Source organism: Geobacillus proteiniphilus (assembly GCF_001908025.1).
GTDB classification, from domain to species: Bacteria; Bacillota; Bacilli; order Bacillales; family Anoxybacillaceae; genus Geobacillus; species Geobacillus proteiniphilus.
Genome location: NZ_MQMG01000029.1, coordinates 1 through 44,664 on the forward strand (window position 1 = coordinate 1; position 44,664 = coordinate 44,664).

48 protein-coding genes, 3 pseudogenes and 2 riboswitches are annotated in these 44,664 nt (G+C 54.7%); of the genes and pseudogenes, 48 read left to right on the forward strand and 3 right to left on the reverse strand.

Annotation, left to right across the window (positions count from 1 at the left end; all coding sequences use genetic code 11):
- Window positions 1-337: pseudogene (locus BRO54_RS10850) on the forward strand (diaminopimelate decarboxylase); the annotation flags it as partial.
- 71 nt (window positions 338-408) lie between these two features.
- Here BRO54_RS10850 and BRO54_RS10855 read toward each other — a convergent pair.
- Complete coding sequence (locus BRO54_RS10855; protein ID WP_074043917.1) at window positions 409-1,287, reverse strand: DUF1002 domain-containing protein; 879 nt, start codon at window positions 1,285-1,287, stop codon at window positions 409-411.
- 184 nt (window positions 1,288-1,471) lie between these two features.
- On the opposite strand from BRO54_RS10855, the gene BRO54_RS10860 reads away from it, so the two are divergent.
- The 7 genes from BRO54_RS10860 to BRO54_RS10885 all read left to right on the forward strand — a co-directional run bounded on the left by BRO54_RS10860 (window position 1,472) and on the right by BRO54_RS10885 (window position 6,332).
- Complete coding sequence (locus BRO54_RS10860) at window positions 1,472-1,912, forward strand: peptidylprolyl isomerase (RefSeq protein ID WP_074043954.1); 441 nt, start codon at window positions 1,472-1,474, stop codon at window positions 1,910-1,912.
- On the forward strand, window positions 1,899-2,027 hold the full coding sequence (locus tag BRO54_RS20815) for a hypothetical protein (RefSeq protein ID WP_014196248.1): 129 nt from the start codon (window positions 1,899-1,901) through the stop codon (window positions 2,025-2,027). The genes BRO54_RS10860 and BRO54_RS20815 overlap by 14 nt, the downstream gene beginning before the upstream one ends.
- Window positions 2,028-2,074: 47 nt before the next feature.
- A riboswitch (FMN riboswitch) is annotated at window positions 2,075-2,207 on the forward strand.
- 207 nt (window positions 2,208-2,414) lie between these two features.
- Window positions 2,415-3,557, forward strand: a complete 1,143-nt coding sequence (gene ribD, locus BRO54_RS10865; RefSeq protein WP_013144840.1) for a bifunctional diaminohydroxyphosphoribosylaminopyrimidine deaminase/5-amino-6-(5-phosphoribosylamino)uracil reductase RibD — start codon at window positions 2,415-2,417, stop codon at window positions 3,555-3,557.
- Window positions 3,512-4,156: a riboflavin synthase gene (gene ribE / locus BRO54_RS10870; RefSeq protein ID WP_074043955.1), complete on the forward strand. Its 645-nt coding sequence runs from the start codon at window positions 3,512-3,514 to the stop codon at window positions 4,154-4,156. The genes ribD and ribE overlap by 46 nt, the downstream gene beginning before the upstream one ends.
- A gap of 20 nt (window positions 4,157-4,176) precedes the next feature.
- Window positions 4,177-5,370, forward strand: coding sequence for a bifunctional 3,4-dihydroxy-2-butanone-4-phosphate synthase/GTP cyclohydrolase II (locus BRO54_RS10875; protein ID WP_074043918.1), 1,194 nt, complete (start codon window positions 4,177-4,179; stop codon window positions 5,368-5,370).
- Window positions 5,371-5,390: 20 nt separating this feature from the next.
- On the forward strand, window positions 5,391-5,855 hold the full coding sequence (ribH, locus tag BRO54_RS10880) for a 6,7-dimethyl-8-ribityllumazine synthase (protein WP_074043919.1): 465 nt from the start codon (window positions 5,391-5,393) through the stop codon (window positions 5,853-5,855).
- A gap of 120 nt (window positions 5,856-5,975) precedes the next feature.
- Window positions 5,976-6,332: a GNAT family N-acetyltransferase gene (locus BRO54_RS10885; RefSeq protein ID WP_074043920.1), complete on the forward strand. Its 357-nt coding sequence runs from the start codon at window positions 5,976-5,978 to the stop codon at window positions 6,330-6,332.
- 22 nt (window positions 6,333-6,354) lie between these two features.
- Here the strand turns inward: BRO54_RS10885 and BRO54_RS10890 are convergent, their stop codons facing one another.
- Window positions 6,355-6,894, reverse strand: a complete 540-nt coding sequence (locus BRO54_RS10890) for a DUF309 domain-containing protein (protein WP_074043921.1) — start codon at window positions 6,892-6,894, stop codon at window positions 6,355-6,357.
- Between the two features lie 193 nt (window positions 6,895-7,087).
- On the opposite strand from BRO54_RS10890, the gene BRO54_RS10895 reads away from it, so the two are divergent.
- The 3 genes from BRO54_RS10895 to BRO54_RS10905 all read left to right on the forward strand — a co-directional run bounded on the left by BRO54_RS10895 (window position 7,088) and on the right by BRO54_RS10905 (window position 9,118).
- On the forward strand, window positions 7,088-7,843 hold the full coding sequence (locus tag BRO54_RS10895; protein WP_074043922.1) for a segregation/condensation protein A: 756 nt from the start codon (window positions 7,088-7,090) through the stop codon (window positions 7,841-7,843).
- Between the two features lie 198 nt (window positions 7,844-8,041).
- Window positions 8,042-8,698, forward strand: coding sequence for an SMC-Scp complex subunit ScpB (scpB, locus tag BRO54_RS10900; RefSeq protein WP_074043923.1), 657 nt, complete (start codon window positions 8,042-8,044; stop codon window positions 8,696-8,698).
- A gap of 18 nt (window positions 8,699-8,716) precedes the next feature.
- A complete protein-coding gene (locus BRO54_RS10905) occupies window positions 8,717-9,118 on the forward strand; it encodes a hypothetical protein (protein ID WP_074043924.1) in 402 nt (133 codons plus the stop codon).
- A 173-nt stretch (window positions 9,119-9,291) separates the two neighbouring features.
- Here BRO54_RS10905 and BRO54_RS19490 read toward each other — a convergent pair whose 3' ends face one another.
- Window positions 9,292-9,471 carry a DUF2935 domain-containing protein gene (locus BRO54_RS19490; protein ID WP_275651045.1) on the reverse strand — a complete coding sequence of 60 codons (180 nt, stop codon included), beginning with the start codon at window positions 9,469-9,471 and terminating at the stop codon, window positions 9,292-9,294.
- 179 nt (window positions 9,472-9,650) lie between these two features.
- Between BRO54_RS19490 and BRO54_RS10915 the strand changes: the two genes are divergently transcribed.
- The 37 genes and pseudogenes from BRO54_RS10915 to BRO54_RS11095 all read left to right on the forward strand — a co-directional run bounded on the left by BRO54_RS10915 (window position 9,651) and on the right by BRO54_RS11095 (window position 44,525).
- Window positions 9,651-10,964, forward strand: a complete 1,314-nt coding sequence (locus BRO54_RS10915; protein WP_074043925.1) for a superoxide dismutase — start codon at window positions 9,651-9,653, stop codon at window positions 10,962-10,964.
- Between the two features lie 509 nt (window positions 10,965-11,473).
- On the forward strand, window positions 11,474-12,622 hold the full coding sequence (locus tag BRO54_RS10920) for a D-alanyl-D-alanine carboxypeptidase family protein (RefSeq protein ID WP_074043926.1): 1,149 nt from the start codon (window positions 11,474-11,476) through the stop codon (window positions 12,620-12,622).
- Window positions 12,615-13,211 carry a nucleoside recognition domain-containing protein gene (locus BRO54_RS10925; RefSeq protein ID WP_074043927.1) on the forward strand — a complete coding sequence of 199 codons (597 nt, stop codon included), beginning with the start codon at window positions 12,615-12,617 and terminating at the stop codon, window positions 13,209-13,211. Before BRO54_RS10920 ends, BRO54_RS10925 begins: the two co-directional genes overlap by 8 nt.
- Window positions 13,211-13,744, forward strand: a complete 534-nt coding sequence (locus BRO54_RS10930; RefSeq protein ID WP_074043928.1) for a spore maturation protein — start codon at window positions 13,211-13,213, stop codon at window positions 13,742-13,744. The genes BRO54_RS10925 and BRO54_RS10930 overlap by 1 nt, the downstream gene beginning before the upstream one ends.
- A gap of 136 nt (window positions 13,745-13,880) precedes the next feature.
- The gene (locus BRO54_RS10935; protein WP_074043929.1) at window positions 13,881-14,612 is read left to right on the forward strand and encodes a pseudouridine synthase; all 732 of its coding nucleotides are present in this window, start codon (window positions 13,881-13,883) and stop codon (window positions 14,610-14,612) included.
- Window positions 14,613-14,754: 142 nt separating this feature from the next.
- Window positions 14,755-15,279: a thiol-disulfide oxidoreductase ResA gene (gene resA, locus BRO54_RS10940; RefSeq protein ID WP_074043930.1), complete on the forward strand. Its 525-nt coding sequence runs from the start codon at window positions 14,755-14,757 to the stop codon at window positions 15,277-15,279.
- A gap of 13 nt (window positions 15,280-15,292) precedes the next feature.
- On the forward strand, window positions 15,293-16,951 hold the full coding sequence (resB, locus tag BRO54_RS10945; protein ID WP_074043931.1) for a cytochrome c biogenesis protein ResB: 1,659 nt from the start codon (window positions 15,293-15,295) through the stop codon (window positions 16,949-16,951).
- Window positions 16,938-18,125, forward strand: coding sequence for a c-type cytochrome biogenesis protein CcsB (ccsB, locus tag BRO54_RS10950; RefSeq protein WP_011231762.1), 1,188 nt, complete (start codon window positions 16,938-16,940; stop codon window positions 18,123-18,125). Before resB ends, ccsB begins: the two co-directional genes overlap by 14 nt.
- A gap of 78 nt (window positions 18,126-18,203) precedes the next feature.
- A complete protein-coding gene (locus BRO54_RS10955) occupies window positions 18,204-18,947 on the forward strand; it encodes a response regulator transcription factor (protein WP_476701666.1) in 744 nt (247 codons plus the stop codon).
- On the forward strand, window positions 18,947-20,740 hold the full coding sequence (locus BRO54_RS10960; RefSeq protein ID WP_074043932.1) for an ATP-binding protein: 1,794 nt from the start codon (window positions 18,947-18,949) through the stop codon (window positions 20,738-20,740). The genes BRO54_RS10955 and BRO54_RS10960 overlap by 1 nt, the downstream gene beginning before the upstream one ends.
- 144 nt (window positions 20,741-20,884) lie before the next feature.
- Window positions 20,885-22,087 carry an N-acetylglucosamine-6-phosphate deacetylase gene (gene nagA / locus BRO54_RS10965; RefSeq protein ID WP_074043933.1) on the forward strand — a complete coding sequence of 401 codons (1,203 nt, stop codon included), beginning with the start codon at window positions 20,885-20,887 and terminating at the stop codon, window positions 22,085-22,087.
- Window positions 22,078-22,839 carry a glucosamine-6-phosphate deaminase gene (gene nagB, locus BRO54_RS10970; protein WP_084544551.1) on the forward strand — a complete coding sequence of 254 codons (762 nt, stop codon included), beginning with the start codon at window positions 22,078-22,080 and terminating at the stop codon, window positions 22,837-22,839. The genes nagA and nagB overlap by 10 nt, the downstream gene beginning before the upstream one ends.
- Window positions 22,836-23,567, forward strand: coding sequence for a GntR family transcriptional regulator (locus tag BRO54_RS10975; RefSeq protein ID WP_074043934.1), 732 nt, complete (start codon window positions 22,836-22,838; stop codon window positions 23,565-23,567). The genes nagB and BRO54_RS10975 overlap by 4 nt, the downstream gene beginning before the upstream one ends.
- Window positions 23,567-23,689, forward strand: a pseudogene (locus tag BRO54_RS10980) (PTS transporter subunit EIIC); the annotation flags it as partial. The gene BRO54_RS10975 and the pseudogene BRO54_RS10980, both read left to right, overlap by 1 nt.
- A pseudogene (locus BRO54_RS10985) lies at window positions 23,683-24,210 on the forward strand (DUF7916 family protein); the annotation flags it as partial. The pseudogenes BRO54_RS10980 and BRO54_RS10985, both read left to right, overlap by 7 nt.
- 220 nt (window positions 24,211-24,430) lie before the next feature.
- Complete coding sequence (locus BRO54_RS10990) at window positions 24,431-25,183, forward strand: sensor histidine kinase (protein WP_239691251.1); 753 nt, start codon at window positions 24,431-24,433, stop codon at window positions 25,181-25,183.
- Between the two features lie 3 nt (window positions 25,184-25,186).
- On the forward strand, window positions 25,187-25,888 hold the full coding sequence (locus tag BRO54_RS10995; protein WP_011231754.1) for a response regulator transcription factor: 702 nt from the start codon (window positions 25,187-25,189) through the stop codon (window positions 25,886-25,888).
- On the forward strand, window positions 25,888-27,177 hold the full coding sequence (locus BRO54_RS11000) for a hypothetical protein (protein WP_074043936.1): 1,290 nt from the start codon (window positions 25,888-25,890) through the stop codon (window positions 27,175-27,177). Before BRO54_RS10995 ends, BRO54_RS11000 begins: the two co-directional genes overlap by 1 nt.
- 81 nt (window positions 27,178-27,258) lie before the next feature.
- The gene (locus tag BRO54_RS11005) at window positions 27,259-28,164 is read left to right on the forward strand and encodes an acetamidase/formamidase family protein (RefSeq protein WP_074043937.1); all 906 of its coding nucleotides are present in this window, start codon (window positions 27,259-27,261) and stop codon (window positions 28,162-28,164) included.
- Between the two features lie 13 nt (window positions 28,165-28,177).
- A complete protein-coding gene (locus tag BRO54_RS11010; RefSeq protein WP_074043938.1) occupies window positions 28,178-29,542 on the forward strand; it encodes an APC family permease in 1,365 nt (454 codons plus the stop codon).
- Window positions 29,543-29,727: 185 nt separating this feature from the next.
- Window positions 29,728-30,342, forward strand: a complete 615-nt coding sequence (locus tag BRO54_RS11015; protein ID WP_074043957.1) for a PH domain-containing protein — start codon at window positions 29,728-29,730, stop codon at window positions 30,340-30,342.
- A 131-nt stretch (window positions 30,343-30,473) separates the two neighbouring features.
- Window positions 30,474-30,672, forward strand: a riboswitch (cobalamin riboswitch).
- Window positions 30,673-30,809: 137 nt separating this feature from the next.
- Entirely contained in the window at window positions 30,810-31,769 is a 960-nt protein-coding gene (locus BRO54_RS11020; RefSeq protein ID WP_074043939.1) for an ABC transporter substrate-binding protein, read from the forward strand.
- Window positions 31,735-32,790 (forward strand): FecCD family ABC transporter permease, encoded by a 1,056-nt coding sequence (locus BRO54_RS11025; RefSeq protein ID WP_074043940.1) that lies wholly within the window; start codon window positions 31,735-31,737, stop codon window positions 32,788-32,790. The genes BRO54_RS11020 and BRO54_RS11025 overlap by 35 nt, the downstream gene beginning before the upstream one ends.
- On the forward strand, window positions 32,787-34,259 hold the full coding sequence (locus BRO54_RS11030; protein WP_074043941.1) for an adenosylcobinamide amidohydrolase: 1,473 nt from the start codon (window positions 32,787-32,789) through the stop codon (window positions 34,257-34,259). Before BRO54_RS11025 ends, BRO54_RS11030 begins: the two co-directional genes overlap by 4 nt.
- Entirely contained in the window at window positions 34,256-35,227 is a 972-nt protein-coding gene (cbiB, locus tag BRO54_RS11035; RefSeq protein WP_074043942.1) for an adenosylcobinamide-phosphate synthase CbiB, read from the forward strand. The genes BRO54_RS11030 and cbiB overlap by 4 nt, the downstream gene beginning before the upstream one ends.
- Entirely contained in the window at window positions 35,184-36,254 is a 1,071-nt protein-coding gene (gene cobD, locus BRO54_RS11040; RefSeq protein WP_074043943.1) for a threonine-phosphate decarboxylase CobD, read from the forward strand. Before cbiB ends, cobD begins: the two co-directional genes overlap by 44 nt.
- Window positions 36,251-36,808, forward strand: a complete 558-nt coding sequence (locus tag BRO54_RS11045; protein ID WP_074043944.1) for a bifunctional adenosylcobinamide kinase/adenosylcobinamide-phosphate guanylyltransferase — start codon at window positions 36,251-36,253, stop codon at window positions 36,806-36,808. The genes cobD and BRO54_RS11045 overlap by 4 nt, the downstream gene beginning before the upstream one ends.
- Window positions 36,805-37,593, forward strand: coding sequence for an adenosylcobinamide-GDP ribazoletransferase (locus tag BRO54_RS11050; RefSeq protein WP_074043945.1), 789 nt, complete (start codon window positions 36,805-36,807; stop codon window positions 37,591-37,593). The genes BRO54_RS11045 and BRO54_RS11050 overlap by 4 nt, the downstream gene beginning before the upstream one ends.
- Window positions 37,551-38,201 (forward strand): histidine phosphatase family protein, encoded by a 651-nt coding sequence (locus tag BRO54_RS11055; protein ID WP_074043946.1) that lies wholly within the window; start codon window positions 37,551-37,553, stop codon window positions 38,199-38,201. Before BRO54_RS11050 ends, BRO54_RS11055 begins: the two co-directional genes overlap by 43 nt.
- Complete coding sequence (locus BRO54_RS11060) at window positions 38,135-38,551, forward strand: bifunctional adenosylcobinamide kinase/adenosylcobinamide-phosphate guanylyltransferase (RefSeq protein WP_074043947.1); 417 nt, start codon at window positions 38,135-38,137, stop codon at window positions 38,549-38,551. The genes BRO54_RS11055 and BRO54_RS11060 overlap by 67 nt, the downstream gene beginning before the upstream one ends.
- A gap of 14 nt (window positions 38,552-38,565) precedes the next feature.
- Window positions 38,566-39,144: a cob(I)yrinic acid a,c-diamide adenosyltransferase gene (locus BRO54_RS11065; protein ID WP_074043948.1), complete on the forward strand. Its 579-nt coding sequence runs from the start codon at window positions 38,566-38,568 to the stop codon at window positions 39,142-39,144.
- A complete protein-coding gene (locus BRO54_RS11070; protein ID WP_074043949.1) occupies window positions 39,141-39,629 on the forward strand; it encodes an ECF transporter S component in 489 nt (162 codons plus the stop codon). Before BRO54_RS11065 ends, BRO54_RS11070 begins: the two co-directional genes overlap by 4 nt.
- A complete protein-coding gene (locus BRO54_RS11075) occupies window positions 39,622-40,338 on the forward strand; it encodes an AIR synthase related protein (RefSeq protein ID WP_074043950.1) in 717 nt (238 codons plus the stop codon). The genes BRO54_RS11070 and BRO54_RS11075 overlap by 8 nt, the downstream gene beginning before the upstream one ends.
- A 113-nt stretch (window positions 40,339-40,451) precedes the next feature.
- Window positions 40,452-40,997 carry an RNA polymerase sigma factor SigX gene (sigX, locus tag BRO54_RS11080; protein ID WP_074043951.1) on the forward strand — a complete coding sequence of 182 codons (546 nt, stop codon included), beginning with the start codon at window positions 40,452-40,454 and terminating at the stop codon, window positions 40,995-40,997.
- On the forward strand, window positions 40,975-42,069 hold the full coding sequence (locus BRO54_RS11085; protein ID WP_074043952.1) for a GerMN domain-containing protein: 1,095 nt from the start codon (window positions 40,975-40,977) through the stop codon (window positions 42,067-42,069). The genes sigX and BRO54_RS11085 overlap by 23 nt, the downstream gene beginning before the upstream one ends.
- A 165-nt stretch (window positions 42,070-42,234) precedes the next feature.
- The gene (locus BRO54_RS11090; RefSeq protein WP_239691252.1) at window positions 42,235-43,401 is read left to right on the forward strand and encodes a transposase; all 1,167 of its coding nucleotides are present in this window, start codon (window positions 42,235-42,237) and stop codon (window positions 43,399-43,401) included.
- A 311-nt stretch (window positions 43,402-43,712) separates the two neighbouring features.
- Window positions 43,713-44,525, forward strand: coding sequence for a histidinol-phosphatase (locus tag BRO54_RS11095; protein ID WP_074043953.1), 813 nt, complete (start codon window positions 43,713-43,715; stop codon window positions 44,523-44,525).
- Window positions 44,526-44,664 lie beyond the last annotated feature (139 nt).

The following is a 44,664-nucleotide window of genomic DNA, read 5'->3' on the forward strand; positions in this document are numbered from 1 at the left end:
CATCCGCCCGGCGCTCTACGGAGCGAAATACGAAGCCGCGCTCGCCAACCGGGTGTTCGGCGAGCCGACGGAAGTCGTATCGATCGCCGGGAAGTGCTGCGAGTCAGGCGACATGCTCATTTGGGACATCGCCCTGCCGGAAGCGAAGCCGGGCGATTATTTGGCCGTTTTTTGCACCGGCGCTTACGGCTATTCCATGGCGAACAATTACAACCGTCTGCCGCGCCCAGCCGTTGTGTTCGTTGAAAACGGCGACGCCCAGCTCGTTGTAAAACGGGAGACATATGAAGATTTGATCCAATATGATTTGCCTTTGAAAACGAAAGTGAAAAAGTGAAGGCCGCCGCTTTGAAAGAGAACGGCCTTCACAAAGAAAAGGCGCCCGCTGCTTTTTTGGGGCGCCTTCTTTCATTGTTGATTTGAGGAAAATGCTGATTTGATCGCGTTCCAAATTTCTTTGAAGATGTCGATAAGGTTTTGAATGAACGTTTTTCCTTCTTCTGACTGCAAAAACGCCGATAGCTGTTCTTTCGCCTTGCTCAGCTGATCGTTCACTTGGTCCCAATTAATATTGGCGTTTTGCATTTTATGGAAAAGGGAAATCAGGTTGTTGATTTCATTCTCGCTCAGCGTAATGCCAAGGTCGTTGGCGATTTTTTCAATAAGGGCGCGCAAATCAGCGTCCGTCTGCGGTGGGTTGTTGGCGATTTCTTGTTTGATTTTCGCCAGCAGGGCGACCGCTTTGTCCGCGCCGATCGAATCGGCGAGCTTCGCCGTCTGCACCATTTCCTCGTTCGCCACTTTTTTGACATCATCAGGGATGGCTTGGTCCGAGGAAATTTCATACGCCTTCATCAGCCCCGTCAGCGCTGCGGTGCCGGAAACCGGAAACGGGGCGGTGATGTAAATGTCGGCATCTTTCACCCCTGCGGTGATCAAGGCGTTTGTATACATCTCTTTCGTCACCCATGTGATGTTGTGCGTTTCGACATGAAGCCCCGAGCCGGGCTCTTTTATCGTGATCATCGACGACGAGATGGCGCGCGTGCCGATTTGCGCTTTCGGAATGAGTCCGTCCAAATATTTATGCTCCTCAACGTTTGAGACGGTGATCGTTTGCGCCCCGTCCGGCGCCTTCATTTCGTCGAGCACTTTTTGCTTTTGTTCATTCGTTAAGTTTTCCCCGAGCGTCACAATGACATCGCCCGGCGCGGCATCGGCCGCTGCGATGCCCGGAGATGCCAGCAGCACCGCCGCCAGCAGCGATGAAGCGATCGTTCGTTTCACATAGCTCGCCTCCTGTTTACGAAAATGCATTATCATTATACCGTACGCTCGCCTGCTTGGCTATCGGAAAAACGCGACGCGGTCAGGCGGCGCACGAATTTGAAAAGACATTTTTTCTTTTGTTTCACTTGGCAATCATGGTATGATAAAAGCAGTTTCGATGTCGAAAAGGAGCTGGATGCTTGTGGCGAAAAAAGGATATATTCTAATGGAAAACGGCGGGAAAATCGAGTTTGAACTGTTCCCAAACGAGGCGCCGGTGACGGTGGCCAATTTTGAGAAGCTCGCAAACGAAGGCTTTTATAACGGGTTGACGTTCCACCGCGTCATCCCTGGATTTGTCAGCCAAGGAGGATGTCCACGCGGCAACGGAACGGGCGATGCCGGCTATACGATCCCGTGCGAGACGGACAACAATCCACACCGACATGTTGCTGGGGCGATGTCAATGGCGCACCGCGGCCGCGACACCGGCAGCTGCCAGTTCTTTATCGTCCACGAGCCGCAGCCGCACTTGGATGGGGTGCACACCGTCTTTGGCCAAGTGACATCGGGCATGGACGTCGTGAGGACGATGAAAAACGGCGACGTGATGAAGGAAGTGAAAGTATTTGACGAACCGTAAACAGCGCATGAGCGAGGATGATCGGACTGTTCGAAACAACTGGCGCTTGTTTTTCTTTTTGCTTGCGGCCAGCCTGCTGTGGGGAGCGGCGTATTGGATTTGGGTTGCGGAATGATGATGCAGGGCGTTTCGTGTGGTATAATGAACATAACGATATAGTGATGCATCCTTCGGGGCAGGGTGAAATTCCCGACCGGCGGTGATGGGGCTTTCCGCCCCTCAGCCCGCGAGCCGAAAGGCAGGATCCGGTGCGATTCCGGAGCCGACAGTATAGTCTGGATGGGAGAAGGATGCCAATATGCGCACGGCTGTTTTCGGCCGGTTCAGACCGCATGGGCAGCGTCTGTCGGCCGACTAGGCATGGTAGTATCTTTTGTTTCCGACCGGCCGGTATAACTTGATTAGCGAACATGTGTTTGTTTGCGCATCATTGGTCATTCTCTCATCGATGAGCCCCCGGGGACATCCCGGGGGTTTCATTTTTATTGAAGGAGGGAGTGCGGTGCATAACGATGAACATTATATGCGGCTCGCTCTCGATGTGGCCAAAGCTGGAGTCGGGCAAACGTCTCCCAATCCTGCAGTTGGCGCGGTCGTTGTCAACGGTGGGACGGTCGTTGGGCTTGGCGCCCATTTGAAAGCGGGTGAGCCGCACGCTGAAGTCTATGCGATCCGCATGGCTGGCGAGAAGGCGCGCGGTGCGACGGTGTACGTGACGCTTGAGCCGTGCAGCCATTATGGAAAAACGCCTCCATGTGCCGATTTGCTCATCCAGGCCGGCGTCCGTCGCGTCGTCGTTGCCACGACCGACCCGAATCCGCTTGTCGCGGGAAAAGGGATTGCCAAGCTGCGCCAAGCGGGCATTGACGTTGATGTTGGCGTATTAAAAGACGAAGCGGACGAATTGAATCGGATGTTTTTCCACTATATCGCCGCAAAAACGCCGTTTGTCACGTTGAAGTTCGCATGCAGCCTCGATGGCAAAATCGCGACGGCGACGGGGGAAAGCAAATGGATTACATCAAGCGCGGCGCGTGAGGATGTCCATCGCCTTCGTGCGCAGCATGACGCCATTTTGGTCGGCGTCAACACCGTTTTGACCGACAACCCGAAGCTTACCGTCCGCTTTGGGGAAAAGCGGAAAAACCCGCTGCGCATCATTTTGGATACAAAATTGCGTACACCGCTTGACGCCCATGTCGTCGCTGACAAGGAAGCAGAAACGTGGATCATCACCGGCGGCGTCAGTCGGGAACAAGCGGCGGCGTATGAGCGCCTTGGGGTGCGCGTATTTTCAATGCCGACGGCCCAGATCGATGTCCGCGATGTGCTCCGTCTGCTTGGGGAGCAGGGAGTCATGTCGCTGTTTGTCGAAGGCGGCTCGCGCGTTCATGACAGCTTCCTCCGCGCGGGAGCAGTCAATGAGGTCATCGCCTATATCGCTCCGAAGCTGATCGGCGGCCGCGGGGCGCCGACGCCGGTCGGCGGCCTTGGCTTCGCCCGGCTTGCTGAAGCGGTGGAGCTTGACATCCGCCGCATCGAGACGATCGGCCCGGACATCAAAATCGTCGCCGCGCCGAAACGGAAGGAGGAATCGTTGTGTTCACTGGCATTATTGAAGAGATCGGCACGATCGAACAAATGAAGCAAACCGGCGACGCCATCGTGATGACGATCGGCGCCAAGCGGGTGCTCGAAGATGTGCGGCTTGGCGACAGCATCGCCGTCAACGGCGTCTGCTTGACCGTCACATCGTTCACCGAACGGCAGTTTACGGTCGATGTCATGCCGGAGACGGTGAAAGCGACGGCGCTAAAGACATTAAAGCCGGGATCGAAGGTGAATTTGGAGCGGGCAATGGCGGCTGGAGGACGGTTTGGCGGCCATTTCGTCACCGGGCATGTGGACGGCGTCGGGCGCATCATCCGGCAGTGGCCGAAAGCGAACGCCGTCTACTATGAAATCGAAGTGCCGGCCTCGCTGCGCGCCTATATGATTGAGAAAGGATCGGTCGCTGTCGATGGGACGAGCTTGACGATTTTCGGTCTGAGCGAGCGCACGTTCATCGTTTCACTCATTCCGCATACGCGTGAGGCGACGATTTTAGGCGAAAAGCGGCCGGGCGATCTCGTCAATATCGAGTGCGACATGATCGGCAAGTACGTCGCTGCTTTCCTCGCCGCGAAAGCGACGCCGACCTCCAAATTGACGGTCGAATTTTTGGAGCAGCACGGCTATAAATAGAGGAAAAGGGGGCAAGCTTGATGTTTGACACGATTGAAGCGGCGCTTTCGGCGCTGAAAAACGGAGAAGTGATCATCGTTTGCGATGACGAAGACCGCGAAAATGAAGGCGATTTTGTCGTGCTGGCCGAAAAAGCGACGCCGGATGTCATTAACTTTATGATCACTCATGGCCGCGGGCTCGTCTGCGTGCCGATTACGGAGGAATTGGCGGAGCGGCTCGAGCTTGAGCCGATGGTCACTCATAACACGGACGCGCATGGCACAGCGTTTACGGTGAGTGTCGACTACAAAACGACAACGACCGGAATCAGCGCCTACGAGCGGGCGGCGACGATTCAGGCGCTGCTTGATCCGAATGTGAAAGCGAGCGATTTTAAACGTCCTGGCCACGTTTTTCCGTTGATTGCGAAAAAGGGGGGCGTCTTGCGGCGCGCCGGCCATACAGAAGCGGCGGTCGATTTGGCCCGTTTGTGCGGCGCGAAGCCGGCCGGCGTCATTTGCGAAATCATTAAAGAGGACGGGACGATGGCTCGCGTTCCTGATTTGCGGCAAATCGCCGACCAGTTCGGATTGAAAATGATCACGATCAAAGATTTGATCGCCTATCGGAGCCAGCGGGAAAAGCTCGTGAAACGGGAGGTGGACGTTTGGCTGCCGACCGAATTCGGCGAATTTCGCGCCATCGGCTACACGAACGTGCTCGACGGAAAAGAGCATGTGGCGCTTGTCAAAGGAGAGATCACCCCGGATGAGCCGATCTTGGTGCGCGTTCATTCCGAATGCTTAACCGGCGATGTGTTTGGCTCGTACCGGTGCGACTGCGGTCCGCAGCTGCATGCGGCGCTCAGGCAAATCGAGGCGGAAGGGCGCGGGGTGTTGCTTTACATGCGCCAAGAAGGACGCGGCATCGGCCTTATGAACAAGTTGCGCGCTTACAAGCTGCAGGAGCAAGGTTATGACACAGTCGAGGCGAACGAAAAGCTCGGCTTTCCGGCCGATTTGCGCGATTATGGCATCGGGGCGCAAATTTTGAAAGATCTCGGTGTAACGAAAATGCGCCTGCTCACGAACAACCCGCGCAAAATCGCCGGATTAAAAGGGCATGGACTCGAAGTGGTCGAACGGGTGCCGCTCGAGATGCCAGCGAAAAAGGAAAATGAAAAATATTTGCGCACGAAACATGAAAAATTAGGACATATGCTTCATTTTTAATGATGGGAGGAGCAACGAACATGCGTGTCATTGAGGGAAACTTAGTCGGCACCGGACTGAAAATCGGCATCGTCGTCTCTCGTTTTAACGAATTCATCACGGGCAAGCTCTTATCTGGGGCGATCGACGGCTTGACGCGCCATGGCGTGAGCGACAGCGACATCACCGTCGCCTGGGTGCCGGGTGCGTTTGAAATCCCGCTTGTGGCGAAAAAAATGGCGGAATCGAAGCAGTTTGACGCTGTCATTACGCTTGGCGCCGTCATCCGTGGGGCAACGAGCCATTTTGACTACGTCTGCAGCGAGGCGGCCAAAGGTGTCTCCCACGCGGCGCTCACGAGCGGTGTTCCGGTCATTTTCGGCGTGTTGACGACGGACACCATTGAACAGGCGATCGAGCGGGCCGGCACGAAAGCGGGCAATAAAGGATGGGAAGCGGCGGTGTCGGCGATCGAAATGGCGAACGTCTTGCGGACGCTTGCGTAATTTGCGTAAAAAGGCATGAAATGGTTCACAATATCGGTGAGAATGTTTATAATACGTATAGAGAAAATGACAAAAACTTTTCCATTTCGGAAAAGCGTTTGTCGATAATGAGGGATTTTTATGTTAATCCGTTACCGAAAAAACTATGAGAAAATCGCCATGGGACTGTTGTCGTTTATGCCGACGGAAAAAGATCTGAAACGGCTGCAGCAGACGATGAAACAGTATGAAACAAACAACGATTGGCAGCTGTTTTTATGGAAAGAAGGGGATGACATCGTCGGCATTATCGGCGTCCTGTTGCGCGCTCCTGATGTTGTGGAAATCCAGCACATCAGCGTCAATCCGTCACACCGCCACCAAGGGATCGGAAAACAGATGGTCAAGGCATTGAAAGAGGCGTACCCGGGCCGTCGATTGTGCGCCAACGAGTGGACTGCCTCGTTTTTCGATAAATGCCATGCGTGCAACGAATAACGAAACTAGCGCGGCGCCGCGCTTAGGCGGGCGGCGGAGGGGGAGGGAAGCCAACTCCTTCCGCTTTGGCCCGTTTTTTTTGTTCGCGCGCGGCGACGACGTCCGAGCGGTCACGGCGCCGGTGTTTATCCACAAGATTAAGGTTTGCTAGGTCGCTTGCCCGCCCCCAAACGAGCTGCCGGCGGGCGCAGGCGGCCTGGCATTCCTCGTAAAGGGAACGGTCGCGAATCGGCAGTTCGACGCTTTCGTACGGTTCGCCGCGAGTGATCCGCCGAGCCGTCTCGTCGAGCAAGCGGGCGAGCGCCCCGTCATCGAGGCCGAGCCGCCGGATCATCTCTTGCGTTTCGTCAAGCAGCGCCCGCGCCCGTCGAATGAGGCGCAGCGCTCCCGAGACATTGCCGCGCCGGTAATGGTAAAAAGCGACCGCGATTTGAATGAGCACAAGCCAACCTTTGTTTCGACCGTCTTGTTTCCAATGTTCCTCCAAAATTTCGTGGCATTCAAAATAGTCGCGATCGCTATGGAAATGGATCAAATACTCGATATACGCTTTCGGGTACATCGGTCATCGTTCCTTTCAAAAGTGGGCCGCGCCATGTGAAGACGGGCGGCTCTCCTTTGATTATACGACTTCGGCGGCCTGCGGCGCAAAAAAGAGGGTGTTTTCCATTCGCTTCGCCGCTTCGTTATGATACAATAAATGTACTGCAGCTGGGGACGAGCCGCACGGGCGGTGTTCTGGAAAAAATGGTGGGATGGATGTGCAATTGCCGTACAACGTCAAAATCGAAGCGTTTGAAGGGCCGCTTGATCTGCTTTTGCATTTGATCAACCGCTATGAAATCGATATTTACGATATTCCGGTCGCGCGAATTACGGAGCAGTATATGGCGTACATTCATGCCATGCAGGAGCTTGAGTTGGATATCGCCAGCGAATATTTAGTGATGGCAGCCACCTTGCTTGCGATCAAAAGCAAAATGTTGTTGCCGTCCTCCAATGAGGAAGGCGTCGACGGCGACATCGAGTGGGTCGACGACGGGGACCCGCGCGAGGAGCTGACGCAGCGGCTGCTTGAATATAAAAAGTTTAAAGAGGCGGCGCGCGAGTTGAAGCGGCGTGAAGAGGAGCGGGCGCTTTTGTTTACAAAGCCGCCGAGCGACTTAAGCGCATACGCGGATGAGAAAAAGGCGGCGCCGCTTGATGTGAACGTATACGATATGCTTGGCGCCTTGTCGAAGCTGTTGCGCCGCAAAAAGCTACAAAAACCGATGCGGGCGAAAATCGCCCGCCAAGATATTTCCGTCGAACAGCGCATGGCGGAAATTTTGCATGAACTAAAGCAGGCGAACGGGCGGAAAAACTTTTACGAGCTGTTTCCGTCCTACGATCGTTCGTATATCGTCGTGACGTTTTTGGCCATTTTAGAGTTGATGAAGCAAGACGAAATCATCGTTGAGCAAGAACGGAATTTCAGTGATTTGTTTCTTGCGGTGAAACCAGCCGATTGAGGCGGTGCGGTTTGGCCGCGGCGGTTCGCTGCGGCGGACCGCTTTCCTTTTGTTGCCCGTTTGGCCCATGCCGTGATGAGGCGGAGGGTTGACTCCTGTTGGACTGAGAAGGCCGACGGTGGAACGGACGCTGGGAAACGACGGAGACAGGCGGAAAGGAGGAGGGGGCGCCAACGAGTTTGGCGCGGCAGAAGGGCGATGGAACAAAACGAAACGGAAAAAACGGGCGGCGCCGGCGCGCTCAAGCCGGCGAAGGCGATTGTCGAAGCGCTGTTGTTTGCCGCCGGTGACGAAGGGCTGTCGATTTCGCAAATTGCCGCCGTGTTGGAAGTCAGCGAGCCGGAAGCAAAAGCGGTGATCGCTGAGCTGCAGGAAGACTACCGTCGGGAAGAGCGCGGCATCCAGCTCATCGAGCTAGCCGGCGTGTTTCTGCTGGCGACGAAAAAAGAGCACGCTCCGTACTTAAAAAAGTTGGTCGAGGCGCCGGGGGCGTCGCCGCTGTCGCAGGCGGCGCTTGAGACGCTCGCCATTATCGCATACCGCCAGCCGATTACGCGCGCGGAGATTGAGGAAATTCGCGGCGTAAAAAGCGACAAGCCATTGCAGACGCTGATGGCGCGGGCGCTCATTAAAGAGGTTGGACGAGCCGAAGGAACCGGGCGGCCGATTTTGTACGGGACAACCCCGGAATTTCTCGATTATTTCGGGCTGAAAACGCTCGAGGAGCTGCCGCCGCTGCCGGAATGGGCGGACGATGGCGAATCCGAGCGGGAAGCGGATTTATTTTTCGAAAAATTAGCAGAAAATTTGAGCGACGGGCAGCCGGAATATGGTAAACTAAAGAAAAACGGCTGATCGGGAAGGAGAGCGCTCATGAACGTTTGCCGCTTGCACGGCGAAGAGCTGCAAAAGTCGCAATCGAACACGTTTGAAGACTATTTCAACCGCTCGGAAGTCACGTACCGCGACGGCGGCGAAGAGCGGACGCTGTCTGTGTTGTATTTGCGCCATTTTGAGGCGGCGCTGCTTGATTTGCTGCCGTATGAAAGCGACCCGCTGTTTACGGCTAACGGGCGCGACATTTATTTGCGCGACATCATCGCTCTTGTCTGTTTATGGAAAAATCCGGCGTATCGGCAGCGCAAGCGCGTCTATATTCACGATGAAGATGAATTGCGCCGTTATTTTGCCGGCGTGGACGCCAAAACGTTGCAGGAGCTCGTCAGCGAATGGGCGGAAACCGGCGCGTGCCGCTTGCCCGAACGGTCGGCGTAACGAGAAAACGCGGTTGGCGCCGCGTTTTCTGTCCGTTCGGACGGGAAATAGTTTGGTGCAGCCGGCGGTTCGCCAAAGCAGCCTTCCTTTTTTCAGAAAAAGCGGTTCCTTGAAGGGAATCGCTTTTTGTTGTTAAAAACGTCTGTTTAGCGAGCGGTTTTGTTCTTACGCCTCTATTCGGTCCGCGGTTTTGTCAGATCGCACGCCGTCGGCTTCACCTCACCGGTTGTTTCCGCCAGCTTTTGCAAGTAATAGCATTCCTCACGCGCCATATGGTCGGCCATAAGGGGCGACAGAAAACGAAGCTCAAAAAGTGCCTCCTGTTCAGCGGTCTGCTCATTTGTTGTTTGCAGAAAACATCGCGGGGGAGGAAGGCGACGATTCTGCTCTTCCCCTCCTTAATCTTTCTTATGATGACTGCCCTCGCTCCTCTATGTATGAGCGGCCGGGAATTTGGGTGAATGCGGACAAGAACGATTTCCCCATGACAGCATACGATATGGCGAACAAAACAGGAGGAGGTTTTTACCAAATGGACGATCAGGTGTTGTTCGCCCAATATGCGGCTAGGGTGAACGAATGGGGAAATCAAGTCAAGGAGACGCTCGCTTTGCGTGGGGCAAGCACGGATGGCGCTTCGTCGCTGCTCGAGTTTATTGCCGAGCATGACGGCGAGTGGACGGAAGAGGCCGTCCGCGAGCTTCAGCGCCTTGCTGATGACGTGTATGTCGGTGCGCTCCGCCAGTATGTCATGGAAGCGGCTGCGTGGGGAAGACAAGTTGAGCAGGCGCTGTCTGCGCGCAGGACGGCTGAGGATGTCGGGCTTTCGTCTTTGTTGGCGTACATCGATGGACACGGCGATGAATGGACCGAAGAAGCGATTTACGAGCTTCAGCGTCTTGTCGATGACGTATACACTCGGGCCGTCCGCCTGGCTGATTCGTCAGCTGCCGAGCGGGAAGAAGAGGCGACGCAAGAACAAGTCGAAGGGGAAGCGGTGTCGCTTGAACCGGAGGGTGAAAACAAAGAGAACGAAGACGGATGGCTTGACACCAGTGGGACGGTGGAGCGGGTTGAGGATGGCCAAGAGCCGGCTTTTATGGCGGAGCTCTCCGACTCGCCGACTGATGCAGCTGACGGCGAGCCGGGCCAAGCGGACAACGTGACCGATGGAAAGCGACGCTGGGTGGATGCGGACGACGGCGGTGAGCCGCGCCAACAAGCGGCGCCCGGCCGTCATGTCTTGCCGCCGCTGCCGTACCGTTATGATGCGCTCGAGCCGCATATTTCCGAAGAAATCATGCGCCTCCACCATACGAAGCATCACCAAAGCTATGTCGACGGTCTCAACCAGGCGGAGCGAATGATGGCCGAGGCGCGTCGGACGAACAATTTTGATCTGTTGAAACATTGGGAGAGGGAAGCGGCGTTCCACGGCTCCGGGCATTATTTGCACACAATCTTTTGGTACAACATGCATCCAGAGGGCGGCGGCGAGCCGCGCGGGGAGCTGCGGGCGCAAATCGAGCGTGATTTTGGCAGCTTTGCCGCCTTTCGCCGTCATTTCACCGAAGCGGCGAAAAGCGCTGAAGGGGTCGGCTGGGCGCTGCTCGTTTGGGCGCCGCGAGCGCACCGGCTGGAAATTTTGCAGGCGGAAAAACACCAGCTCATGGCGCAATGGGATGTGATCCCGCTTCTTGTGCTTGATGTGTGGGAGCATGCCTACTATTTGCAATACAAAAATGATCGGGCGGCGTACATCGAACATTGGTGGAACGTCGTCAACTGGCGTAACGTTGAGGAGCGCTTTCATGAGGCGCGGAAGCTTCGTTGGCAGCCGTTTTAAACGGGCGGGGAGGAAACCCCCTTGCCCGTTTTTTTTGGGAGAGCAGGCGTTGCGGATCAAGCAGGACACCTGTCCGTCGTTTCGGGGAGCGGCTTTCTCTTTGCAGCTCACATTTCGCACCCTGAATAAAAATTCGAAATAAGCCCGATTTGACCGAATAAAAATTAATTATTTTACAATTTTTGTATAAAAAATTATTTTTATGCGAATATCCAGGTTGTTTTTTGTATATTATGCAAAGGTTGCGAAATATGAGTTGCAGGGAAATGTCATCAACGCGCCCAGCGCAAACGCCGGAGCGGATCGTTCAGGGCTGTCTCCCCTTGCAACGGCATTTTTTCATCATATTTGTCCCATCGACGCATACACTTGTACAAAACGCGGCTTTGGGGTTCAGCCTGTTTCCGCCGCGACGTTTCTTCGGCTGCGGCCCGTTCAGCCTAATCGGAAAGGAGGAACAGGCGATTCCTCCCCGCTCCTTGAAGGAGGGGGATCCTCGCCGATATGAGATGAATAAGCAGAAGCGGCTCATTGCGCTCATTCTTGCACTCGCTGCGGGGATTATGGTATTTGTTCCAGAGCGGATGCGCGCTATGGATGGGGTGAGCGCAAAAAGCGCAATTTTGATAGAGCAACATTCCGGGCGGGTTTTGTTTGCCAAGGATGCCTATACAAAACGGCGCATCGCCAGCATTACGAAAATTATGACCGCCATTTTGGCGATTGAATCAGGGAAAATGGACGACACGGTGACGGTCAGCGCCCGCGCTGTCCGGACCGAAGGGTCGTCGATTTACTTGCGCCAAGGGGAGAAAATCAAACTGCGCGATTTGGTATATGGGCTGATGCTTCGTTCCGGCAACGACGCGGCGGTGGCCATCGCTGAACATGTTGGCGGCAGCGTCGAAGGATTTGTTTTTTTAATGAACCAAAAAGCGGCTGAAATCGGGATGCGTGATACCGAGTTTGCCAATCCGCACGGATTGGATGACGCGGAAAACCACTACTCGACCGCGTACGATATGGCGCTGCTCATGCAATATGCGATGAAAAACAAAGAGTTTCGCCGCATATCGGGGACGAAGGTGTACCGCGCCCCCGCTCCGCCCGGCGAAGACGGCGCGCGTGTGTGGCGGAATAAAAACAAGTTGTTGACAAGTCTTTACGAATATTGCACCGGCGGCAAAACCGGCTATACGAAACGGGCCCATCGCACGCTCGTGACGACGGCGTCCAAAGGCGGCATCGATTTGATCGCCGTGACGTTGGATGCACCGGACGATTGGAACGACCATATCGCTATGTACGAATACGGGTTTTCCCATTATCACATCGCCAAAGTGAGCAGCGAGAGGGTGGTCGACAAAATTTCTGATCCGTTTTACCGCGGGCGGCTGCAGGCGGTCCGCGATTTGCGATATCCGGTGACCGATAAAGAGGAGAGCGGGCTGCGGGTGAAAGTGTATTTGCTGAAGCCGCGCAAGGAATGGGGAAAATACCCAGAACGGGCACCGACAGAGGTCGGAAAGGCGGTGCTTTATTTGCATCAAAAGGCGGTTGATTCGGTGCCGCTGCTGTATGAACCGGGAAAGGAAGAAAGCGGCCGAGGGTTTTTATGGCAAGCATTTCGCTTTTTAGGTGTGAGAAGCGATGGTTAACCTCATTTGGGTGATGATGGCGGTCATTGGCATCGTCTTTGCGGCGGCCAACGGCACGATGGACGAAGTGAACAAAGCGGTGTTTGAAAGCGCCAAAGAAGCGGTGACGATCAGCATCGGCATGATCAGCATTCTCGTGTTTTGGCTCGGGCTGATGGCGATCGCTGAACGCGCCGGCTTGCTTGACAAAGCGGCGCGCCTGTTTATGCCGCTCGTACGCCGCTTGTTTCCGGAGGTGCCGCCCGGCCATCCCGCCCTCGGCTATATCGTCTCGAATATGGTCGCCAACATGTTCGGTCTTGGCAATGCGGCGACGCCGATGGGCATAAAGGCGATGGAACAGCTAAAAAAGCTCAATGGCGGTCGCGACGAGGCGAGCCGGTCGATGGTGACGTTTTTGGCCATTAACACATCGAGCATTACGCTCATTCCGGCGACTGTCATCTCGATCCGCATGACGTACGGTTCGGCATCGCCGGGGGAGATTATTGGCACAACGGTCATCGCCTCGACGATTTCGACGATTGGGGCGGTATTGATTGACCGGTACTATTACTGGAAACGGATGCGGAAAGGCAGGAAGCCATAATGGCCATCGTCCAACTTCTTTCCGTTTGGCTGATCCCTGCGCTCATTGTTTTTATTTTGCTTTACGGTACAGCAAAGAAAGTGCCGACGTACGAAGCGTTTGTGGAAGGCGGCAAGGAAGGGATCGAGATCGCATTTTCGCTCATCCCGTATTTGGTCGGCATGTTGGTGTCGGTTTCCATTTTCCGCGCCTCAGGGGCGCTTGATGCCATGATGGAAGTGATCAAACCGCTGGCCGATGCCATTGGACTGCCGGCCGAAGTCGTTCCGCTTGCGGCTCTCCGTACGCTTTCCGGCACGGCGGCGCTCGGCATGACGACCGATTTGATCGCTACTTACGGCCCGGATTCGTTCATCGGGCGCCTTGCTTCCACGATCCAAGGCAGCACGGAGACGACGCTTTACGTGCTCACCGTCTATTTTGGCGCCGTCGGCGTCAAAAAAATGGGTGACGCGTTAAAAGTCGGCATTTTGGCCGACATTCTCAGCTTTATTGTTTCTGTTTTCATCGTTTTGTTTGTATTCGGGCGCTAGCGGCGCCTCTGTTTTGTTTTCCCGCCCAATGGGCGGGCTTTTTGGTTGGCCCCAAAGAGGAATGATAAAAATAGAAAAGCGCCCTGCTTGTATCTGTCGAGCGGAAAGGGTAAGATGATGAAAGAGGTGAGAGAGAATGGAACGGTTGCAAAAAGTGATCGCCCGCGCCGGCATCGCGTCAAGGCGCAAGGCGGAAGAACTCATTTTGCAAGGACGGGTGAAAGTGAACGGCCGCGTCGTCACCGAGCTCGGCGTCAAAGTCGGGCCGCGCGATGATGTCGAAGTCGACGGCATCCCGATCGAGCGCGAGGAGCCGGTGTATTATTTGCTGTACAAGCCGCGCGGGGTGATTTCAAGCGTCAAAGATGACAGAGGCCGCAAAGTGGTGACCGATTTTTTCAAAGATCTGGACAAACGCATTTATCCGATCGGGCGGCTTGACTATGATACGTCTGGGCTGCTTTTGTTGACGAATGACGGCGACTTTGCCAACCTGCTCATGCATCCGCGGTATGAAATTGAAAAAGTGTACATTGCCAAAGTGAAAGGCATTCCAACACACGAGCAGCTGAAACGGCTCGAACAAGGGGTGCAGTTAGAAGATGGCATGACGACGCCGGCGAAAGTGAAGCTGCTCTCCGCCGACCGGAAGAAGGGGACAGCCATTGTGGAAATCCGTATTCACGAAGGACGAAACCGGCAAGTGCGCCGCATGTTTGAAGCGATCGGCTGCGAGGTGCTGAAGCTGAAGCGAGAGCGGTACGCGTTTCTTGATTTGAAAGGGCTGCGACCGGGCGAATACCGCGAGCTGACGCCGCATGAGGTGAAGCTGCTGCGCGTCCTGGCCCAATCCGGGGGAAGAAAATGACGAAGATTGTCACATAACGTTCATATCCTTGCGCATAAACGAGCGAGGAACTTTGCTATAATGGAAAATGGGAGATTGTGAACCGCTTGCCTCCCTTGCGGCGTTGGTTGCGGGGGAGGAGAAACGTAAAGGGGTTTGAACGATGAAAAAACAACAGCGTTTAGTGATGAGAACAGTGATTTTGCTCGTGTTGCTCGCGGCGATCGGCTATACGATTTACACGAACTTTTTCACGGAGAAAACGGCGGTCGCTGTTGGTTCGACGGCGCCTGATTTTGTGCTGACCGATTTGAAAGGGCATGAACATCGTCTCTCAGACTATCGCGGCAAAGGCGTTTTTTTGAACTTTTGGGGAACGTGGTGCAAGCCGTGCGAGCGGGAGATGCCGTACATGAACGAGCTGTACCCGATTTACAAAAAACAAGGGGTTGAAATTTTGGCTGTCAATGTCGGTGAACCGAAGTTGAGCGTCGAAAAATTCGCCGAACGGTTCGGCCTGACATTTCCGATTGTGATCGATCGTCAAGATCAAGTATTGAACGCTTACAACGTCGGGCCGCTGCCGACGACGTTTTTGATTGACAAAAACGGCGAAGTGAAACAAATCATTACTGGAACGATGACGAAAGATGACATTCAGCGTCATCTAGAAAGCATCAAACCGTAAGGAGTTTTGCGCCATGGAACACGTCAAATGCGAATGCGGCCATGTCAATCCGCACGGCACGGCGTTTTGTGAATCGTGCGGCAAGCCGCTTGCCGATTTGGGAGAGAAACCGCTTTTGGACATGCGCTACGAAGGAAGCGCGCGCCGATCGCAAACGTATAAAAAAACGATGATCGACCAAATTTGGGCGTTTTTCTCGTCGGTCAAAGTCGGGGTGGCGCTCATCGTCATCACGCTCATCGCTTCGGTGATCGGCACGATTTTCCCTCAGCAAATGTACATTCCGCCGAACGCCGATCCGGCGGAGTATTACAAGCAGCAGTACGGCTGGGCAGGGAAGCTGTATTATGAGCTCGGCTTTAACAACTTGTACGGCTCATGGTGGTACATTTTGCTCATCGCCTTAATCGGCGTCTCGCTCGTCATTTGCAGCTTGGACCGGGTCATTCCGCTTTACCGCGCCTTGAAGCGGCAAGGGGTGAAGCGCCATCCGCGCTTTTTAGAGCGGCAGCGGCTGTTTGGCGTCTCGCATGTGAGCGATCTCGACAAGACGATGGCTGTGTTGAAAGAGCGGCTGGCGAAGCGGCGCTACCATGTCCGCGAGGAAGACGGGCATTTGCTCGCTGAAAAAGGGCGGTTTTCCCGCTGGGGGCCGTATGTCAACCATATCGGTCTCATCATTTTCTTGATCGGAGCGATGCTCCGTTCGGTTCCCGGCATGTACATCGACCGGGTGATGTGGATCCCGGAAGGAGAAACGAAAGAAATTCCTGGGACGAACGGCCGCTACTTTTTAAAGAGCGAAAAATTTATTTTTGAAACATATGAGAAAGGCAAGGACAACGAAGTGTTCAACGCTGCCATCGACCGCGTCGGCAACGGGATGATCGCCAAAAACTATCAAACAAACGTCGTGTTGTATAAGCGCGTCGGCCCTGTGATCCCCGGCGCCAAGCCGAAGCTTGAAAAAGTGAAGGAGTATCCGATTCGCGTCAACGAGCCGCTGGAGTTCGACCATTATGCGCTCTACCAAGTCGATTTCCGCTTGAATGAGCCGAAAGCGATGTCATTTCAGTTGGCGGACAAGCAGTCGGGGAAAACGTTCGGCACGGTGACGGTCGATTTGTATGATCCGAAAGAGTCGTACAATCTCGGACATGGGTATCGCGTTGAGCTATTAAGCTATTTTCCTGATTTTGAGTTTGATGAAGACGGCAATCCGTCAACGAAGTCGCGTGTGCCGAACAATCCGGCGTTCGTGTTCAAAATGTACGCGCCGGACCGTCCGAAAGGGGAAGTAAGCTTTGTCGCCATCCAGCAGACGATCGAACCGTTTGGCAACAACAAATACAAAATGGCGTTCGCGGGGCTTCAAACCCGCAATGTCTCCGGTTTGACCGTCCGCCGCGACTTTACGCTTTGGATTTTAGGGGTAGGCGGCGCGATTTTCATGATCGGGCTCATCCAAGGGATGTATTGGAACCACCGCCGCATTTGGGTGCAGCGGGTAAACGGCGAGCTATGGATCGCCGCGCATACGAATAAAAACTGGTTCGGCTTGAAAAACGAACTGCGCCGTTTGCTTGACGGCACCGGCGTCATGATGCCGGCTGATCAGCTCGAAAACGAAAAAAAAGCCGGACAAGGAGGACAAGCGCATGGTACAGCTTAGCAGCACGTTGCTATATATCGCGTTCGTTCTATATTTAATCGGCACGTTCTTTTTTGGCGGCGCCATTCGCGACAAGCGAAAAGAACGGCAAGAGAAGGATCGTTGGTCGCAGCTTGGCATCTCCGTGACGATCATCGGCTTTCTCGCCCAAGTCGGCTATTTTGTGACGCGCTGGATCGCCGCCGGGCACGCGCCCGTAAGCAACTTGTTCGAGTTTACGACCTTTTTCGGCATGATGCTGGTTGCTGCTTTCATTATTATTTATTTCATTTACCGGCTGAGTGTGCTCGGCTTGTTTGCGCTGCCGGTCGCGTTGCTTGTGATTGCTTACGCAAGCATGTTTCCGCGGGAAATTTCGCCGCTCATTCCCGCCTTGCAAAGCGATTGGCTGCACATCCATGTGACGACGGCGGCGGCTGGTGAAGCGATTTTGGCCATCAGCTTTGTCGCTGGGCTCATCTATTTGATTCGCGTCGTTGATCAATCGAAGCCGTCGAAACGGACGTTTTGGCTCGAAGTGGTCATGTTTTGCTTAATTACCACGCTCGGCTTTGTCATCGTTTCGACAGCGTTCGGACTTTCTGGGTATGAAGCGAAGTTCACGTGGGTCGACAAAAACAAGCAGACGGTTGAGGTCATCTACGATATGCCGGCGCTCGTTGGGCCGCACAAAGGGGAGCTTATGAAAGAAAGCGCCGGCCGCATGGAGCCGCTTGTTGAGATGCCGGCGATCATCAATGCAAGAAAGCTCAATACGGTCATCTGGTCGCTCATAGCCGGAACGGCGCTGTACATCATGCTTCGGCTTCTCTTGCGCAAGCGCGTTGCCGCCGCGCTCAAGCCGCTCGTGAAGAACGTTAACTTGGATTTGACTGATGAGATCAGCTATCGGGCGGTGGCGATCGGCTTTCCGGTGTTTACGCTCGGGGCGCTCATTTTCGCGATGATTTGGGCGCAAATCGCCTGGACGCGTTTTTGGGGCTGGGACCCGAAAGAAGTATGGGCGCTTATCACTTGGCTGTTTTACGCTGCCTTTTTGCACCTTCGTTTGTCAAAAGGCTGGCATGGTGAAAAGTCGGCATGGCTCGCCGTCATCGGCTTTGCCATTATTATGTTTAACTTAGTGGCGGTCAACCTCGTCATTGCGGGATTGCACTCGTACGCCGGAACATAATGGAAAACAACCGGATGCTCTGTTGGCGAGCATCCGGTTTTTCGGTAAACTAGAAAATAGGGAGTGTTTCCATTGATGATGGGAGGGTGCAAAGCATTGGAAAAACAAGAAAAAACCATCCGTATTTTAGTGGTTGACGATGAAGAGCGCATCCGGCGGCTCTTGAAAATGTATTTGGAGCGGGAAAACTATGTGATCGATGAGGCCGGCGACGGCAATGAAGCGTTGGAGAAGGCGTTGACGAATGATTATGACGTCATTTTGCTCGATCTGATGCTGCCGGGCAAAGATGGAATTGAGGTGTGCAAAGAAATCCGCGAGCAAAAAACGACGCCGATTATGATGTTGACGGCAAAAGGCGAAGAATCCAACCGCGTGCAAGGGTTTGAAGTCGGCACGGATGATTACATCGTCAAGCCGTTCAGTCCGCGCGAAGTCGTGCTGCGCGTAAAAGCGCTGTTGCGCCGCGCGGCGAACGCCGCCTACGCGCCGGTGGAGACGACGGCGAAAGACGTGCTTGTGTTTCCGCATTTGACGATTGACAACGATGCCCACCGGGTGACGGTCGACGGCAAGGAAGTCAGCTTAACGCCGAAAGAATATGAGTTGCTTCTCTTTTTGGCCCGCTCGCCCGACAAAGTGTTCGACCGCGAACAGCTGTTGAAGGAAGTATGGCATTACGAGTTTTTCGGCGACTTGCGCACGGTCGACACCCACATTAAACGGTTGCGCGAAAAGTTGAATAAAGCGTCGCCGCAGGCGGGAAAAATGATCGTCACCGTCTGGGGCGTCGGCTACAAGTTTGAGGCAGTGAACGACTGATGTGGCTGTTTCGCAGCGTCGTCGGCAAGCTATGGTTTACGATTTTGTTGCTCGTTTCGTGCGTGCTGTTTATTTTAAGCATTTTGCTTATTAAATTTTTGGAAGATTATTATGTGCAGGAAGCGGAAAACGACTTGACCCGCCTGGCGACAAAAGTGGCCGAGGTGATGCACGATTACCGCGACGAGCAGCTTGCCCGCTCGATCGCTTGGACGCTTGTGGACAATCGAACGAAAGCCGTCATCGTCGCCGATGAGTCGCACTATTGGTATTCGCCTGGCGACGCTGGTTTGGACAATATGCCGCTGTCGTCGATCCGCCAAGATCGGGACTTGCGGCGTGTGCTGACAGACGGGAAAACGGTGAAAAAGCGTTTGTATACGCCCGAATGGCAACCAAAGAAAAAGTTGCCTCGTGATATGATCATCGTCGGCGTGCCGATGTCGATGCCGGATGGCAGCCGAGGAGCTGTGTTTATCTATCAGTCGCTCGAGGCGATCGCCGACGCGACGGAGCGGACGAAAGAGTTAATTTTTCTCGCCGCGTTTATCGCCATTGTCATGACGACGTTTTTTGCCTTTTTCTTGTCGACGCGCATCACCGCTCCGCTCCGGAAAATGCGGCAAGCCGCGTTCGAAATGGCGAGGGGCCATTTCGATATGAAAGTGCCGATTTTAACGAACGATGAGATCGGTGGGCTGGCGATGGCGTTCAACCAAATGGGACGGCGTCTGCAGTTTAACATCAACGCCTTAAACCAGGAAAAAGAACAGCTCGCCAGCATTTTAAGCAGCATGGCCGATGGCGTCATTACGTTTAACCGCGACGGGGAAATTTTGATTACGAACCCGCCGGCTGAGCGGTTTTTGCAGGCGTGGTATTTTGAGCAAGGGAATGATGCGGAAGCGATGGCGCCGTTGCCGCCGCAAGTGAAAGAGCTGTTCGCCCGCGTCGTTCGCGAGGAGAAGGAGCAATCGACCGAAGTGACGCTGCAGGGGCGGACGTGGGTTATTTTAATGACGCCGCTGTACGGCAAAACGATGGTGCGCGGCGCGGTGGCTGTTTTGCGCGACATGACCGAAGAGCGGCGGCTTGACAAGCTGCGCAAAGACTTTATCGCCAACGTTTCGCACGAATTGCGCACGCCGATTGCCATGCTCCAAGGCTACAGCGAGGCGATCATCGACGATATCGCGGCGAGCGAAGAAGAGAAGAAAGAGATGGCGAAAGTCATTTATGACGAGTCGCTGCGTATGGGCCGCCTTGTTAACGATTTGCTTGACTTGGCGCGCATGGAAGCTGGCCATATCGAGCTAGAGTACGAACAAGTCAAGCTCGTTCCTTACATCGAGCGGGTGATCCGCAAGTTTTACGGGCTGGCGAAAGAAAAGCAGATTGAGCTGACAGCCGAGTTTCGCGACCGGGACATCGAAATCGCTCTCGATCCGGATCGGATCGAACAGGTGCTGACGAACTTAATTGACAACGCCATCCGCCATACGGAATCGGGCGGCACAGTTCGCCTCATCATCGAACCAAGCGGCGACGGCGTGACGATCCATGTCCAAGACTCTGGTTCCGGCATTCCCGAAGAGGATTTGCCGTTTGTGTTTGAACGGTTTTACAAAGCCGATAAAGCGCGCACGCGCGGCCGTTCCGGCACCGGGTTAGGCCTTGCCATCGCCAAAAACATCGTCGAAGCGCATAAGGGGCTCATTACCGTTCACAGCAAACTGAACGAAGGAACGACGTTTTCTTTTTATTTGCCGGCCCGCGGACCGAAAGGAGCGTAGCGCCGTTTGGAAGAGCGGGGAAGCCGCAGCTTCCCTGCTTCTTTCATGCCGGAGCGAACCAGTTGGAGGTCAACGTTTGTTTTAATTGGTATAGACAACTAGAATATATAATGTTATGATAGAAATGGAAAGTGGGGAATCGCGATGAAGCGATGGATATTGAAAAATGCCGCGGTGTATGCAGAAACAGGGAATATCGAACAAGGGTATGTGCTGATCGAAGGGGAAAAAGTGGCCGCGATCGGTCCGATGTCGTCATGCCCAACTGATGAAGGGGCGGAAGTGATCGAGCTTTCTCCGCAGTTTGCCGTCGTGCCGGGATTCATTGACGTCCATATTCATGGGGCGGCTGGGGCGGATGTCATGGATGCGACCCCGGAGGCGCTTCACGCGATGGCGAAGGCGTTGCCGGCGGAAGGAACGACAAGTTTTCTAGCGACGACGATGACGGCGCCAAGCGAACAAATCGAAGCCGCGCTTCGCAACGTCGCTCGCTATATGGCTGAGGCGAACAGGCCGGGAGCGGCTGAAGTGCTCGGCGTTCATCTGGAAGGGCCGTTTTTGTCGCCGAAGCGCGCCGGAGCGCAACACCCGCGCCATCTCGCCGATCCGGACATCTCACTGTTCCAGCGCTGGCAAAAGGCGGCGGGCGGCCATATCCGCCTTGTCACGCTTGCCCCAGAGCGGGATGGGGGGCTTGAATTGGCTGCTTATTTACGAAAAACAGGGGTCATCGCCTCAATCGGCCATTCCGATGCCGTTTACGACGAAGTAAAAGCGGCGGTCCATGCAGGGGTGACGCATGCGACCCACCTGTTCAATGGGATGCGCGGCATCCATCACCGTGAACCGGGTGTCGCCGGTGCTGTGCTTATGTTTGAAGAAGTCATGTGCGAGCTGATCGCCGACGGGCTGCACGTTGCGCCGCCGATGGTTCGCTTCGCTTACCGGAATAAAGGAAGCGATGGGCTCATCTTAATCACCGATGCCATGCGGGCGAAATGTCTCGGCGATGGGCAATATGATCTTGGCGGCCAAGAGGTGACCGTCCGCGGCGGAGAGGCGCGGCTTGCCGACGGCACGCTGGCGGGAAGCGTGCTCAAGCTTGGCGAGGCCATCCGCCGTGTGCTGGATTATGCCGGCTGCACGCTTGAAGAGGTGATCCGCATGGCGAGCTGGAATCCGGCGAAACAGCTTGGCTTGCTTGATCGGAAAGGAAGCTTGCGGCCCGGCAAAGACGCCGATGTCGTCGTTTTGAATGAACGATATGAAGTCATGATGACGTTTTGCCGCGGTGCCCTTGCCTATCGCAAGCCGGATGAAAGGGGTGAAGAGCGATGGCCATGAAGCTTTTGAAAGCTGCTGACTACGCAGAGATGAGCCGTCAGGCGGCGGACATCATCATCAAACAAGTCAAGGAAAAGCCGAACGCCGTTCTCGGCTTGGCGACCGGATCGACCGTGCTCGGTGTGTACCGCGAATTGGCCGCCGATCATCGGCAACATGGGACATCGTATCGGCTTGTGCGCACGGTCAATTTGGATGAATACGTAGGCCTTGGCCCGGATCATCCGAACAGCTATCGCTATTATATGAATCAGCATTTGTTTGCTCAATTGGACATCCCGCTTCATCAGACGCATGTGCCGGACGGCTTGGCCGCTGATCTTGACGAAGAATGCCGACGCTACGAGCGGCTCATCGATGAATTGGGCGGCATCGATTTGCAGCTCTTGGGCATCGGCCGCAACGGCCATATCGGCTTTAACGAGCCAGGGACGCCGTTTTCATCGACGACTCATGTCGTGAAGCTCGCCTTGTTGACGCGTGAAGCGAACGCCCGCTTTTTCCCGTCGCTTGATGACGTGCCGCGCTACGCCATTACGATGGGGATCGCGACCATTTTGCGGAGCCGCCGCATCGTGCTGTTGGCGTCAGGGAGGGAAAAAGCGGAGGCCATTGCCCGGCTTCTCGAAGGCGTTGTCACACCGGACTTGCCGGCTTCAGCGCTTCACCTTCATCCGGATGTGACGATCATCGCCGACCGAGAGGCGCTCTCGCTCATCCCAAAGGAAAAGCGGCGGGGGGATGCGCCATGATCGATAAACAGTCGCCGATTCCGATTTACTATCAGCTCGAGCAATATATGAAAGAAAAGATCGAAAAAGGGGAGTGGCAGCCGGGCGAGATGATCCCGTCTGAGCGCGAGTTGGCGGAAATGTATGACATCAGCCGGATGACCGTTCGGCAGGCGGTCAACAATTTAGCGAACGATGGCTATCTCATCCGCCGGCGCGGGAAAGGAACATTTGTCGCCGCCAAAAAAATCGAGCAGCCGCTCAAAGGACTGACGAGCTTTTCCGAAGATATGCGGGCGCGCGGCATGGAGCCCGGCACGATCGTCCTCAGCTTTGAGACGGTTCCGGCGTCTCAGAAGCTCGCTGAAAAACTTGGTGTCACGGAAGGCGACGATCTTTACGAAGTCAGACGCCTTCGGTTGGCCGACGGCTTGCCGATGGCGCTCGAGACGCTCTACATTCCCGTCCATCTTGTTCCCGGGCTGACGCATGATGTTGTAAGCGGTTCCGTCTATGAATTTATCGAAAAAGAAAAAGGACTGATCATCGGCTCCGCTGTTCAAACACTGGAAGCATCTGTCGCCCGCAAGGTGGAGGCGGAGCATCTGAAGATGAAAGAAGGGGCTCCGGTGCTGCTGCTTGAGCGCCGCACGTGCCTTGTCGACGGTCGGCCGCTTGAAGTCGTCAAATCGGTGTACCGCGGCGACCGATACAAATTTATGATTGAGATGAAAAGGGGAGGATCATGATGTTAGGATTTTTACAACGGCTTGGGAAGGCGCTTATGTTGCCCATTGCGGTGTTGCCGGCGGCAGGATTGTTGCTTCGGCTCGGTCAGCCTGATTTATTGAATATTCCGTTTATCGCCGCCTAGGGGTTGACTTTATTTGCTTGACGGGGAATCCGAAAACGGGCGTAACGAATGATGAAATTGTGAAGGCTATTGAAACCGCGCGATCCGTTTTCGGAGAAAACGGCTTGATCATGGCGGGGAAAATGCACGCGGCAGGTGTAGCCAACGAAACAGGGAGCAGCATTATATCTGAGGAAGTCGTTGCGCGCTTTATTCACGCTGGTGCGGATGTCGTTCTGATGCCAGCTCCCGGAACTGTGCCGGGAGTGACATTGGACAAAACGGAGCAGCTTGTTCGGGTGGCCCATGAACATGGGGCGCTTGTGATGCTGACGATCGGTACAAGCCAAGAAGGAGCTGACGAGAGTACGATTCGTCAAATCGCGCTTGCAAGCAAAATGGCTGGGGCGGATATACATCATATCGGCGACGCTGGCTATCATGGCATCGCTGTTCCAGAGAATATTATGGCGTATTCGATCGCCATTCGCGGCAGACGCCACACGTATATTCGCATGGCAAGATCGCCGTTGAGATAAAATGGAATATGATCAGTCGGTCCCAAAAGCATTCGCTTTTGGGGCGTTTTTTCGGGCAGAGAGTAGGGCGTGTATCAAGGAGTTGGAGAAGTAGATTTGCGGCTGTGGGAAACGGTTGCCTTGTACCGCCGCCTCTATTTATTTTGTGATCAAATGAAAGAACAAATTTGTGATAAAATTAAAGAACAAATGAGAAAGCATTGCGCATGGCGGGGAGAATATGATGATTGCCGAGCCATTATTTCATCTCATTCTCATTTTCAGCGTATTGTTGCCGCTTGTATCGTTGACAGTGTTGGCGCTGTTGGGGGTAGCGGAAAAAGAAGTGGATTATTGGCAGTTGGAACATGCGCGCCTTCGATTGGAAAAAGAACTTCAAGAAAGCAAGTATATGCAGCTCCATCAACAAATCCGACCGCATTTCTTTTTCAATGCGTTGAACGCTTTCTTATCCCTGGCGCGCTTAGGAAAAAATGAAGAAATGATTCGGGGAATGGAGCATTTTGCGCTGTTTTTGCGTGATAGCTATGAGACGAAACAGCCGCTTATTCCGTTCAAACAAGAATGGGCGCATACAAACAACTATCTAGCGGTGCAGCAGCTTCGCTTCGGTTCACGGCTGTCGGTGTCGGTGCAAATGGATCCGGATGGAGAGCGTGCGCTCATTCCTTCTTATACGTTGCAAACGCTGGTGGAAAACGCATTCAAACATGGCCTTGAGAAAAAAGCGGGTGAAAAATGTTTGGCGATCGATTTTCGGCGCCAAGGCAACTGGGTATATTTGCGCGTCTGCGATAATGGCAATGAAGGGAAGGAGTTATCCATCGCGAATGGAGGTGTCGGCTTGGATAATTTGCGCAAGCGGTTTGCTCTTTTGTTTGATTTACCAACTCAGCTCGTGTTGCAAAAAGATGAGCGCGGGTGGACAGAGGCGCTTGTCGTTTGGCCGTATGTTCCAGGGGATGAGGGATAAACGATGAAGGTGTTGATTGTCGATGATGAATATTTGGAATTGGAACAACTCACGTATTTGGTGAAGCGGAAATATCCGCATTGGGAAGTATGGCCGGCGGAGGATGCCGCAGAGGCGAAACGGTTGGCCGCATCCCATCGCTTCCGGCTGGCGCTGATCGATATCCACCTTCCTGGACAGTCCGGGTTGGATTTGGCCTATGAGCTCAAACAAAAACAGCCCGATCTTGCCTTGATCATTATCACAGCCTACCAAGATTTTGCTTATGCCAAACGGGCGATTCAGCTTGAAGTGCTCGACTACTTGGTGAAGCCGCTCATTGAGAGCGAGTTTGATCAAGCGCTGTCGAAATTTGAACAAAAGCATCCGGAAGCGCTTGTCTCGTCCCCGCTCATCCGCGCGGCGCTCGAATATGTGCACTGTCATTATGCGCAAAAAATCAGCTTAACCGAGGTAGCCGCTGCCGTGCATGTACATCCAGCCTATTTGAGCAGGCTGTTTGTTGAGGAGATCGGCATCCATTTTAAGGATTACGTCAATCGATATCGGATTGAAAAGGCGAAAGAGCTGTTGACCAAAAAGCCGGATTGGTCCATGGCACGCATTGCTGAGGAGACAGGATTTTCTAGTCAACATCATTTCAGTCATTTGTTTCGAAAATATGTCGGCATCCCGCCTACGAAGTATAAGGAGACCAATGGATAATGGACTGGTATATGCTTTTATTCATGGCATGCGTACTGCTGCTTGCTGCTGTGCCGCATATTGGTCGCTGTAGTTTTATCGGAGCGGAGGCGCTTGGATTAAGCAAGGGGGTCAATGCTCTGTTACTGCGTTTTGCATCCGGGGAGTTGCTGTTGTTTGGATGCTATGCTTTTATTCATGGCGGAGTGGCGGCGGGGGTGGTGACGGCTATGGCGGTATGGGCCGCCGTTTTTGTGCTTTGGCGTTCAGCAGCGGCCGTGCGCTATCGTTCCCTAACAGAGGAAGGGGATCGCTGGCCGGACTGCTGTTTTACGGCGCGGGCTTTGTTTTTCTTTCGGTTTTTTGTTCGCCTTCTTTCGATCGGCCGGCTGCTTACCGTTGTCGTGTTATGTACCTATTTGTTGCAGCAACTCTTTCGTATTTCTCCGACTTTTTTATTCATTTGGTTCGTCTATGTGTACGTGTTTACCGTGCTCTCTGGTTGGTTCGGGATGCGGAAAATCGGAACGGTTCTGCTATACATTGTTTATATAGTGATGGGAATGGTTCCGTTTGCCTATTATCTAACGGGCGGTGTGGCGCGGCAATATGAGATGATTGTACGCACTGTCCCAGCTTCCCTCGACGTGAACATGGTTTCGTTGTTCGTGTTGTTTTGGGCTGTGCTGGCGGCGGCTGCCGGGCAATGGTTGGCCGACGAGTATGTATGGGATATTGCATCGATATTGAAAAAAGAACGCGTTGCGCTGACGTTTTCTATGGCCGCGTTTTGCCTTGCTCCGCTTCCGTTGGCCGTTGCAGCCTTATGCGTCCCGTATGCGGCGGCCGCTTCGACTGCCGCCATACTGAAACGGTGGCTGCTCCATTCTTCTGTCTTGATTGCCTGGCCGCTTACTATTGCCTTGCTGGCGGCGTTGTCACTCAGCTTATCCCTTTCCTTGCATTCCGTTGTGCAAATCTTTTGGCACAGGTGGAGCAGGCATCTCTCATGGACATATGTCATCTCTTTTTTGCTTGTACTAGCCCTCTTTTTTATTGCTCCCCTTCTTCCGATGCGGATGGTCATGTTTTCGACCGCCTTGCTTGCCTCCTCGTGTTTTGGGTTGGCTGCTTTACGGACAGGAGAGAAACCGATGGGGGTTATAGGCATGATCGGATGGGTATGTTTGTTTGCTATCGCCTGGCGATGGGGAATGCGCCATAATGAGCTGGAGGCCATAGCATGGAATGGGATTGGCAGTTTCTTGTTTACTCAGATTTATCGATTAATTCAAAAAATAAAGAAGTAACAAAAATGAATCAAAAAAATGCAAAACAGTTTGTTTGCTCCCTGTTATAATGAGACAAAAACGAAAGGGAGGAAAGCGAACATGTCATTTGTTCCGTGCGCGATGGCCATTTATGCATTTAGCAAAAACCACCAACCGGTTCGAACAGTCCAGTCAGGGGAAACGTTTGTCATCGAAACGTACGACTGTTTCCAAAATCAAATTACTTCAAGCGAAACGCCGTTTGACTCGATCGATTGGAATCATATTAATCCGGCGACTGGACCGATCTATATTGAAGGGGCGGAACCCGGTGACATTTTAGCGGTAAAAATTGAACAGATTCGCCTCAAAGGACAGGGGGTCATGGCTGTCGGCCCAGGACTCGGGGTGCTTGGCGACCGGATTCCGCAGTTTGAGGCGAAAATTATTCCAGTGGAAGAAAACCGGGCCGTATTTGACGAGCATCTTTCTATTCCATTAAATCCAATGATTGGCGTCATCGGGGTAGCGCCGAGCGGTGAGGATGTGTCGTGCGGGACGCCCGGGCCGCACGGCGGCAATATGGATACAAAGCTCATTACAACAGGGGCAACCGTTTACTTCCCGGTTTTTGTCAAAGGGGCGTTGTTCGCATTAGGCGATTTGCATGCGGCGATGGGGGACGGCGAAATCGGCGTGTCTGGCATCGAAATTCCGGGGGAAGTGACGGTCACCGTCCGGGTGATGAAAGGATATTCGCTCAACCATCCACTGTTGCAAAACGATGATGGCATTGCGACGATCGTCTCGGCCAAAACGTTGGATGAGGCGGTCAAACAGTCGGTTGAGGAAATGGTTGATTTGCTGTTGCCGCACACTCCGTTGACGCTGAACCATTTGACGATGGTGCTTAGCGCTGCCGGTCAGACACAAATCAGCCAAGTCGTTGACCCGCTCGTCACGGCGCGTTTCTTTGTACCGCGATTTGTGCTTGAGGCGTATGGCATCCGCCTGTTTGAGGATTGAGGAGGGAACGGCGATGGCGCAACTTGAAACGAACACATCGGTCGAGTCGCTTGGTTATAAACAGGAATTAAAACGGTCGCTCACATTTGTTGATTTGTTGATTTACGGAATGGTGTTCATGGTGCCGATCGCTCCTTTCGGCATTTACGGGTATGTAGCGCAAGGGTCAAAAGGGATGGTCGCCTTAGCATACTTAATCGGAATGGTGGGGATGATTTTCACCGCCTTGAGCTACGCCAGAATGGCCGAGGCGTTTCCAATCGCTGGTTCCGTGTATTCCTACGCCCAGCGGGGAATGAATGAATATGTCGGTTTTATGGCAGGCTGGGTCATTTTGCTTGATTACATTTTCGTTCCGGCTCTTCTCTATTTGGTCAGCGCTGCTGCCTTAGCCGACATTGTGCCGCAAGTGCCGATTTACGTGTGGCTCATTCTGTTTATTGCCATGAATACGATCATTAATATTCTCGGAATCGAGATGACGGCCAAAGCGAACAAAGTGATTGTTGTTTTAGAGCTCATCGTCCTTGCAGTGTTTGTGATCACAGGAATTATTGCTATTATAAAAGGCGTCAATGGAGCGCAGTTTACGTTCAAACCGCTGTACGATCCCGATCATTTCAGCGTGGAGACGGTGATGGGGGCGGTGTCGGTGGCCGTCTTGAGCTTCCTTGGTTTTGATGCGGTGTCGACGCTGGCTGAGGAAACGAGGGACGGGAAATCATCGATCGGCAAAGCGATCATTTTCGCTTTGCTCGTTGTCGGTGCGCTTTTCATCATGCAAACATGGGTCGCCGCTCTCATTTGGCCTGATTATACGACGTTTAAAAATGCAGACGTGGCGTTTTATCAGATTGCGGAGCTGGCAGGCGGACCATGGCTGAAATGGACAACGATCGTCGCCACCGCGCTTTCGTGGGGGATCGCGAACGCGCTCGTCGCCCAGGCAGCCATCTCCCGCATTTTGTACAGCATGGGTCGCGACCGTAAACTGCCCAGTGTGCTGGCCAAAGTGCATCCGAAATTTCAAACGCCATACGTCAGCACATTGCTTGTCGCTGTGATTTCGCTCATTGTCACGACGGTGTTCGCCTCGCAAATTGATAAGCTCGCTTCGCTTGTCAACTTTGGCGCCCTGACGGCTTTCCTCTTTTTGCATGTGTCGGTGATGAACTATTTCTTGCGCAAACAAAAGAGTAACGATTATATCAATCATCTCTTGTTTCCGCTCATCGGTTTTGTTATCATCGGCTATGTATGGATGAATCTGGACCCGCTCAGCAAAAAGCTAGGATTGATTTGGATCGCGATTGGACTCGTTTATTTGATCTTTTTGCGACTCACTAACAAAGACTCCCGTCTAAGCGGGGAACTGTAGTTGCTTGTATGGCCTGACGCCGTCATAAAAGGCGTTGGGTCTTTCGTTTTTTGCCGACGATGAAACATTTTTTCGATCGCGACGTATTACAGAATGAGAGTACGGCGCCTTGTTAAGGCAAAACGCCGTTCATCCGCAATAGGCGGGCGCCGATAAAACATGGAAGGAGCCGGAGGAAAATGAGCATGTTTGGAAAAGTCGCCGCCGATGTGCTTGGGCTAAGCGACATCGGCTCGGTTATTCAGCCGAAAGATTACGACAAAGTGGATGCCGATGATTATGTGATGCACGAGGATGGGGAAAAAATCTATTTCCTTATTAAATCGAAATCCGATGAATATTGCTTCACAAACCGCGCGCTCATTCATCTAGACGGCACAAGCGCCACGAGCAAAAAACGGACGCTGCGCCGCTACGATTACTATAAGCATCCGATTTCCGACGTGTCGCTCGAAACAGCCGGGACGGTCGACTTGGACGCGGAAATCAAATTTAAAATCGGGTCGCACTCCTACTCGATTGATGTGCATAAAAAGCATATTGAGGAATTGAAAGATTTGTATAAATCGCTGCTGGCGATCGCGGAGATTTGCCATGAAAACGAAACGAAGTTCAACTATGCGGAGCGGAGTTTGGAACTGGCGGCCAAGGTGTTTGCCAACATGCGCGGCGACGGCGCCAATGTGTCGGCGGATTTTCAGGCCGTGAATGAATACGCTTTTCGCTGGCTGGCGGAAGCGAAAAAGAACTATACGGTGAAGGATTTCGGGTTTGTGTTTGAAAAATATATCGGGCAGTAAAGGGATCGAAAAGGCGTCAAAAGGAAGCGCCTTTTCTTCATCTATCTAGGTGGTGGACCGACTTCTTTCTACAAAAATAGTTGTCAAACACCAAGCCTTGCTTTAATATAAAAATGTCCATATCCGATAACTGAATAGATTCGCAGCAAGGTGCCGAAAAGGCTTAATAGGGAATCCGGTGAGAATCCGGAACTGTCCCCGCAACTGTCAATGCGGACGAAATGAAATCGCCACTGTACGGACAGATGGCTTGCGCTGTTTTCCGTACGGGAAGGCTTCAGAGTAGGATGAAGCATGAGTCAGTAGACCTGCCTTGCTTGCCGCAGTTTCCGAATCTTCGGGGGGTGAGACGCGGAAACAGTCGTACAGGGCATTGTTGTGCCCATTGGCGGTCTGTTTCGCGCTCATTCCCAGATTTAGGCGGAATGGGCGTTTTTATTTTTACATAGCGAAAGGGGGAACGACCGATGAAGCGTTGGAAATGGACGGCGGCGTTGGCTGCTCTATTCCTTCTGGCCGCCGTGCTGGTCGGTTGCAGCAGTGGGACCAATAGCAACGCCCAACCAACGAAAAAAGAAGAGCCGAAAACGGAACAAGCGGCGTTTCCGGTGACGGTGAAAGACGGGCTTGGCCAAGATGTAACCATCAAGGCAGAGCCGAAAAAAATCGTCTCACTCATCCCAAGCAATACGGAAATCGCCTATGCGTTGGGGCTTGGCGAGAAAATCGTCGGCGTCAGCGATTTTGACAATTATCCGGAAGACGTCAAAACGAAAACGAAAATCGGCGGCATGGAGTTTAACGTCGAGAAAATCATTTCGCTCAAGCCGGATCTCGTCTTGGCTCACGCGTCAAGCGCCCATAACTCGCGCGATGGCCTCAAGCAATTGAAAGACGCCGGCATCACCGTGCTTGTCGTGAATGATGCAAAGTCGTTTGACGATGTGTATGCGTCCATCGAATTGATCGGCAAAGCGACAGGGACGACGGACAAAGCGAAGCAAGTGATTAATGATATGAAAGAGAAGCTTGCGCAAATTCAAGAAAAAGCGAAACAAATCCCGGCGGATAAGCAGGCGAACGTCTGGATTGAAGTGTCGCCGCCGCCGCAGCTGTATACGGCCGGCAAAGGGACGTTTATGGATGAGATGCTCCAAGTGATTTCAGCGAAAAACGTCGCCGGCAGCTTGGAAGGCTGGCCGATGGTGACAGAAGAAAAAGCAGTGGCCTATAAGCCGGACGTTATCATCACGACATACGGCGGAGCGAAGCAAGTGCTTGCGCGCACCGCTTGGAAAGACGTGCCAGCGGTGAAAAACAAGCGGGTGTATGACGTCAACTCCGATTTAGTGAGCCGACCGGGTCCGCGCCTTGCCGAAGGGGTCGAGGAACTTGCCAAAGCCATTTACCCGGATGTGTTCAAGTAAAACGTGGATGTATATATTGGCCGTCATGGCGGCCATTTTATCGTTGCTCGTAGGGATATCGACAGGATCGCTGTCGATTCCCTTTTCTTCTATTGTTCGCATTCTTGCGTCCGAATGGTTTGGTATGCCGCTTCCGTCTGACATTCCGGCCGATTGGGCGCCGATTGTCACAGCGATTCGCCTGCCGCGCGTTGTGCTCGCGTTTTTGGTCGGCGCCTCGCTGGCGATGGCCGGCGCGGCGTTCCAAGGGTTGCTGAAAAATGCGCTCGCCGATCCGTACACGCTCGGCGTCTCATCCGGCGCTGCGGTCGGAGCGGTGCTCGTCATGTTTCTCGGTTGGCAATGGCCGCTCTTTGGCACGTTTACATTGCCGGTGGTCAGCATTTTGTTTGGCATGGCGACGCTTGCCGCCGTTTTGGCGTTCACCCGCGCGGTTGAGCGGCAGCTGTCGGTTGAGACGATCATTTTAGCCGGCATTATCTTCGGCGCGTTTTTCAGCGCCTTCATTTCGCTCATGATCGCTTTGACCGGGGAAGAATTGCGGCAAATCATCTCATGGCTGATGGGGAGCGTGGCGATGCGCGGCTGGAAGTACAGCGGGCTTTTGTTGCCGTTTTTTCTCATCGGCGCGGCGGTGCTTCTCGCCAACGGCCGCGAGTTGAACGCGTTTGCTTTTGGCGAGGCGGCGGCGCTTCATGTCGGCGTTGATGTTACGCGCCGAAAAGTCATCATTTTGACGGCGGCCGCGCTACTCACTGGCGCGGCGGTGTCGGTGTCCGGGACGATCGGTTTTGTTGGGCTCGTTGTTCCGCATATGGTCCGGCTTGTGTGCGGGCCAAACTATCGGATGCTGCTGCCGCTGTCGCTCTTGTATGGCGGGGCGTTTCTTGTGCTCGCCGATGTGGCGGCGCGGACGATCATTGAACCGCGCGAACTGCCGATCGGCGTCATCACCTCGCTGATCGGCGCCCCGCTATTTGCCGTCTTGTTTTTCCGAAAAACGAAGCGAAAGATGGGATGATGATGCTTGAGGTGCGGGCCGTATCGCATCGGTATGGACCAAAGCAAGTGCTTGATCGTGTGACGTTTTCCGTGGAAAAAGGGGAGCTGTTCGGCATCGTCGGGCCGAACGGCAGTGGAAAAACGACGCTGCTGAAACTCATTTGCAAAGAGCTTCCGCTTGCCAGCGGTGAGATCAAGATTCATGGCCAGCCGCTTTTGGCGCTGTCTGCGAAGCAATGGGCGCGGTTTGCCGCCGTCCTGCCGCAGACAGCGGAGACGGCGCCCGGCTACACGGTGAGAGAAACGGTGGCACTCGGCCGTTATGCTCATCAGCGCGGCTTGTTTCCGGCGTGGACGAAAGAGGATGAAGCCGCGGTTCAAGAAGCGCTTCGTGCGGTCGGCTTGGCCGACAAAATCAATGAGCCGCTTGAGCGGCTAAGCGGCGGGGAGCGGCAGCGCGCCTATTTGGCGCGGGCGCTCGCCCAAGAGCCGCGGCTGCTGCTTTTGGATGAACCGACGAACCATATGGATATGAGCGGCCAAGTCCGGCTTTTGGACCGGCTCGCGGAAGCTGCCCGCTCCCGCGATTTGACGGTCGTCGCCGTCTTTCACGATATGAACGTCGCTAGCTTATATTGCGACCGGGTGCTTGTGTTAAAAGAAGGAAAAACAGCGGCGCTTGGAACGCCGACAGATGTGATGACGCCGGCGCTGCTTGAGGAAGTGTTTGCCGCGCCGATTGTGCGTTTGGCCCATCCGGCGACGGCAAAGCCGATGTTTTCGTTTGTGCCGAAAGGAAAACAAGAAGAATCGCCGGCCGGCGGGCTGCGTTTGTCCTTTCTTGATGACGCCGCTGTTCTTGCCTCCTGCCAGCCGCTTCGCGTCCTGTCCTCGGCATTGATCGGCGCTGGGTTTCAATGGGCGACCCATTTTGTCAATCGCCATGTCGGGTTGGATTACGATTGCCGCGATGCGGAAGGAGACATGCGCCGCTATTTGGAGCAACACGGGTTTTCGCCGGAACGAACGATCGGCATGATGACGGCGGTTGACGTCCATGATGCCGTTTGGCTTCAGGAAGAAGGGGAAGCGTTTTCGGTTGCGGTCATGACGACCGCTGGCGTCGGCAATGCGGTTGATGCCGCTCGGGCATGGCAGCATAAGCCGCTTGTGGCAAGGCCGGGAACGATCAATATGGTGATTGTCATTGACGGAATGCTGACGGAAGCGGCGTTTGTCCAGGCGATGATGACGGCGACGGAAGCGAAGGCGAAAGCGCTCGCCGACCGTTCGGTTTGCGACCCGGAAACAGGGACGCTTGCCACCGGCACGTCGACCGATTCGCTCGCCGTGGCGGCGACGCAAACCGGGCGGACGTTTGCCTATGCCGGAACGGCGACGGAACTGGGGCGCGCGATCGGTCGGCTCGTGTATGAAGCGACGATCGAGGCGCTTGACCGCTACAAGCGGCGGAGGGGGCGGCGATGACGCACCTGTTCGCGATGGCATTGGCCTTGTTGCTTGACGCGTTGCTTGGCGACCCGCATTGGCTTCCGCATCCGGTGCGGGGCATGGGAAAGTGGATCGCCTGGTTTGATCGGCGCTGGAACCAGGGAACAAGGCGGCGGGCGAAAGGTGCGGCGGCCGTAGCGGCGGTCCTGGCCGCCGTCTACGGGTTGTCGGCGTTGGTCGTTTATGTAGGCTATGCGTTGTCCGTGTACGTGGGGGTGGCGGTCGAGGCGGCGCTTATTTTCACCACCATTGCGACCAAAAGCCTCGCTGAAGCGGCTGAGGATGTGCGCCGGCCGCTTGAAGCGGGCGATCTTCCCGAGGCGCGGCGGGCGCTGTCGATGATCGTTGGCCGCGACACCGAGCGGCTCGATGAGGCCGGCATCACCCGCGCCTGCGTCGAAACGGTGGCGGAAAATACGAGCGACGGCATCACTGCTCCGCTCTTTTACGCGGCCTTGGGCGGCGCGCCGCTTGCCATGCTGTACCGGGCGGTGAACACGTGCGATTCGATGCTCGGCTATAAAAATGAAACGTATCGCGAATTTGGTTGGGCAGCTGCTCGGTTGGATGATGTGTTCAACTATATTCCAGCGCGGCTGACGGCGCTCGTGATGGTGTTGGTCTGCGGCGGCCGCCGGCTTCGTTTGGCGCTGTCGATATTGTTTCGCGATGCCCGCCGCCACCCAAGCCCGAACAGCGGCTGGCTCGAGGCGGCGATGGCTGGATTGCTTGGGGTGCAGCTGGGCGGGACGAATACATATGGCGGCGTCGTCTCTGAGCGGCCGACACTCGGCGATCCCGATGTTCCGCTGCGCTCGGTTCATATTCGCCAGGCGGTCGGCATCATGATCAGAACGGTGCTCGCCTTTACGTTATTGCTATGGATCGGGGGGATGATCGTTGCGTTGGCCGGCGCATGGGGCGAATCCGCGCGCGTTGTATGAGCAATGCGGATTGGCCCCTCCGAAAGAATACATTGATTTCAGCGTCAATACGAACCCATATCGCCTGCCGCCGTCGGCTTGGCCGAACGGCGAGGAATGGATTCGCTGGGCCGGTGAGTATCCGGATCCGGAAGCGAAGGCGCTCAGGGAGCTCGTTGCCAAGCAGGAGCAGATTCGCCCCGGGCAAGTGCTGGTGACGAACGGGGCAGCGGAGGCGATTTATTTGTTGGCCGCGCTGCTTGCCGGCCGGCGCGTCGGCATCTTAGAGCCGACGTTTTCCGAGTATCGGCGCGCCTGCCTTGCTTACGGATGCGAAGTCAAGTCTTTGCTGGCAGAGGAAAGCCACGGTTTTTCGTACGACATCGACAAAGCGGCGGCATGGGCAGCGGAATGCGACGCGGTTTTTTTCTGTCATCCGAACAACCCGACCGGAACCGTGATGCCGGAGCGTGATCTCCGCTCGCTCGTCGCTGCAGCGGATCAAGCAGGGACGTATATCGTGGTGGATGAGGCGTTCTATCCGTTTTGGCGCGGCGGATTTACAGCCATGCGGTGGCTGGATCGCTATCCGCGCCTCATTGTGCTTCGATCGTTGACGAAAATCCATCATCTGGCCGGCGCGCGCCTTGGTTATGTCGCTGCCGACGAGGCGGTGATCGCTTCGCTGAAAACGCATCAGCCGCCATGGAGCACAAACTGCATCGCCCAACAATTGGCGCTTCGTTTCATGGCGATGGAATCGTTTGTCAAGTGGACGAAAGAACGGATCGCCGCCGAGCGGGAGCGCGTGTTTCGGTCGCTGCCGGCCGGCCGGTATGCCGTCTCGCCGTCGGTGGTCAATTTTTACTTGCTGCGTCCGCTCTCCGGACGGACAGAGGATTTGTTTTTCTATTTATTGCAGCAAGGAATCGTCCCGCGGCATACAATGAATTTTCCTGGACTGGATGGACGTTACGTGCGGCTCGCGGTCAAAACGCAGGTGGAAAACGATCGGCTGCTTGAGGCGCTTGCGAGGTGGAGCGGATGATTGTGTTTGTCAGCGGAGCCGCGCGCAGCGGAAAAAGTGAAGCGGCGGAAGTATGCGCCATCCGGCTTTCTTGCGGAGGTCGGCTTCACTATATTGCTACCGCGCAGGCAGTGGATGAAGAAATGACGGAGCGCATCCGCCGCCATCAAGAGCGGCGTGCGGCGCAGGCCGCGCATTGGACGGTGTGGGAAGCCCCGTTCTCTTCTCGGGAGATTGCCGCTTCCCTGCGCCCTAATGATGTCGTCCTGCTTGATTGCTTGACCGCTTGGCTCGCCCACGAATTGTTTTCCGGGGAAAGCTGGAAAACAGACGCAACCGCCCAAGCCACCGCCCGCCGCTTGCTTGACGGAGTGCGGGCGTGGGATGCCGCCTGCCGCGCGGTTGTGATTGTATCGAACGAGCTGTTTTCCGGGGGCGTGCCGGATGATCCTGGCACATTTCGCTACATGAAAACGCTTGGCTCGCTTCACCAACAGTTGGTCGCGGAAGCAGCGGCCGCCGCGGTCGTTGAATGCGGCCTTCTCCGCGTGAAAAAGGGGCGGTGGCCGCGATGAAGCAAGCATGGAACGGATGGCTGTTGGCGCTGCAGCTGTTTACCATCATCCCGATTCGGCGCTCGATTGAATGGAACGCCGTCCATGTCCGCTGGCTCGTACGCTGTATGCCGCTTGCGGGGGCGCTGATCGGGGCGTTTTCAGCCGGAGTGTATGCGCTCTTTTCGTTATTTTCATTTGGCTCGCCGCTTGTTTGGGCGCTTCTTCTTCTTTGGCTCGGCATTTGGATAGCCGGCGGGCTGCATGCCGATGGGTTTATGGATGTAAGCGATGCGTTTTTTTCATACCGCGATGTGAAGCGGCGGCAAGAGATCATGTCCGATTCGCGTGTCGGTGCGTTTGCGGTGTTGTCGCTTATTTGTTTGTTGTCATTTCGTTGGCTGTTTCTGTACGAATCGCTCCAAGCCGGCGTTCCGCCGGCGCTGTTCGCCGCCGTTCCGCTGTTGTCGCGGGCCGGAGCTGCCTGGCTTCTTTCCGTCGGCAAGCTGGCAAAGCCGACAGGAATGGCCGCATCGCTTCGCGAATATAGTTCATGGCGTGATGCCATTTGGGCGCTTGGACTCGCTTTTGTATTGCTTTCGCTTCTTTGTGCATCCACCGCCATTTCGGTGCAAACAGGGGCGGCGCTGGCTGCAGCGGTTGTCGTTTTGGCGGCGGCAGCGAAGCCGTGGGCGGAAAAACAGTTTGGCGGCATCACCGGCGATGTGCTCGGCGCGCTGATCGAAGGAGGGGAGACGGTGCTATGGGGCGTCATTTGGCTGTTACACTCATCCGCCATGGGATGACGGAACAAAACCGACGTCGGGCGTATATCGGCTGGACGGATGCGCCGCTTGCGGCCGCGGAGCGCAATCGGCTATGCCGTTTGCAGCTTGAGCGGCCGTATCCGGTCGACTGCATGGTCACAAGCGACCTTCACCGCTGTCGAGAAACGGCCGCCTTGCTGTTTGGCGGACGCAGGGCAGATTGGTGCACCAGCCGCTGGCGCGAGTTTCACTTTGGCGCTTGGGAAGGAAAAACGTTTGCTGAGCTGGAAGAAGAGCCCGCCTACCGCCAATGGCTTGCGTCGCCCTTTTCCGCGGCGCCGCCTGGAGGAGAGCGTTATGCCGACTTTCAAGCGCGCATCAAACAGGCGCTCGCGGAGACGATCGCTTTGGCCGAGCAAAGCGAAGCCCGCCATGTCGTGATCGTCACCCATGGCGGCCCAATTCGCCTCCTGCTCGAGCAGTATGCGCCGGATGCCCGTTCGTTCTGGGAATGGGAGGTGCCATTTGCCGGCGGATATACGTTGGAATCGACGATCGAGCGTTGGAAAGGGGGAGAGCGGTGCATTTCGTTATCGGCGGTGCGTTTCAAGGAAAACGAAAATGGGTGCGGGAACGGTATGGAATAAATGATGGAGTTCATATTGTATGGCATAACGGTTATTTGGAGCCGTATAGGTCGCCGGATGGCATCGAAACGGCAAAAACGGTCGTCTTTGACGGGTTGGAAGCCGCCATCCGCCTCCGTCCGGACGCAGACGAGTGGGAATCCTATTTCCGCGCTTGGCAACGATGGGAAGCGGCAGCGCCTAACCGCACGGTCGTTTGGATCGGCACCGATGTGACGCAAGGCGTTGTTCCGGTTGATCCGGAAGAGCGGCGCTGGCGCGACGCAGTGGGAATGTGCTACCAGCGACTAGCTTCCTTGTGTTGCCGCGTCGACCGGCTTTGGTGCGGACTGGCGGAACGATTGAAATAAGGGGGAGAGGAAAAGTGAAATTGTATACGCGAACCGGGGACCAAGGGAAAACGAGTTTAGTCGGCGGGCGCGTTGACAAAGACCATTTGCGCGTCGAGGCGTACGGGACGATTGACGAGGCGAATTCGTTCATCGGATGGGCGCTTGCGTTATTGGCCGGCGATGAACGGTTTCGCGACCTTTGCGCCGAGCTGCAAAAAATCCAGCACGAGCTGTTTGACTGCGGCGGCGACCTGGCCATCGTCAACGGCAAGCTTCCGTATAAGGTGACCGAGGCGATGGTCACATTTTTAGAAGAGCGCATTGATGCGCACGTGCAAGAGGCACCGCCATTGCAAAAATTCATTTTGCCGGGCGGCTCCAAGGCGGCTGCGGCGCTCCATATGGCGCGTACGGTGGCAAGACGGGCGGAGCGGTGCATCGTTTCCTTGCAAAAAGCGGAGCCGATCAACGATGTTGTGCTCAAATATATGAACCGCCTGTCCGATTATTTGTTCGCCGCTGCCCGGGTCGTGAACGCCCGTTTAGGGGTAAAGGACATCGAGTATGAACGGAGCGCTATTGTGTTCCGCAACAAGGAGGAGAAACAATGAACCGCCGCTTGGCTTGGACGGCCGTTTGTTTGGCGCTTTCGGTGATCGGATCCTTCATCAAGCTGCCGACGTTTGTCGGCAGCATCGCTTTGGACAGCGCACCGGCGCTTGTCGCCGCCGGGGTTCTTGGTCCGCGCGCCGGAGCGGCGGTCGCTGGGCTGGGGCATTTGGTTTCGGCGTTGATCGGCGGTTTTCCACTCGGCCCGATTCATTGGTTTGTCGCTCTTGAAATGGCGGGGCTTGGCGCCCTGTTCGCCGTGTTGCATCGGCGGGGATGGAAAATAGGCAGCGCCGCGGCCTTTTTCATCGGCAATGCGTTTTTGGCGCCGCTGCCGCTTGCCGTTTCGTTCGGCTGGCCGTTTGTTTTTGCCGTCATTCCGCCGCTTTCGGCAGCTGCCGCGGTCAACGTGTTGATCGCTTTGGCCGTCATGCCGGTTGTCGCCCGGTTGGCGGCGAAAGCGGGGGTGGAGGCGCCGCATGCGTGATGTGCTTTTCCTTCCATTTGCCGACGGCATGGAGATCGCCGTTGCCGCCGACGGTTCGGCGGCGGTCGGGGACAAGCCGGGCGACGTCGTATCTGCTCCGGCTGATGTGGTCGCTTATTTTGCCGCCCGCGTCGCTTTAATGGAATTAGTAAGCGTCGGAGCGGAAGCGAGGGCCATCGTGCTGCAAAACTTCATCGCCGATGACCGGTGGGAAGCCCTTTGCCGCGGCATCGGCCGGGCGTGCCGCGAGCTGGGGATCGATCCCCCGATCACCGGCAGCACGGAATCGAATTTTCCCACCGTGCAGTCGGCGCTTGGAGTGACGGCCATCGGGACGGTGGCCAACGAACGGAAACGAATCGGCATCACGCCGGAAGAGGCGAAGTTTGCCGTCATCGGCCGTCCTCTCGTCGGCTCGGCCGTGTTGGCGCATCCGGAATGGGTTGCGCCGCTTTCGCTGTTTGCCGCTCTTCTTCGCTCACCATACATTTACGAATTGATTCCCATCGGCTCGAAAGGTATTTATTACGAATGGACACAGCTGTTAGCCGCTAACGGCCGCCAAGGGCGGGCCTGCGCATGCCCGCTTCCGCTCTTTTCCTCCGGCGGCCCGGCGACGTCGGTGCTTGTCAGTTACGATCCGGATGGCGAAAGTGAAATCAAAAAGCAAGCCGGCTCTCTCTTTTTTCCACTGCACGTCGAGTGGTAAAAGCCGGCTGCTTTTGGTGAAAAAATCATTCCCTTTTTAGCTCGAACCCGTTATCATGAAGATAATGGGATTTTTTTGTCGCGGTCCATGGGGGAGATAGGGGGAGAGAAGCGATGGACCCCGTCTTTGAAAAGTTGTATGAAAAGTACCATAATGATTTGTTTAATTTTTTATTCTACATGGTGCGGAATCGAGAGCAGGCCGAAGATTTGGTTCAGGAAGTGTACGTCAGAGTGCTGCGCTCATACAAACGATTTAAAGGGCAGTGTAGCGAAAAAACGTGGCTGCTGTCCATTGCGCGCCATGTGGCCATTGACTTTTTCCGCAAGCAAAAACGCCGACGCCAATGGGCTGGTTCGGCGGAATGGAGCGAGGAACAAATCGGCGCCGACGAGCCGATTCCTGAGGAAATGGCGATTCAAAAAGAGGAGATTCAGCTTATGTACCGTGGTTTGGCGCGCTGCACGGTTGATCAGCGGCTTGTGCTCGTCCTTCGATTCATCCAGTCGCTGTCGATCGCGGAAACGGCGGAAGCGCTCGGCTGGACGGAAAGCAAAGTGAAAACAACGCAGCACCGCGCACTAAAGGCGCTCAAGCAATATATGGAGGAAGAGGCAAAACAGGAGGGGTGGCGGTGTGAAAAAGCTCAATTGGAATGAGCGATGCATTGAACATGGCCTTGAACAGTTGCCCGTCATCAAAGACCGGCGCACGAAAGAAGAAGTGTATGCCCGGCTGGTGCGCGCTCAGCGGATGGCGCGCTGGAAGCGGCGTTGGCTCCCAGCGGTTGCATCGGCGGCCGTGCTTGCATCGGCGGTTTATGCCAGTCCGCATTTCATCGTTCCAACACGTTCGGACAAAAACGAGGCTTCCTCATCCCCTGTTCAGACGTTGCAGGCGGATGGCGCTTCCTCTCACCCAAAAGCGATGATGGCCGTCAGCGAACCGGCGAATGCAGTGGTTATTGCCTTGCCCGATGAGCGGATCGGCCAAGTGGTGCCAGTGGTTGTTCCCCTTCTTGGCCGTTCCGCGTCGGAAGAACGACTGTCCGCGGCGCTCGGTGAGCTTGCCCGTTCCCCGTTGCGTGAGGCGTCCGCGTGGCTCGACGGTGTGAAGATGGCCCCGGCGACAGGCGATGGGCGCGTATGGGTTGTTCGCGTTCCAGCGAGCCATCGCGTGTTTGCCGCCAGCCATGAGGAACAACGCCTCTTTTTCGACGCGGTCATGGAAACAGTGCGGCAGATGGGCGGGCGAAGCATCCGCTTTTTCACTGGGGAGGAAGAAGGGCTCGATTTGCCAGTGTTTGGTCGTCTAAAAACGACAAAAATCAACCAGCAGAAGCGAATGTATTATCAAAACCGCTCCTCCTCCTTCGGCTATACGGTGCTCATCCCGGCGCCAGGCAGCGCCCGCTCGTTTCCTGAGGCGCTGCAGCAGATGAAAAAATCGACGATCCACGGGCTTGAGCCGGCCATTCCATCAGGGGTGGAAGTTGATTCGGTCGATGTCGATGCGCGCCATGCTACGGTCCGGCTTCATTTGTCCGCTCGGCCAAGCGCGGAAGAAGCGGCGAGCATGGCAGAGGCGGTGTTGCTGACGGCGAAAGAGTTTGGGCTGCTTGACGTCACATTCGAGTCGAGCGGGTTATCGACTCTTGGCCCGTATCCGCTTGGGAAGCCGATCAACGTGCCGGCCGGACCGAACGCCGCGTTGTTGGCGGCCGACCCGTAGCCGCCAGCGTGAGCTCTTAGCGGTTTTTAGACGGTATCATTTTGTTACAGACCCGCGAGCGAGAAAGCCCACTCCTTTAGGGGTGGGATGAAAGCGAGCCGTTTTCTTATATTGAATGATTATGAAAAAAACGGTATCCTGTCATCGCCACAAGGAGGTGAATCCATGCCGACGATCACACTAAGGCTGGAGCTGTACAACCCAACGAAAGTCAAACAAGACATGTATAAACGGATGACAGAAGTGAATACCGCGTTTGCGAATTGGCTGTTGAATCATCCCGAGCTGAATCAAGCGACGAGCAAACTATTTAAAGAGTTTTCGTCGCAGCGGTTCCCTTCTGCCGTCGTGAATCAGACGATTCGAGAAGTGAAGTCTCAAAAGAAAAACCAGAAAACAAAGAAGTTCCGAACATTATGGTGTTGCTTTAACAACCAAAACGTAAAGGTGGAAAAGAAAGGAGAGTTCTACACGGTTTCATTCCCCACACTGGAGAAGCGAATTGGCGTGCCTGTCGTCACGCGTTCCTATCAAGAAGCATGGCTGAATCGGCTTATCAATGGAACCGCCAAACAAGGGGCGGCCAAGCTCTACAAAAAGAGAAAGAAATGGTACTTCGCTATTGCGATCACAGTTGAAGTCCAACAACGGGAAGAAACCAAGGTAATGGGAATTGACCTAGGACTTCGCTATATTGCCGTTGCCAGCGTGGGAACGAAATCGTTGTTTTTCAAGGGCAGCCAATGCGCTTTCATTCGCCGACGATATGCGGCTTTGCGGCGAACGTTGGGCAAAGCCAAGAAGCTCCATATGATTCGCAAAATCGGCCGTAAAGAGTCCCGCTGGATGAAGGATCGAAACCACAAAATCAGCCGTCAAATTGTTCGTTTTGCCCTCGCCAACGGTGTTGGCGTGATTCGGATGGAAGAGTTGACGGGGATTCGAAAGCGGGAAACATCGGCCAAAGAAGCAGGACGAAGCCTTCATTCCTGGTCGTTTCATCAACTGCAAACGATGATTGCCTATAAAGCGGAAATGGCGGGCATTCGGGTGGAGTGGGTGAAGCCGACCTATACAAGCCAAACATGCCGATGCGGGCATCGAGAGAAAGCGAACCGAAACGGCATCCACTTCCAATGCAAAAAATGCGGATATACGATTCATGCCGACTTGAATGGCGCGATCAACATCGCCAAAGCGATTTCGGGCTTCGCCGCCGAACCTAGCGCACTGGTCACAGGTGCGCCGCCCATTGGGGTACATCTTAACCCGATGGGACGGGGTGATGACACACCCCTAAACTTGGGCGTTGTCCGAACCAGAAATGGATGAGGGCGCAAACGACCCAAGAATCCCACGCCCTTTAGGCGTGCGGAGTGTCAAATTTTTGTTAATGTCGACGCGAGGCCGTTCTATCGGCGTTCGTTTTGACATAAGACATATATGGTGCGACATAGGCAAGGAGGGATGGAAATGGGCGATGTGATGAGACGCCTCTTGGCGGTGGCTGGTGTGGCGGTATGCGTCGGACTGTTGTTTCTTGTCGGCGCCAACGGATGATTGGATGAATATTCGCAAAACGGTTGTCCTTTCTTGCGGTAATGCGTTATAATGAGAAAAACAGCAGGAGAGGAGAAACACCGATGTTGACCGATTATCATAACCATTTGGAACGAGGGACGTTGACGCTTGATTATTTGCGCCAGTTCACGGATGCAGCGGTCAAAAAAGGCATCCAGCATTTCGGCATTTCCGAGCACGCGTACCATTTTTACCAAACGAAAAACATTTTGTCCAATCCGTGGGTCGACGCGCGCCGCTGCTACGATATGGACGATTATGTCCGGCTGTTCCACGAAGCGTGGGATGCGGGCCTCGATGTGAAAATGTCGATCGAAATGGATTATACGCCGGGCAAACACGAGGAAATGGCCGCCTTTATCCGCTCATACGAGTTTGACTATGTCATCGGTTCGATCCATTGGGTCGACGATTTCGGCATCGACTTAGCCGAATATCGCCACGAGTGGGAACGGCGCGATTTGTACGATACATACCGCAAATATTTCGATCAAGTCGTGACGCTCGCCGAGTCGAATTTGTTTGACATTATCGGCCACCTCGATTTGGTGAAAATTTTTAAATACGTCCCGGAAGATGAGGAATTTTTGCTTGAACAATACGACCGGGCGACAACAGCGCTCGCCAATTCGAAAACGTGCGTCGAAATCAGCACCGCCGGGCTGCGCAAGCCGGTCGGCGAACTGTATCCGGATCCGCGCCTGCTCCAAATGTGCTATGACAAAGGCATTCCGATTGTGTTGTCGTCCGACGCGCACGTGCCTGAGCACGTCGGCGCCGACTTTGACAAGGCGGTCGAACTCGCCCGCAGCGTCGGCTACACCGAACTGATGACGTTCTCGAAAGGCGAGCGTAAGGCGGTGCCGCTCGGCTGAACGGAACTGACAAAACACGAGGGTGTCCCAAAAGGATCAGGACACCCTTTCTTATTACCGTATGTAGGCATAAAACAATCATTAAGAAACGATGTGTTGTGTTTTGTTTAAGGAAAAACAACCTTTTGGGTCAGCCCCC

What these genes read in the sequence shown, in the direction of transcription:
- BRO54_RS10905 (WP_074043924.1), top strand. Translation starts at nt 8,717, where the DNA reads ATGAACGTTTGCCGCTTGCACGGCGAAGAGCTGCAAAAGTCGCAATCG.
- BRO54_RS10975 (WP_074043934.1), top strand. Translation starts at nt 22,836, where the DNA reads ATGATCGATAAACAGTCGCCGATTCCGATTTACTATCAGCTCGAGCAA.
- BRO54_RS10890 (WP_074043921.1), bottom strand. Translation starts at nt 6,894, where the DNA reads ATGTACCCGAAAGCGTATATCGAGTATTTGATCCATTTCCATAGCGAT.
- BRO54_RS10935 (WP_074043929.1), top strand. Translation starts at nt 13,881, where the DNA reads ATGGAACGGTTGCAAAAAGTGATCGCCCGCGCCGGCATCGCGTCAAGG.
- BRO54_RS11000 (WP_074043936.1), top strand. Translation starts at nt 25,888, where the DNA reads ATGGACTGGTATATGCTTTTATTCATGGCATGCGTACTGCTGCTTGCT.
- BRO54_RS11030 (WP_074043941.1), top strand. Translation starts at nt 32,787, where the DNA reads ATGATGATGCTTGAGGTGCGGGCCGTATCGCATCGGTATGGACCAAAG.
- BRO54_RS11015 (WP_074043957.1), top strand. Translation starts at nt 29,728, where the DNA reads ATGTTTGGAAAAGTCGCCGCCGATGTGCTTGGGCTAAGCGACATCGGC.
- BRO54_RS11045 (WP_074043944.1), top strand. Translation starts at nt 36,251, where the DNA reads ATGATTGTGTTTGTCAGCGGAGCCGCGCGCAGCGGAAAAAGTGAAGCG.
- nagA (WP_074043933.1), top strand. Translation starts at nt 20,885, where the DNA reads ATGAAGCGATGGATATTGAAAAATGCCGCGGTGTATGCAGAAACAGGG.
- ccsB (WP_011231762.1), top strand. Translation starts at nt 16,938, where the DNA reads ATGGTACAGCTTAGCAGCACGTTGCTATATATCGCGTTCGTTCTATAT.
- resA (WP_074043930.1), top strand. Translation starts at nt 14,755, where the DNA reads ATGAAAAAACAACAGCGTTTAGTGATGAGAACAGTGATTTTGCTCGTG.
- nagB (WP_084544551.1), top strand. Translation starts at nt 22,078, where the DNA reads ATGGCCATGAAGCTTTTGAAAGCTGCTGACTACGCAGAGATGAGCCGT.
- BRO54_RS10925 (WP_074043927.1), top strand. Translation starts at nt 12,615, where the DNA reads ATGGTTAACCTCATTTGGGTGATGATGGCGGTCATTGGCATCGTCTTT.
- cbiB (WP_074043942.1), top strand. Translation starts at nt 34,256, where the DNA reads ATGACGCACCTGTTCGCGATGGCATTGGCCTTGTTGCTTGACGCGTTG.
- BRO54_RS10920 (WP_074043926.1), top strand. Translation starts at nt 11,474, where the DNA reads ATGAATAAGCAGAAGCGGCTCATTGCGCTCATTCTTGCACTCGCTGCG.
- BRO54_RS11050 (WP_074043945.1), top strand. Translation starts at nt 36,805, where the DNA reads ATGAAGCAAGCATGGAACGGATGGCTGTTGGCGCTGCAGCTGTTTACC.
- ribH (WP_074043919.1), top strand. Translation starts at nt 5,391, where the DNA reads ATGCGTGTCATTGAGGGAAACTTAGTCGGCACCGGACTGAAAATCGGC.
- BRO54_RS11075 (WP_074043950.1), top strand. Translation starts at nt 39,622, where the DNA reads ATGCGTGATGTGCTTTTCCTTCCATTTGCCGACGGCATGGAGATCGCC.
- BRO54_RS11070 (WP_074043949.1), top strand. Translation starts at nt 39,141, where the DNA reads ATGAACCGCCGCTTGGCTTGGACGGCCGTTTGTTTGGCGCTTTCGGTG.
- BRO54_RS10990 (WP_239691251.1), top strand. Translation starts at nt 24,431, where the DNA reads ATGATGATTGCCGAGCCATTATTTCATCTCATTCTCATTTTCAGCGTA.
- scpB (WP_074043923.1), top strand. Translation starts at nt 8,042, where the DNA reads ATGGAACAAAACGAAACGGAAAAAACGGGCGGCGCCGGCGCGCTCAAG.
- BRO54_RS11055 (WP_074043946.1), top strand. Translation starts at nt 37,551, where the DNA reads ATGGGGCGTCATTTGGCTGTTACACTCATCCGCCATGGGATGACGGAA.
- BRO54_RS10915 (WP_074043925.1), top strand. Translation starts at nt 9,651, where the DNA reads ATGGACGATCAGGTGTTGTTCGCCCAATATGCGGCTAGGGTGAACGAA.
- BRO54_RS10875 (WP_074043918.1), top strand. Translation starts at nt 4,177, where the DNA reads ATGTTTGACACGATTGAAGCGGCGCTTTCGGCGCTGAAAAACGGAGAA.
- BRO54_RS11090 (WP_239691252.1), top strand. Translation starts at nt 42,235, where the DNA reads ATGCCGACGATCACACTAAGGCTGGAGCTGTACAACCCAACGAAAGTC.
- resB (WP_074043931.1), top strand. Translation starts at nt 15,293, where the DNA reads ATGGAACACGTCAAATGCGAATGCGGCCATGTCAATCCGCACGGCACG.
- BRO54_RS10960 (WP_074043932.1), top strand. Translation starts at nt 18,947, where the DNA reads ATGTGGCTGTTTCGCAGCGTCGTCGGCAAGCTATGGTTTACGATTTTG.
- BRO54_RS11005 (WP_074043937.1), top strand. Translation starts at nt 27,259, where the DNA reads ATGTCATTTGTTCCGTGCGCGATGGCCATTTATGCATTTAGCAAAAAC.
- BRO54_RS10955 (WP_476701666.1), top strand. Translation starts at nt 18,204, where the DNA reads ATGGGAGGGTGCAAAGCATTGGAAAAACAAGAAAAAACCATCCGTATT.
- BRO54_RS11020 (WP_074043939.1), top strand. Translation starts at nt 30,810, where the DNA reads ATGAAGCGTTGGAAATGGACGGCGGCGTTGGCTGCTCTATTCCTTCTG.
- BRO54_RS11095 (WP_074043953.1), top strand. Translation starts at nt 43,713, where the DNA reads ATGTTGACCGATTATCATAACCATTTGGAACGAGGGACGTTGACGCTT.
- sigX (WP_074043951.1), top strand. Translation starts at nt 40,452, where the DNA reads ATGGACCCCGTCTTTGAAAAGTTGTATGAAAAGTACCATAATGATTTG.
- BRO54_RS10885 (WP_074043920.1), top strand. Translation starts at nt 5,976, where the DNA reads ATGTTAATCCGTTACCGAAAAAACTATGAGAAAATCGCCATGGGACTG.
- BRO54_RS10930 (WP_074043928.1), top strand. Translation starts at nt 13,211, where the DNA reads ATGGCCATCGTCCAACTTCTTTCCGTTTGGCTGATCCCTGCGCTCATT.
- BRO54_RS10995 (WP_011231754.1), top strand. Translation starts at nt 25,187, where the DNA reads ATGAAGGTGTTGATTGTCGATGATGAATATTTGGAATTGGAACAACTC.
- BRO54_RS10895 (WP_074043922.1), top strand. Translation starts at nt 7,088, where the DNA reads ATGGATGTGCAATTGCCGTACAACGTCAAAATCGAAGCGTTTGAAGGG.
- BRO54_RS11010 (WP_074043938.1), top strand. Translation starts at nt 28,178, where the DNA reads ATGGCGCAACTTGAAACGAACACATCGGTCGAGTCGCTTGGTTATAAA.